This is a genomic window from Nostoc sp. 106C (genome assembly GCF_002154725.1).
Taxonomy (GTDB): Bacteria; Cyanobacteriota; Cyanobacteriia; order Cyanobacteriales; family Nostocaceae; genus Aulosira.
Window position 1 is genome coordinate 1 of sequence record NZ_MTAW01000086.1, and the last position, 42,886, is coordinate 42,886.

The window sequence follows — 42,886 nt, forward strand, 5'->3', positions numbered from 1 at the left end:
TCCGATCTTGGGGGTTCCCCCAGGAGGAACTGCCGAAAGGGTCTCCCGACTTGAGAGTACTGGCTTTGAGCGGAGGTTTCCTCCGATGGCTTCTCCTAAGGGAGACGCTGCGCGAACGCCAACGTCTTTGACGAACAGAACTTTGTAAGAATAACATAACAGAAATTTCTAGAGGAGGCTGGTAGATGGCTGCAACCGACTTCAAAGACTATTACACAATTTTGGGAGTTAGTAAGACTGCCACTCCAGAGGAAATTAAACAAGCTTTTCGTAAATTAGCCCGTAAGTTTCATCCCGATGTCAACCCAGGCAATAAACAAGCAGAGGCGCGTTTCAAAGAAGTGAACGAAGCCTATGAGGTTTTGTCAGACCCAGACAAGCGCAAAAAGTATGACCAATTTGGTCAATATTGGAAACAAGTTGGTGAAGGCTTCCCGTCCGGTGGCCCTGGAGTTGATATGGGCGGCTTTGACTTCAGCCAATACGGCAGTTTTAATGATTTCCTCAATGAGTTGTTTGGCGGTGCTGGCCCTCGCAGTAGTCGCCAAAGCTATTCTTATCGTACTTCCACAGGTAGACCAGGTGGTTTTGGCGGTTTTAATGATTTTGGTTTTCAAGATGTAGGTGCGGGTGCAGGTGCAACTCAAGATAGTGAAGCCGCGATCGCTCTCAGTTTTGCCGAAGCATTTGCTGGTGTGCAAAAGCGCTTCAGCCTTGGCAACGAAACGATAGAGGTTCGTATCCCGGCTGGTGCTAAATCCGGTACTCGCCTGCGTGTGCGGGGCAAAGGTCAAGTAAACCCTATGACCCAACAACGGGGTGATCTGTTCTTAAAGGTGGAACTTCAGCCCCACTCGTTTTTCCAAATTGAAGGCGATAATCTTGTCTGTGAACTTCCGATCACACCAGATGAAGCCACTCTCGGAGCTTCAATCGATGTTCCCACACCCGATGGTTCAGTGAACGTCAAGCTGCCTGCGGGAGTGCGTTCTGGTCAATCCCTACGTTTACGTGGCAAAGGCTGGCCCCTAGCCAAAGGTGGGCGTGGCGATCAGTTGGTGAAGGTGGCGATTGTCCCACCAAAAGACCTTAGCCAACAAGAGCGGGAATACTATGAAAAAATCCGGGCTATACGTACTTATAATCCCCGCAGTCATTTGCAACAGGTCAAGCTATAAAAAATCATGTTTCGCGCCCAGAATTTCATGGCGTCTGAGGCGCGAAGCTATGTTAATTCTTTAGTTCCATTTCTGGACTCAATACGACTGTTTCTCCCACTGACTCCCTGCTTCCCTGCTCTAAACGCGATGGGATATTTTTTTATTTGGAAATCCTTTATTGGGGTTGATTTTTTGCCATTAAAACTTTTATCCGAGACTTAAACGCTTCAATTGTCTCTGGGGTTGGTTGGGTGGTTTGCCAGGATGGACGTTGCATCAAACGCTCGCACCAAGCTTGGAGTTTAAAATTTAAAGCTACTCCCATTTGCGGTAGCCAGGGAATGCTACTACCAGCAACGATATCAGCAAGAGTTAATTGCTCACTACCAAAGTATAAGCGATCGCCTAGTAGTTGCTCAAAGAAAGCCAGTACGGTGGCTGATTTCTGCTTTGCTTCCTCTACCTTCTGTTGATCGTCGTCTAAGCCAATCATTTGCCGAAATAGTGGATTCATGGCAGGTATTAGCTCATTTATCGTCACCATTTCCACCATCCGCACGGTGGCTAGAGTCTGCACTTCTTGGGGTAACAAGGCAGGCGTGGGATACTTGGCCTCTAGATAGTCCAGAATTGCTAAGGATTCCACTACCCTAAAGCCATCATCAACTAACACGGGAATATGATGGAAGGGATTGAGCGCTACAAACTCTGGTTGAAACTGATCGCCATCCAGTTTCATTTCTATTAGTTCAAAATCTAGTCCCTTTTCCAGTAAGGCAATCCAAGGGCGGCGGGAGTTCACCGAAATGGGCTGGTGATAAAGTTTGAGCATCAGAAAATCTCTCCGCTTTTATCAATATGAGCTTGATCTTTAACCTGCATTATGCTGCGCCATTCTTGCGGCCATGCGAGCCTTCATAACTTCCAGGGGAACCTCAGTAGCTTGCCATGTTGGACGTGCAAGCAGGCGTTCGCACCAAGCATTCAGTTTTGGATAGTCGTTTAAGGAGACACCTCCTCTTGGCAACCAGGGTACTAAAGTGCCAGCAACAGGCTCAGCTAGAGTGATGTGTTCACTACCAAAGTAAGGGCGATCGTCTAGCAAATTCTCAAAAAACTTCAGCACTGTTGATGCTTTCTGCTTTGCCTGCTCAATTTTTTCCGGATCGCCTCCAGGTAAGCCTAGCATTTGCGGAGTCAACGGCATAATGGCTGACAACAACTCATTTACCGTTACCATTTGTACCATTCGCGCGATCGCTAAATCCTGAGCATCTTTGGGCAGCATTGCAGGCGTAGAGTACTTTGCCTCTAAATAGTCCAAAATAGCTAAGGATTCTACTATATGAAACCCTTCATCTTCTAAAACCGGAACGTGATGAAAAGGGCTAATTGCCAAAAAATCTGGTTTAAACTGCTCTCCATCCAGTTTTAGTTCTACTAGTTCAAACTCTAGTTCTTTTTCCAGCAGTGTAATCCAGACTCGGCGTGAGTTAGGAGATATTGGGGAGTGATAAAGCTTCAGCATGAGCAAACCTCAAAGCCTTATAAGTATGCAAATCGATGTCAATTTTATACCTTATAAGTAATTCGACAAATCCAAATTAATTATTTAATTTTTTATCGCAAAACTTAAAAATAAAAATGGAAAAAGATACAAGGTAAGATTTTTGCCTTGTTTCCTTTCCCTATTACTCTTTGCAAAAGAGTCAGTTTTATTTATATCTACTTAACTGATAAATTGAATTGTTCTAACAATGTCTTAACACTGGCATTATGATCCAAAAAAGAAAATAAATGGAAGTAGCGAAGTTTGCCTTCTTTATCTAATACAAACTGTGCTGGTAAAGGCGCTCCTAAAGCTTGTCCTACCCGATATTTACGAAATACTCGACAAATAGGATCGCTCAACAACGGCATTTTTAAGCCTAAATCTCTTACAACTATTTGGCTTTGTCTTTCGTCTGTGCTAGTAATCATCAAAACTTCTATACCACGCTCTTTAAATTGCTCGTAGTTTTCATTCAAAGCTTTGATGTGAGGATAGCACAATGGGCAATACTGCTTTTCTGTAAATATCCGGGTAAAAGCTAGTAAGACTGGTTGCTTACCTCGAAAATCTGACAATTTTACCAAACTACCGTTGGTAATATCCGGTAGTTGAAAGTCTGGTGTTCCTACTTCCAGCCTTAACTGATTTATAGCTGGGATTGGCAGAAAATTGCGGAAGAAACGCTCATTTAATAAGCCGCTAAAATCAGTTGAAGTTAGCATATTTTAATCCTTGATTGTTTAAAGGCAATAGTCAAGAGTCCATAGTCCATAGATCAAGAATCCAAAATTTAATGACCAATGAAAAATGACAAATGACAAGCGAAGCACAATGAAAAAACCACAGATAGGCACTGAATTTGACACCGATTCATCTGTATCTGTGTTCATCCGTGGTTATCTGTGGTTATAAATGATACTGCTCTTAAATCCAGTATACTGCGTTGCTACTTTCTAGCAAGAGAAAGCTAGACAGCAGAGAAGTAAACTTTAGATTTCACTGGATCGGGATTCATGGTTTTATCCCCAGGTTGCCAACCAGCTGGGCAAACTTCGTCGGGGTGAGACTGAACGTACTGAATTGCTTGTAATGTCCGCAGGGTTTCATCAACGCTACGACCAAAAGCTAGGTTGTTAATGGTAGCGTGTTGGATGACACCATCTTTATCGATGATAAACAGACCGCGCAGAGCAATACCTGCTGCTGGATCAAGAACGTTGTAAGCTGCACTTACTTCTTTCTTAATGTCGGAAACTAAGGGATAATTCAGGTCGCCGACACCACCAGATTTGCGGTCAGTTTGAATCCAAGCTAGGTGAGAGAACTCGCTATCAACGGAAACACCAAGGATTTCCGTGTTATTTTTCTTGAATTCTTCGTAGCGATCGCTAAATGCTGTGATCTCAGTGGGACAAACAAAGGTAAAGTCTAGGGGATAAAAGAATAGAACAACATACTTACCGCGATAGTCGGAAAGTTTGATGGTCTTAAATTCCTGATCCACTACAGCTGTTGCTGTAAATTCTGGAGCCTGTTGACCAACGCGGAGGCTTCCTTCTGTTCCGTAAGTGAGGGACATTAACCTAATTCTCCTTCAACTTATATCCATTTACTAGCGTTGGGATTCGGGTCAGTAAAAACTTACCCGTTCACGCTGTCACAGTTTAATTACGATCTGTTACGACTATATCATAGTCATAACGATTTTGAGTAGCAAATGGCAGATTTAGATCAAAGAGAGTGGTTGCTGACCAATGGCTTAGGTAGTTTTGCCAGTGGGACAGTTTCAGATGTCCGTACACGTACTTATCACGGTTGGTTATTTGCCGCTACAAATCCACCTTCTGAGCGTACTCTGCTGCTTTCGCACTTAGAAGCTAGCCTAGAAGTACAAGGCAAAGTAGTGGCATTGGGAACGAATTACTGGGGCAGTGGTCGAATAGAACCTACTGGCTACGAACTGCTACGCTCTTTTGATATTAACCCAGTTCCAAAATGGATTTGGGGCGATGATAATTGGCAACTAAGTAGACAATTAGTAATACCTCATGGGTTGGTGGAGCCTGACAAAGGTGGAGACAAGGGAGCATTTTCTTCCCTGTCCCCCTTTTCTCCCCATTCTCCGACGCCGCACCCCACCTTGTGCCATCGACTTTTGATTCAGTATCGCTACGAAGGTACGGAAGTAGCCATCTTAAGGCTACGATTGCTAATTGGCGATCGCGACTTTCACCATCAACAAAAGGCTTCTCCAGAATTACACTTTTCACAAGTGCTATTGCCCCAGCAAGTTTGCTTGCAAGCGATTCTTGGCGGACGCTTTGGCACACCTTGGCATTTACGTTGGACACAAGGAGACTATCGACCTGATGGAGTATGGTACTGGGATTATCGATTACCAGAAGAAACTCAGCGGGGATTAGGCGATCGCGAAGACCTCTACAGCCCAGGTTACTTAACGGTTACTCTTAAACCAGGAGATGTTGTAACTTTAGAAGTCCGAGTAGGGTTTCCCGAACCACAGCCAGCTCCTCTGAGTTGTGAAACTTTTACAGAAGCTATAGAGGCTGAGGAAGAAAGACTTTCCCAGGTCTTTGGCTGGGATCGGGGAGAACAGGGGGACAAGCAAGAAAATGCTCCCTTGTCTTATGCCCAATCCCCAATTTGGCAACAACTATTAAAAGCCAGCGATCGCTTTATAGTTTATCGAGCTTCTATTGCCGGGCCTACCGTGATTGCTGGTTATCATTGGTTCAATGACTGGGGGCGTGATACTTTAATTGCCTTACCAGGGTTAGCATTAGTTCCACAACGTTTTGATCTTGCAAAAGGGCTGTTGCGAACTTTTGGACATTACTGTCGCCAAGGACTAATTCCAAATGCATTTCCTGATGTCGGTGGTGAGCCTTTTTACAACAGTATTGATGCAGCGCTGTTGTGGATCGAAACTCTAGGACTATACTTGGAAGCTACCCAAGACTGGCAATTTTTGGCAGAGCAATTCCCTGTGGTGCAACAAATCCATAAAGCATTTGTAGGTGGCACTCGCTACAATATCCATGTAGATGCTACTGATTGGCTGGTTAGTTGGAATGCTCGTAATGTAGCCTTGACCTGGATGGATGCAGTAGTTGGAGGCGAACCTGTGACTCCTCGCCTCGGTAAACCAGTAGAAATTAATGCCTTGTGGTATTCAGCTTTGTGTTGGCTGAGTCAATGGGCAGAACGATTAAGCCAAATTCAAGATCCCAATTCCTCAGAGCGTCTGGCAAAACAAGCACAGCGTTATGACCAGCAAGCACAACAGGTAAAAGGCTCGCTGCAAAAGTTTTGGAATCCCAAACTCTGCTACTTATACGACACTATCGAGCTAGACGATCGCCGTAATTCCCAAATTCGCCCCAACGCAGTTTTAGCACTGTCCCTACACCATTGTGGGTTTCCACAAGAACAAGGACGTCAAGTACTTGCAGTAGCAACTTCTAGTTTGCTTACGCCCTATGGACTGCGGAGCCTCGATCCAGGAGATCCGCAATATATCGGGAAATACCAAGGTACTCCAGAGGAGCGCGATCGCGCCTACCACCAAGGTACTGTTTGGAGTTGGCTGATTGGCGCGTTTATTCGTGCTTGGGAGCGTTTTTATCCAGAAGAGCCACTGCCTTTTGATTGGCAACCCCTACTGGAACACTTCTTACATGATGCTTGTCTTGGGTCTATTTCTGAGATTTTTGATGGCGACGCACCCCACCAACCCAAAGGCGCGATCGCCCAAGCTTGGTCGGTTGCCGAAGTTATACGCTATTTACCTAAATCTTAGATTGAGAAGCAAAGTCCAGAGTCAATGGTCAAGGGTCAATGGTTTTGACTATGGACTATTGACTCTTGATTGTTAAATTTTCGTGCGATCAGTCAAAATCTCATAGCCAGTCTCAGTTACCAAAACGGTATGCTCAAACTGCGCCGACAAAGCATTATCCACAGTTACCGCTGTCCAGCGATCGGCTAAAGTTCGTGTATGCTTAGAACCTGCATTTAAAATTGGTTCAATTGCCAATGTCATTCCGGCGCGTAGTTTCACATTTGGCATCTCTCTGGTGCGGAAGTTAAACACTGAAGGTTCTTCGTGCAGATTACGTCCAACGCCGTGTCCGGTAAATTCTTCGACCACGCTAAAACCGTTGATTTTTACATGGTCTTCAATTGCCCCAGCAATATCCAGCAAGTATACACCCGCCTTTACTTGTTCAATACCTTTATAGAGAGCTTCCTCAGCTACACAAATCAGTTTAGCGGCTTCCGGGGTAACTTCACCTACGGCAATCGTAATGCAAGAGTCACCATGAAAGCCTTGATAATAAGCGCCCGTATCTACTTTTAATACATCACCAGTGCGAATTACTTTCTTTGGACTAGGAATTCCATGTACAACTTCATTATTAATGCTGGAGCAGATAGAAGCAGGAAAGCCGTGATATCCCTTAAAGCTTGGAGTTGCGCCCATTTCTCGAATACGTTTCTCCGCATGAGCATCCAAGTCAGCCGTAGTCATTCCCGGTTGTACTAGCTCAGAAATTTCTTTAAGTACAGTTGCTACAATTTTTGCTGATTGCCGCATAATGTCAATTTCCCGCGGCGATTTAATTTCGATACCTCGGCGCTGTTTTTTTGGCGATGTCGGCTGAGTTGTTTGAGCAAGTAAGTTACTGAGAATGTTCATGGGAAATTAAAAGTGATGGGCGCTGGAACGCAGAAAGTTAATTTTTTCTAAGAGGATGTTTATAAAGTCTAAATTAATACCAAACCCGGCGAATATAATTCGCCCAAAACTTTTAAAACATCCTCTAAGGCACGTGAGAAATAATATCTATATTTAAATTAACTTATTTTTTACTACGCTTCGCGTGTTAGGTGTCAGTTGTTAGCTGTTAGTTATTTTTTAGAGCGAGTCTAATCTCCCTTCCCTTGATTGACAGTATATAGATTTTTTGTTACTGACCACTGACAAAATTCCTGAATGTGGAATTGTTAATTGTTGACGATAATTTCTCCCGTCATCCCTGCTTCCTTGTGACCTGGTACTGAGCAACGTAGGGTATATTTTCCTGGCTTCAATGGTACAAATACCCATTCTGCTGTAGCACCTGGCTTTAGTTCTACTTCGTGGATCGCGCCTTTAACTTCTACTTTGCCTGCTTCAACTTTTTGCGTCCAGATGCTATCGGCAAAGTCCTTGGCGGTAAAATAGTGCTTCAGTTGACTAGGATTAGTGAGTCGCAGATTGTAGCGTTTACCAGTTACAAATTCCAAGTTATTCGGCTCAAATTTGAGTTCGTTAGCTGCATTTCCTAAGCTAACTGGAATTTCGATAGCGGCTTGCTTGAGTAAATCGCCAGATACATTCGCTGCTAATGCTGGTTTAATATTGCTGGCACCAAAGCACAACATTAATAACAGGATAATGTAAATCCGCTTGATTGCTTGCATCTTAGGAAAACAAGTATGTAAATTCAGGATTTTAATAATAATTTTTGTAACTAACCAAATCATTTCTCTGGGTAGTCCTAAAAAACTAATGGTAGCAATTGAAAACTAATGAAATTAGAAAACTACTCAATCTATCTTATTATTATCTATTCCCAAACTATTTTTACTTAATATTTTGGTCTGCCAATACAGCAGGACCAGCAGTCACTACCACAATTTTATCTGGGTGGAGTAACTCACGCGCAGCTTGATTGACTTGAGCCAAGGTAACTTGCTGAATTTTTTTTGTAAAAGAGCGCAATTCGACTTCATCCAATCCATATACCTGATTCATCAAAATACTTTTTGTTAATTCCTCTGGGTTTGCCAAAGAAACATTGTAATTGCTGATGAGAGTTTGTTTAGCTGCTTCAACTTCTGATGCAATTACGCCTTGCTGATGGATTTGTTTTAATAGCTTGTGAGTGCTGGCGATCGCTCTACTCGTATCTTCTGGGCTAGTTTGCATTTCAATCCAAAAAGTCCCAGCATTTTTTCCGACTTGAAAATAGCTATAAATTCCATACGTCAAACCTTGGCGATCGCGGACTTCTGCGCCAAGTCTACTAGATAGGGTATCGCCTCCCAAAATCTGATTTAATACTGAGGCTGCATAAAATCGAGGATCTTGACGGTTTATGCTTGTATAACCCATATAAGTACTAGCTTGGGCTTTACCTGGAAGGATGGAGTTAACACGTACTACTCCTTCTGGCATTGACACTTGAGGATATTTTAACTTCGGCGGTTGACCGCTAACTTCCCAATTACCAAACTCATTTTGAATTAGCGATCGCACTTTTGCTGGATCAAAATCTCCTACCAGAGCTAACACTGTAGTGTCTGGACGATAATGTTTTGTCTTGAAAGCAATCACATCCTTACGCTTAATCTGTTTTATACTCTTCTCGGTAGGAAATGTATGCAATGGATGCTCTTTGGGATAAATCGACTGAATAAATGTTCTGATTGCTACTTCATCTGGATCGTCCAATTCTATTTTTAGAGCAGTCACAGCTTGTTTGCGATCCAGTTCCAACTCTTTTGCTGGAAATGTACTATTTTTAACTACGTCTGCTAAAGTTTCTAAGAGTACAGGCAAGTCCCCAGCTAAACTATCACCTTCAATCCGCACGCCTTCGCGGTATGCTCTAAACTCTAGACTGGCCCCGCGATCTTCCAATGTTTTGGCAATTGCTAAAAAATCTTTGGTTTTAGTACCATTCATTAAGTTATCTGCTACCAAAGATGCTAATCCAGCTTTATTCTCTGGGTCAAATTCCATACCTGCGTTGATATGACCGCTGAGTGTAACTGTGGGAGTACTGCGATCGGGAAGTAGTAATAACTCTAAACCATTAGCAAACTTAAATTGTTGTGGTAATTCTCGCTTCGCTAGATCTATTACCTCATCCACAGGAGGCAGGTACTTTAACAGCTCAGTTGAGGCTACAGTTGCCCCTGAAGAGAAATTTTCTGTAGTTTGTGTGGAGTGTGATTTACCTGTACCTGCTTTTGACTTTTTTTGTATTGGTTCAAACAAGCCGACTACACATGTTTCTGGTTTGAGGTATTTGTTTACTACCGCCACAACATCCGATGGATTCACCTTGCGGACATTTGCTAAGAAGCGTTCTGTATAGCGATAATCACCAGTAGTTATCTCATCATTGCCCAATTGCATTGCTTGGTCAGTGATATCACGGTTACCTAAAATTACCACTGCTTCTAATTGAGCCTTAGCTCGATTTACTTCTTCTGGTGTCACTCCGGTTTTGACCACATCAGCGATCGCTTTCTTCAGCACGGAGTCAATTTTTGTCAAATTTTTATTAGGAGCACCTGTCACTAACAGCTCGTACCAACCAAATTCCTGTAAGCTAGCCACAGAAGCTGTAATTTCACTAGCTAAACCTGATTCTACTAATGCCTGATAAAGCCGAGAACTTCGTCCTTCTGTCAAAATGTAATCCATCACATTCAAGGCTGGCACATCTGGGTGATTCACATCAGGTAGGGGATACACTGCTTGCAACATTTCCCCTGCTCCTGCTTCTCGCAGCACAATAGGAGTGTTGAGTGTTGAGTGTTGAGTGCTGAGTGGTTTTGACTCGCCACTCGTAACTCGTTTCTCAGTACTGTTTTTTGGTAATTTTCCAAATATTTCTTTCACTGCTTCTAATGTTGGGGCAGTTTGAAAATCTCCCACAATCACTAAAATGGCATTATCGGGACTGTAAAATTTGCGGTAGTAATGCCGCACTTGCTCAACTGTAAAGTTTTCCACATCAGCTTTTGTGCCACCCACAGGCAATCCGTAAGCATGATTAGGAAAAGCTGCACGCATCACAGCGCGGTTAAGACGATATTCCGGGCTATTTTCGTAACCTTGTAACTCAGAAATTACTACTCGCTTCTCACTTGCTAGTTGCTCGGTATCAATTAGCGAATTTTGCATTCGATCTGCTTCCAAGATGAGGAGCGCTTTGAGCTTATTCCGTTCCGCAGTGACATAATATGCCGTTTGATCGTAGCTAGTAAAAGCGTTTGAGTCGCTGCCTAAAGCACTAAACAATCGTCCAAATTGAACTGGACGATTTTGCGTGCCTTTAAACATCATGTGTTCCAACTGGTGAGCAATACCATTGACTCCAGGTTCTTCATTGCGCGAACCTACCTTGTACCAAACCTGTACAGTTACCACTGGCGCAGTATGCACTTCTTTTGTCAGTACCGTGAGACCATTCTCTAGCAATGTCTTGCGGACGTTTTCTGTCACTGTTTGGGCTATGATTTTTTGTGCATGTACTGTTGATTGAGCATGTATCTGCTGGGACACGACCATGTGTTGGCTATCAGCAGGTTTACCACCAAATAAAAACACTGCAATCATCCATAGACTTAGCAGCAATAACGGAAAACGATATCTATACAAGGTGGAAAACAGAGACATGGATTTTGCAGATACTCTGTAAACTAAGTTACATTTATTTGTCTTGATGACTATAGTCTAATCCTTGCGATCCCTTTGTCACCTAAGCAAAACTACCGAGATAAGCTATTCTACCAGCAGAAATAATCAATAGAAAAGCGAAATTAGTTGAGTTTTGCTAAAATACGAATGAATTCCAGGGGTAAGCCATCAGTATCTGCGATAAAAGCGACCTCAAAGATGCGATCGCCTATTTGCTGCTGTGTCGGTTCCAAAAGCACTTTCAGCGGTTGCAGGTCTGCTTTTACCAACCTTTGTTGTAAATTATTTAACCAACTTGGTAAATCTGGTGTTACTTCAGATAAATCAAATGAGAGATGATAGTAGCCCACATAGTGTTCGTCTGCAAAGGCATCTGAGGCTGGTTTCGGTTCAGGAATTTCGATTAGTTCAATTCTGCCACTCAATCCTTCCATCCAACAAGCTAGGGTGTAGCCTGTAGTGAAGCGTTCACAAACTGTAAACCCCAATTGTTCATAGAAGGCGATCGCGCGATGAATATTCGCAGTCCGAATAGAAGCGTGGTGCATAAGTAGTGCTGAGTAACGAGTTTTGAGTTCTGAGTTGTCAGTGAAAAATTGTGTTTCACTATCTCAGGAATACTCTTTGTTTACAGGGTTCTGGAAAATTTTTAACTAAGAGCAACCACTAAGTATTATCAACCAAGACTCAGCACTCATTACCCAACACTGATAACTACTCAAATAATCGGAAATAAGGATAGCGCACAGGGACACCAGGCTCTTTTTCCAAATCAAAATTAATCACTTCCCAGCAGGGTTCATCTGTAGGATCGGGGCTAAATTCTACCGGCAAACCGTACAGTCGCGCTGATGAATTTTCTGGCTGTTGTCCAGAACGCCAAGGAGTGCTGCGTTCTAAATAGCCACTCATCAATTCTTGATAACGACGAGCAATAATTACCCGCGTTGCTCGGTAACCTTGGGTATATAGCTTATCTAGTGCTTCGTGAATTTCAAACCGAATACCATCGGGATGGGTATGTTGTCTGTACCATTCACTATTCCACTTTCGCCAATGACGCCCCGACTGTAAATGGATTAATTCACCAGTTTTGGGATTAGCCTCAAAAGCCCCGTGACGCGGACACAAGTAGGTATCTGTTAGTGTCAACGCCGGAATTGTTTGACGACAGTGGGGACACTGAATTTCGGGACCAAATATTGGGTACTGCAAGCCTGGATTCATCATGAAGTGCATAGAAACATAGTTTTGTCTTCACCAGCACCAGTGGTTTGGATTTTCCACTTCGGCTCCACCACTTGGGGTTACCTGCTCACTGCTACACGGTCACTGAACTTGTTGCAGGAACAGTATTCACTAGTGTCTTCCTCAGGATAGAAGCTTGACCCTGTGATATTCTGGTTTTGCAACCAGCCTTAAATGTTGGAGTTTCTCCAGTGTTCCTGGGTACCATATTCATATTCTATCGTGTCTACAGCTTCTTACTGGCCATCTCCTGATTTTTCTCAAGCTGCCTTTGTTGCAGCTAATGCGATTGTTATCGGTTCGGTAAACATAAGGGCAGGGGTAAGCATTTGGTATGGAGCAGTCGTAAGGGCAGATGTAGAACGCATTGATATCGGCGAATGCACGAATATACAAGATGGCGCTATTCTACACGGCGACCCTGGTTTTCCTACCATCTTAGAAGATCATGTCACCGTAGGACATCGCGCTGTGATACATTCTGCCTATATTGAACGTGGCAGTTTAATTGGTATTGGAGCAATAATTTTAGACGGTGTACGAGTAGGAGCTAGTAGCATTATTGGTGCTGGTGCAGTAGTAACTAAGGATATACCACCATTTTCTCTAGTGGTGGGCATTCCTGGCAAAGTACTACGCCAAATCACAGACACCGAAGCCGCAGAACTTATCGAACACGCTGAACGTTACCAAAAGCTAGCTTTGGTTCATGCTGGTAAGGGAACTGATATTGGATTTACCAGGACGCAGTAAGGAAGCAGGGGAGCAGGGAGCAAGAGGGACAAAGAAGAAAGTACTATAGCCTTTTGACTCTGGACTATTGACCAATGACAAATGACCTATTACAAAATTGTAAACATTCTTTACACATGGGGCTGGAAAAATTGCCCACTTCAGCTAACAATAAAAATGAGAGCAGTTGACAAAACTTTAATTTATTTAACAGAGGAGTTCTAAATATGGACATTGATTTTCGCGTAGCACTCGTTTTAGCACCCATTGCTATTGCTGCTGGTTGGGCTGTATTTAACATTGGTGCGGCTGCGATACAACAAGTTCAAAACTTTTTAAACAGAGAAGCCTAAACTCGAATAAAAATTAACATACTTTAACCGACTGTTTCTGTAAAAAGAAACAGTCGGTTCATTGGTATTAGGGCATTTGTCAAGGGTCAATAGTCAATAGTTATTTGTCCTCCTTGTCCTCTAGATCTCTTCCATTTCCCCTCTACTCATCCCCGTCTCCAATTGTGGATATTGACTCTCTACTAAAATCCTTTCAACCTTTTGGCATCAATCTGGGACTCTCACGCATTGTCAAACTATTGGCAAATCTTGGGAATCCTCATCATCAAGTTCCAGTAGTTCATGTTGCTGGCACTAATGGCAAAGGTTCTGTATGCGCCTATCTTTCATCGATTTTGACTGAAGCTGGTTATCGTACAGGACGTTATATTTCTCCTCATTTAGTTGATTGGACAGAACGGATTTGTCTCAATGAACAGCCAATTTCCTCAGAGGAATTGTACCAATTATTACAAAAAGTCCAAGCAGCGATGGCTGTGCCAACGTCTCCGACAAACGCTCCTGATGATGAGTCTCCGACTCAGTTTGAAGTTATTACCGCAGCAGCTTGGTTGTATTTTGCCCAGCAGCAAGTCGATGTAGCGGTAGTAGAAGTTGGATTGGGAGGGCGTTTGGATGCTACTAATGTTTGTTCTCAACCTCTAGTGACGGTAATTACCTCCATTAGCCGCGAACACTGGCAACAGCTAGGCCCTACTGTTGCCGATATTGCCAAAGAAAAAGCTGGAATTCTCAAAAGTGGATGTCCTGCTGTTGTAGGACCATTGCCAAAAGATGCCCTAGAAGTTGTGCGATCGCGGATTCAAGAATTACAATGCCCAATATTTACGCCTCAGCCTGCACGTCCAATATCTTCAGGATGGGCTGAATACCAAACTTTGGAAAATTCCAAATTAATTCAATATCCTTTGCCTTTACAGGGGCAAATTCAGTTAACCAATTCTGCCTTAGCTTTAGCTGCTATAGAAATTCTCCAAAAACAGAAATGGCAAATTTCTCAAGCAGCCATAATTAATGGCATGGCAAAAACTAAATGGCCTGGGCGTATCCAATGGGTTACTTGGAAAAAACATAAATTATTACTGGATGGTGCTCATAATCCTGCGGGCGCTCAAGTATTACGCGATTATGTGGATACATTGAAGAATCCCACCGTAACTTGGGTGATAGGAATGATGGCAAATAAAGACCATGCTGATATTTTCCAAGCCTTGTTACGCCAGGGAGATAGATTATTTCTGGTACCAATACCAGATACTTCTTCAGCCGTCCCTGATGAATTAGCGAAGTTAGCTGTTAATGTTTGCCCAAGCTTAGATTTTTGCCAATCTTATCCAGATTTATCTTCAGCCCTAGAAGCTGCTTTTACTTATAATGAGAATTTAGTTATTTTGTGCGGTTCTTTATATTTAATAGGGAATTTTTTAGCAAAATATAACTCATGAAAAGTTTATTTTTAGTTCGTGTACTTTTTCTACGTCAGCTAGTGTATTTATACTATAAATTAATATTTTGCGTGCGTAATATATATTAATCAGTTTTAACACACTTACTTAATTAACACTTTTAATAGAGCGATCGCTCTACAAGTTATTGTAAAAATCAGGACTTTAGCATTGCTGATATCTTTACATATCAGATATCAGAGCTTGAGATTGCATTTGCTTTTAAAGCTTATACTAAGCAATTAAATTTATTATGTAAATTCAATTTACATTTGGGATTGGCAAGACTTCAATGGGCAAAATTAACTGAGAAATTATGTTGCTGACGATCTTTGAAGCGATCGTGCTGTAGCAAGTTCTAGTTAATAGGATAAAAAAATGCTAAAAGTGGTTGTTGGTCACAGCGAAGACCCAGATTCTCAAAGTGCAATTGCAGAAATTTTAGAACAGTGTGTTCACGATTTAGCAGAGGTTATACCCCAGGCAGGTATTTTATTTGCTGGAATTGATTTTGAGCATCAGTTAATCCTCAAAGAAATTAACCAGGTGTTTCCCGATATTGATTTGATTGGTTGCACCACAGATGGTGAAGTCTCTTCAGTTTTAGGGTTCCAACAAGATTCTTTGACGCTAATGCTTTTTAGCTCTGATACTGTAGAAATTCATGCTGGTGTCGGCTATGGAGCAAGAGAAAACCCTTTTGCAGCTGCTCACCAAGCTGTGCAACAAGCGACGGCGAAAAGCCATAGTAGCGCCAAATTATGTATTACTGTTCCAGCCAGCTATACAGAAAATGGTTCAACAACTAATGGAGAATTAATTCTTCAAGGACTAAAACTGGCCTTAGATCCTCAGATCCCAATTTTAGGTGGTACAGCGGGAGATCAGTTTAGGTTTCAAAAAACCTACCAATTTTTCTGCAATGAAGTGCTAACTGATTCTCTACCAGTTCTGATATTTTTTGGAGATATCCAATTTTCCTATGGAATCGCCTGTGGTTGGCAACCCATTGGGCGCAAAAACATTGTCACCAAGGCTCAGGGAACCGTCCTCTACGAGATTGATGGCAAATCGGCATTGGAATATTATCAACGGTATTTAGGCGATCGCCCACCAACGGCGGAACATCCATTAGCTGTATATGAAGGAGATAGCGATCGCTACTATATGCGGGTGCCTAATACTTACGATATTGAAACTGGTACCATCAATTTTCTCGGTAATATTCCGGAGCAAGCCATAGTTCAAGTCACAGATATTAGCAGGGATGAAGTGATTGCTGCGGCTAAAACTTCATTACAGACTGCTCTTGCAAATTATCCAGGAACCGAACCAGAAGCCGTTTTGTTATTTTCTTGTTGCTGTCGCCGTTGGCTTTTAGGCACAAGAGCAAAAGAAGAATATCAACTAGTTAAAAATGCACTCTCTTATGAAATACCTATTTGTGGATTCTATACATACGGTGAATTTGCACCTTTAGAACCGCAGGGTTCTTCTTACTACCACCAAGAAACTTTTGTGACTCTACTTTTAGGAACAAAGTAGAGGCTTATGGAACCCACAGATAACGAGAGCAGACTTAAAGAGTTAGAAAAAACAGTTCGGATTCTGACAAAGAAACTAGAGCGTTCAGAAGCAGATCGACAACAACTTGAGAAAGTCAGTGAGCGTAAAGAAATAGTCTTAAAAAATGTAATTTGTGAATTAGAGGAGTCGCAAATAGCCTTAAGAAATCGAGGTAATGAGCTAGAAAACGCACTCAAAAATCTCAAAAGTTTACAAATGAAACTTGTGGAATCTGAGAAAATGTCTGCTCTCGGAGTTCTGGTGGCTGGAATTGCTCACGAAATTAACAACCCAGTCAACTTTATTTACGGTAATTTAAATTATGCTCAGACATATTTTCAAGATTTACTGAGACTAATTGCACTTTATCAAGAGCATTACCCTGAACCAGCAGTAGCAATTAAACAAGAAATGGAAATAATTGAAATCGATTTTATTCAAAAAGACTCAGAAAAAATATTTCGCTCTATGACTGTAGGAGCAGAGAGAATTGCTGAAATTGTCAAGTCACTTCGTACCTTTTCTCGTTTGGATGAAGCAGAATTTAAAGCAGTTGATATTCATGAAGGAATCGACAGTACACTAGTTATTTTAAACAACCGCCTCAAACTATCAGCAAGAAATTTTAAAGAGATTAAAGTAATTAAAAATTATGGAAAACTGCCATTAGTCAAGTGTTACGCTGGTCATATGAATCAAGTATTTATGAACATTATTGACAATGCAATTGATGCTTTAGAAGATTCATTCTTGAGCAAAGCTACAACTGATACTGAACAGCCAACAAATAAGCAACCACAAATTCAAATTAGCACTGGACTTATTGATAATAACTGGTTAGAAATTCGGATTGCTGATAATGGCTTGGGAATGGAGGATAAAGTACTAACCAAATTATTTGACCCGTTTTTTACAACCAAAGCAGTGGGTAAAGGTACAGGATTAGGTTTATCAATTAGTTACCAAATTATTAACGAACTACATGGTGGAAAATTGGATTGCTATTCAGAACTTGGAGCAGGAGCTGAATTTGTCATTCAAATCCCAATACAGTAGTCTCAATTATTTTAGGGTGCTTTACTTTGCGATCGCACCCTAAAACAAAATTTCTACTATGTTCGATTATTCCACTGTTGTGCTGCATCTTCTACAGCTTTATCGACCGTCTTTTGGTCTAACATTGCTGCTTGTAAGTTCTCATAAACTGCCTTTTGCAATTTGTTGAAATCTTTCAACGTGGGCGTTAATATCTCTGCTTGTTGTAGTTGTTTAGCACTAATAACTCGCGCTTTTTCTACTGTTGTAGCAGTAGCAGGAACATCTTTAAAGTAGCTATCAGATAGTGCTTTTACTGTAGATGGCAAAACGTTAGCAGCTTTAGCAAAAGCTAATTGGTTTTGATCGTTAGTGAGAAATAAAGCAAATTTAACAGCAGCATCCGGATGCTTGCTATCTTTGGGGATAACTACGTTCATTACAGCAACATTTTTCTTGCCTGTCTCACCTGTAATCTGAGGCGCGATCGCAGAAGCTTGAGCAATTTTTGGAGCATTATTGGCGATCGTTTTGAGAAATTCTGGACCAGAAGCGAGAAATGCTGTTTCTCCCGCTTGGTACAAATCAATAGCATGACGATGACCTTGAGTTAATACCTCTTTAGGTAGCAATCCTTTTTTGTACAAATCTACCCAATACTGAAAAGCTGCTTTGCCTTGTGGAGAGTTAAAGGCTGCTTTACCTTCGGTATTTACTAATGTGACTCCCATTTGAACAAATGATTCCAATACCTCACCGGAATCTTGCGGTACGAAAGTTACAAAAAATGCGTATTTACCAGTTTTATCTTTAATTTGTTGTGCCGCTTGTGCTAATTCTACGTAGTTAGCAGGTGATTTATTGATACCTGCCTGTTTTAATAAATCAGTGTTATAAATGGTTAGCCGTGTGGTGAGATACCAGGGAATACCAAAACTCTTACCATTGAGTGTGCTAGCTTTCCAAATATTTGGCAGATAGGAGGAACGAACTTCATTTGGAACTTTCGTATCTACATCTAGCCAGGCATTTCGTCCTGCAAGTTGAGAAGCGAAATCCGGATTGAGGTTTACAACATCAGGTGGCGTTTTTGCTGAGACAGCTGTTAAGATTTTGTTCTCCATCGCAGCCCAGGGTATGTCAACCCAGTTAATCTTTATACCTTTGTTTTGCGACTCAAAAGTTGCAATTAGGTTTTGGAAGTAGTCGATAAATTGAGGTTGGAGTTGCATCGTCCAAAACTCAATATTGGCTACTCCAGAAGAAGTCTGTTTTGTTCCTGTACCAACGTTACCTGTGCTGCAACTGACAATCCAGCTGGTCAATAAACCGAGTAGTACAAATACAGACAGTCGTTTGAATTTGTGAATTTTAAACATTTTACTAGTATATTTACGCTTGCTCAGAGTGAAAAGCTTATGCAGAATTGTCGAGATTATAGGCTAAATCTATTACCTAGTACCAAGATCGTTTTTTAGTAACATTTAACTTTTCAATTTAGCAGTGCGACGGGCAAAAAAGTGGTGAAAAGCTTCAATAGTCTGTTTGGCAAATCTAATAAAGGAGTCGGTATTGAACTAGCACCAGAAAGGGTGAATGTAGTTCAACTACGCAAACAGCGTCAAGGCTTTAAAGTAGAAGCCTTAACATCAGTAGCAGTTCCCGAAGGACTAATTACCGATGGTCAAATCACCGACCCTCCAGCAATGGCGCAGTTAATTCAGCAGGCGCTAGCCGAAAGTAAAATTAAAGCTTCTCGGGTTGCTACTGCTGTACCAGGACGAGATTCAATTGTACGTTTAATACCTGTACCAGCAGAGTTAGATGATAAAGAACTGCGGGAGATGGTACTAAACCATGAAGCAGCTTTGTATTTACCCTATCCTCGTGAAGAAGCTGATGTAGATTACCAAAAACTTGGGTACTTTGTAGATGAGGATGGTATTGAAAAAGTACAAGTACTCTTAGTTGCTACACGTAAGGAGGTGACAGACGCATATATTAGTACATTTGAGCAAGCAGGATTGCAAATCGATGTTTTAGAGATTAACAGTTTTGCGCTGATTCGGACAATTCGCGATCAACTGCGGCAATTCGGACCTCAAGAAGCAGCAGTATTGGTTGACATAGAGTTTGACAGTTCAGAAATTGCCATCATTGTTAACGGAGTACCACAATTTTCGCGCACTGTGCCGATAGGGACTTATCAAATGCAACATGCCCTGTCTAAAGCTATGAGTTTACCGACATCACGAGATATGGAACTGTTGCAGGGAATGACAATTATGGCAACTCCCGTAGACGGTGGGAAAACTGGTATGACCGAAATCAATCCTGGTATGGCAGCCTTATTAAGGGTATTGGGAGAACTCACTGATGAACTGCGTCGTTCTATCGATTTTTACCTCAATCAAAGTGAAAATTTGGAGGTAGCACAAATTTTTCTAGCTGGTCCTGGCGGTGGACTACAACAGCTAGATGAGTTTTTTACCCAAAGATTGAGCTTGCCAACCGCTCAAATCGATCCCATAGCATCTTTGTCCTTAGAAGTTAACGAAGAGAAATACCCTGTAGTGCAACGCTCTGGCTTAGCGACAGTACTGGGTCTAGGAATTAGGGAGGTGTAACAGAATGTACAGTCTGGATATTAACTTTCTTAAGGACCGTCCGAGTTTCCAGAAAAAGTCTAGTAAACAGGGAGGAATTAAACTTCCTGTTGGGAACCTAACACCAATGTATCTGGGAGTAGCAATAGGTATTTGCTTCCCGACAGTTGCGACAGGCGCTTGGTGGTTGTTAGAAGCAAAAAATGTTGAATTAGAGCAAAAAGTAGCACAACTAGATCAGGAAAACAAGAGGTTAGATACAGAAATAGGAAATATTAACAAAATTAAAGAACAGACCAACAAAATCAAAGGGGAAACACAAGCTTTAGTCACGGTGTTTGACCAGATTCGTCCGTGGTCAGCTATGTTGCAAGATTTGCGCGATCGCATACCTGCAAGAGTGCAAATTGATAACATCAAGCAAACCCCACCTATTGCTCCAGCCCCAGGGCAACCACCTGGTAATCCCGCTGGAGGAATAGAAATTACCGGATTGGCTCGCTCTTTTAACGACGTCAATGATTTCTTGCTAACTCTGCAACAGTCTCGATTTTTAAAGTCGTCAGAAAGCAAAATTAAGACAGCAGAGTTGGTCAATGCTCCATTACCAGAAGGTGCTGCTAAAAATAATGTAAAAATTCCACCCGTTCAAATTGTCAAATACACTATTCAATCAAGCCTAAGCGATGTTCCAGCTTCTGAATTAATTCGGGAGCTAGAGCAAAAAGGCACCATAGGGCTGGTGACTCGAATTCGTAGTATGCAACAAACAGGAGTCATTTCAAAATGACGCTGAGTGAAGATTTAAATTTTGCAGAACACAATGGGGAATTTGGTCAAGAATCTCCAGCTTACCCCGTGGTGTTTGGGATTAGCTTTACACCCAAAATAATTGGGATTTTGGCAGGGGTTTTAGGTCTAGCTGGAACCTTGTATATAGTTCTAAATCTGTTAATGCCAGCTTGGGATACTTATCAACAAAAGCAAGCAAAAATTAGCGAACTGCAAGGACAAGTTGATCAAAAGAAAGCCAGTATTAAAAAGATTGACCAGGTAAAAGCCGAGTTAGATCAGGCAAAACTGCAACAAGCCCAGGTTTTAACTTTATTTTCTAATGAAAAAACTTTGGATACATTGCTACTCGATCTCAATCGTTTAATTGAGACTGGTAATGTTAAAGTTGCTGTTCCTGGCAATCTGGTGACAGCCAAACTGAAAAAATTTGTACCAGATGTACAGCAAGCACAACCAATTACTGATGGCAGTTTAGGAAAACAGGTAGATGGCAAGCTAAAACGCAGCAATATTGATATTCAAATTGTGGGTACTTATGAACAAACACAATCGATTATCCGTAATATTGAGCGTTTACAGCCTTTGTTGATATTCACTGATTATCAATCGACATTAGCTCCACCAGAGCTTAACTCCACATCAGAAAAAGGAGTGCAGACTAGGGGGCCTGCATCAATTAATACAACTTTCAAGTTACAAGCATTAATGCCACTTAGTCCAGAAGAAATAGCTGCTGCTACTGCTAAAGCTGCTCCCAAGAAGTAACACTAAATAGTGCTGAGTTCTAAGTAGAAAAAAGAAGATTTGCAATTATATCTTGCACCAGTTCTAACAACCACCAGAGGTTGTCAATATAGGGCTGCATAACGAAACTCCTCTTAAGAGGTCTAAATTCTTTCCAGATTTAGTTTTCAGTCTACCTGAGTAGACTTCAGCTACTAGCCCTAGCAATTGAGTTCTAGGCATCCAAGGTTGCTCATTCAGAATGTGGCAACATATCTACTCAAAAATTATTTGTCAACAAGATTTTATCAGGTGAGGAATGAACTGTGAAACAGCTTCACGGTAATAGTTTATTATTGGGTACTGCTGCTTTTATCTTTTTGGCAGCTCAACCAGTTTGGGCAGATACTACCCAAATTACTGACGTACAGCTAAATCCAGTTAATGGTGGAATTAATCTTGTTTTGAAAACATCTTCAGGCTCACGCCCGCAAGTTTTCACAACTAAAAGAGGTAAAGCTTTAGTTACAGATCTTATTAATACTCAATTACGTTTACCACAAGGCAATAATTTCCGCCAAGACAACCCGACTTCGGGAATTGCCTCAGTTGAAATTCTTCAGCTTGATGCCAATAGCATCCGGGTGGTGGTAACTGGAAGCAATAATGCCCCTAGCAATCAACCTGTGGTGCGAAAAGACAATGGCATTACTCTCGGGTTTAGCCCATCCGCAGGTACCACAGCATCAACACCAACACCAACAGCACCAACACCGACAGCACCAATACCAATAGCAACAACCCCATCTACTCCGACCCCATCACAACCAAATACAAAACCAGATGTTCTCGTCCCCAACCCGGAAGTCACGATTGATGGGAAACCGGCACTGCCGTCTGGTCCAGGTCAACCTCCAAACCAGGGACCACCTTTCTTGCCTAGAGCTGTTGCCCCACCAGTGGGGGATATTGCAATCTCTAATACTGATGCGTCTCCCAGTACCATTGACCTAGCAACTCAGGAACGCGTCCCTCGCTTAGTGCTCCGAGATGCGCCAGTGCGGGAGGTTTTATCACTACTTGCTCGTGCAGCTGGTCTTAACCTAGCTTATGTAGGAGGAGAGGGAGCCGCAGGTGGTACTGCTGCCAATGGACAAGCAATCTCTCAAACCATCTCTCTAGATATAGAAAATGAACCAGTACAAGATGTGTTTAATTACGTCTTGCGCTTGAGTGGTTTAGAAGCTAACCGTAGTGGTCGCACCGTTTTTGTGGGATCGAAACTGCCTACTTCCACCCGTGATACGGTGATGCGTAGCCTAAGGCTCAATCAGGTAACAGTGGGAGTCGCACTCAACTTTTTAGTTGGTTTGGGAGCAGAAAGTGCCATTAGCCGGGAACGACTTGTTACTAGCGTCAGTGCTGTACCTGTGGGTAATTCAACAGCCGCAGTCACCCAAACTCAGACAACTACAGAAACCAAACTAGAAACGCAACGGGTTGATTTTAAAGACTCTAACCCGTTACTTAGAGGTTTACAGGCATTAGGAGATGAGCGCACTAATTCCGTTACCTTAATTGGTTCTCCTCGGCTAATTGATATTGCGATGGCTCAACTGACTCAGCTTGATATCCGCCGTCGTCAAGCGGTAATCAACGTCAAAATTGTTGATGTTAATCTCACAGGAACCCAAGATTACAATACCAGTTTTTCTTTTGGGGTGGGGAACAACTTCTTTGCCAATGATGGTGGTGCAGCATCTCTGAATTTTGGTGGCTCTAGACCTGCTACTGCTTCAGAAGCAGCAAGTAGTGTAAATAGTACACCAGTTATTACAAACCCAGTTACAGGATCACCCTTCTTCGATCCAAATAGCAGCGTAAGTATTCCAGGAACTACCCCCGGTACCGTAGTAGTAAACCCAGATGGTACAACTACTGTAACCCAAAATCCCGGAAGTGGAACCTTTTATCAACCTGTTTCTCCTAGTAGTACTAATCCGCTACAACCAGGTTTTTCTCAAATAACTCCAGCAACCAATACTGTTGTTACACAGAACCCTAACGGTACATCAAGCGTCTCACGAGGTACTCTTGGTACAGCTGTTGCATCTCTTCCCTCTCTTTACCAATTCCCCAAACGGTTACTCGCTAGTTTGCAGGCTCAGGTGACAAATGGCAACGCCAAGATTTTGACCGATCCTACCTTGATTGTGCAAGAAGGTCAGCAAGCTCTTGTCAACTTGACTCAGGAAGTGGTAGGGAACATAACTATTCAGACGACAGATACTGCTGGTGGTTCTAGAACAGAGAGACAAATTGATAAGCAGAAAGTTGGCTTGACCTTAAATGTGAAAATTGACCGGATTGATGACAATGGTTTTGTTTCTCTATCGGTTGCTCCGACTGTCAGCGCGCCTACAGCCGCAGAAAATACAGGCAATGGACAAATCATTTTAGTGTCTGAACGCTCTCTTACTTCTGGAATGATTCGTTTGCGAGATGGTCAAACCCTGATTCTCTCAGGTATTATTCAAGACCAAGACCGAACAAGTGTCTCTAAGATTCCTATCTTGGGTGATATTCCTTTAATTGGTTCGTTGTTTAGGAAGACAAACAGAAGCAATGAACGCAGAGAGGTAATTGTATTGCTCACACCTCAAATTATGGATGACTCAGAGCGCTCTTCCTATGGGTATAACTATAATCCTAGCCCAGAAGTGCGGCAAATTCTTGAGCGTCGCGGTTGGCAGCCTTCTGGCAAGCGGTAAAAAGATCAAGAGAGATGAGGGACTTACGGCTCTCTCATCTCTATTAAACCAATACTAGTTGCAGCATTACGACTGTTCGGTGTCTTGGGATTGAACACCTGTAAGTTGTAATGACTTTTCCATTTGTAGTCGCTGTTCGACATTGCGTAGGAAATAGCCATCTACCATCGCAGAACCTAAAAGCTTGCCCAGTTCATCGCGGCTGGTGGTGATAACGGGCTGATATGTGTCATGGGGCAAGTTACCCAAGATCCCAACAATAGCACGTTGAATTAACTGTAATATCTCAGGTGAAGAAGGTTGAGAAAGTTGGGCAACCTTTTCAGGGCCCAGAGATTGTACGTATTGCCATAAATTATTGCTGTTCATTGCTTCAGATTCAAAATCCTCTGGGTTGCGATGGGAAAGGTTACTCATAGCTTTCACTTCAGTTCGCGCTTTACTTATCAATAAATTTATCGGGATAATGATTGCAGCAAAGTCAGCGAAACCGAACTTTCAAGGCGGGGTTTCTTCTACTAAAGCTTTTGAGGTCAAGCAATTATTTGAAAATTTCAGCAGTATTTTAAAAAATTTGTTCTTAACAAATGAGTTGTGTCTAGACACGTAGCAGCTTGTCGTTAAAAGTCTATGTAAGGAGTCAAGTTTGGGGTTTGGTAGTCAAAATATCTGGGCGATGTCTACGATGCTCTACCCCTAAGCATTTGATCTATTCGGGATTAAAATCAACCGCTAAGGACGAGGCAGCGCGTTGGTGTTAGCGTAGCGGTAGCGATATAGGAGCATCCCCCTAATCACCACGTCGTGGGAAGCGAGTCCTTTAGGAGAAACTGCCGAAAGGGTTTGCCAACTTGTAGCAACTGCTTTGCAGGGAGCGCTAAGGAGGAGATAAGGCAATTGTTTACCTGAACTCATACCAGGGAACTCTAGAGTAAGTACACCTAGAACATTCAGGAAAACTAATACGCTACGGTCTCAAACATATGACTCAGCTTTCTCCCACCCACGACGAAATGTTCCCAGAAAAAATACTTCTGGAAACCGAGAGCGATGCAAGCCTCAACAAAGAATTAGTCACTCTCCGACAGAGGGTGGCACAGTTAGAGCAAGAGTTGCGAATACGAGAGTCAGAGTCGTCTCAGCAACAGGCAAATCAAGATCTAGATACTGAGAACTTCTTGAAGCAAGCAAGGGAAGAACGCCAAGCTTTGATCGCAATTCTCGAAGCCAGCGCTGATTTCATTGGCATCGCATCAATGGAAGGGCAACCTTTCTACCTCAACCCAGCAGGACTAAAGTTGGTTGGACTCAAAGATATAGAGGAAGCTCAGACCAAACATATCAGTGAATTTATAGTACCTGAAGACCTGGAACTGCTGCATCAAAAGATTTTACCGACTGTGATTCAGGAGGGTTATTGGCAGAGTGAATTCCGTTTTCGTCATTTTATCACTGGAGAGCCAATTCCAATTGACTATACTCTCTTTGTTGTCAAAGATCTGGTCACAAACCAGCCCATTGGTTTGGCAACCATCAGCCGTGATATTCGCCATGTCTACGACGAGCTTCGCTTACGTAAATGCACTGAACAGCGTCTTTTAGCACAAACACAGTTGTTACAAAGCGTTTGGGAAGGTGTAGACTACGGCATCTTTGTCTTAGATGTTTTGGATGATGGTACGGAGTTCCGCTTTGTAGATTACAACTCAGCGATCGCCTGTACCAGTGGTGTCCCAATGACAAGCCTTTTGGGCAAAACTTTGGCAGAAGCTTTTTCAGAAGATATGGCAAACCTCTACCGCCAGCGCTATGCTGTGGCTGTCCAGTCTGGCAAGACTAACTTCTTTGAAGAGAATTTCTGTGCCAACGGTCGAGAAACTTGGTGGTCTTTAAGTGTCACACCCTTAAGAGATAGTAGTTTGCGCATCCATCAGATTGTCGTTACGGCAACGGACATTACAGAACGCAAACAAGCCCAAACCGCACTGGAGCAACAAGAAATCCTGTACCGCAGTATTTTTGAAAATGTCAGCGATGGTATCAACATCATCGATCTGGAAACAGGAAAAATTGTAGCGGCCAATCTTGCTGCTTGCCAGATGCATGGCTATTCTCAGGAGGAATTTGTGACACTTGAGCCTTCAGAATTTATTCATCCAGATAGCCTGCCAAAGTTTGCAGAGTTTGTTAGCAAAATTCAAGCAGGTAGCCAATTTCACGATCGCGCAATAGACGTGCGTAAAGATGGCACACTGATTGATGTTGAGGTGACAGCAACTCCCAGCCTTTACAACGGTAAAATCCATGCGTTGGCGGTAATTCGAGATATTAGTGAACGCCAGCGTGCCGAAGTTGCGCTTGCCGAAAGCGAAGCTAAGTTTCGCAACCTCGTAGAAGGTGCTAACGATATGCTATGGGTTTGCACATTGGATGGAGTTCTCACCTATCTTTCACCTCAATTTCAAGTCATGTTTGGGTACAAATCATCCGATTGGCTAGGGGAATCCTTAATACCCTTGGTTCATCTAGATGATTTAGCAGTAGTATTAGCTTTGCTCAATAAAGTTTTAGAGACTGGTGAGCAAGGTGCAGGAGTAGAATTTCGGCATAAATGTCTAGACGGAAGCTGGCGATGGGTCAATTCTAATGCTTCCCCAGTCAAGAATGCTGAGGGGAAAACGATCGCATTTCAGGGAATTATGCGAGACATTAGCGAGCTTTACGAGGAGCTTCGCTTACGCAAAGAAATTGAAACTGCCCTAGCTGAAAGTGAAGCTAAGTTCCGTAGGCTTGTGGAAGATGCCAATGATGTGATTTGGGCTTCTCAATTAGATAGTACCCTCACCTATATTTCTCCCAAGTTTCAGGATATTTTTGGCTATGAAGTTTCTGAATGGTTAAATCGCTCGTTTGTGCCTTTGGTTCACCCCGATGATTTACTTGATGTCATGGAATTTCTCAATCAAATCATTGAAACAGGTCATAGTGGCGCGGGGATAGAGTTTCGCCATCCTAGAAAAGATGGAAGTTGGGGATGGGTTACATCGAATGCCTCACCAATAAAAGATGCTGATGGTAAAGTCATTGGATTGCAGGGTATTTTAAGGGATCTGAGCGATCGCAAACAAGCTGAAATCGAACTCCAGCAGAAAACCAAGGAACTGGAGCAAACTCTGCAAGAACTAAAACAAACTCAAATACAGATGATTCAAAGCGAGAAAATGTCCAGTCTGGGTCAAATGGTCGCAGGTGTTGCCCATGAAATTAATAACCCAGTTAACTTTATTCATGGCAATCTCACCCATATTAGTGAATATACTCAGGATTTATTAAATTTAGTAGAACTTTATCAGCAGTATTATCCTCAGCCACCGCAGGAAATTGCAGATGCGATCGAGTTGATCGATGTGGAATTTATCATTGAAGACTTGACTAAAGCCCTCCAATCCATGCGCTTAGGAACTAAACGGATTCGAGAGATTGTGCTTTCTTTGCGGAATTTCTCACGCTTGGACGAAGCAGAAGTTAAGGATGTCAATATCCACGATGGCATCGACAGCACCATTACCATCTTGCACAATCGTTTGAAAGCACAGTCGGAACGCCCAGAGATTCAAATTTTCAAAAAATATGGTAACTTGCCTCTAGTGGAATGCCATGCGGGACAGTTGAATCAGGTGTTTATGAACATCATTAGTAATGCGATCGATGCACTAGAGGAGTACAATCAGCAGCGATCCGACACAGAAATTGCCGCAACTCCCAGCATCATCTCAATTCAAACAGAGGTAACCCAGAACAACAGGGTGCGAATCTGTATCGCTGACAATGGCCCAGGAATAAAAGAAGAAGTTCGCAAACGTCTATTTGATCCCTTTTTTACGACAAAGCCAGTTGGTAAAGGTACTGGCTTGGGTTTATCTATCAGCTATCAAATCATTACAGAGAAGCATAGTGGTAAGTTGTGGTGTGAATCTACATTCGGATATGGGACAAAATTTATTATTGAAATTCCCATAATTTATGCAAACTTGAAATAGTCATTTGTCAAGAGTTAACAGGCAACAGTTTAGTAGGCGATCGCGTTGAATAAAACATCTGGCTTTTCAAAAAGAATACTCTTTGATCCGTGGCATTAATCCAAATAAACTTAAAAGCGCGATCGCACTCACTGCAACTGAAGTTGTCATCTCAAAACCGTCTACATCGTGAAAGCCTTGCTGAATTGCCTTGTCGAAAGCTGCTTGGTTGATATCAAAGCTTTTTTGATTAGTCGTTTTGAACTGCTCAAACGCCCAATCTGACTGTCCTGGTTTGTTACCTATGCCTAAAGCGATCGCTTCTTGATGTTTGCCACTTTTTTCTAACTGACGAATCTGCTGATCAATAGCAATATAGGTTCCCAAGCTAGAGAGATTTGCCAGTGTCGCTTCTTTCTCACCTGCAAAGGTGATATTGTTCAGTTCGTCAGCCAAGTAACCTGTAAACCCATCGACTTTTTTACCTTGGGATTTATATGCTTCTATTACTGACTCAAAGGTCTGCCCATTGGATAATTGGGCGATTTTAGAAACATTGTTGAAAAAAGCTTGTTCGTGATTAGTAGCAAAAGCTGGGTCAAGCAGATAGCGGCTTTCAGCAGCATTGGCGATATAGGCGAGCGCACGAGCTTGACGCAATACGTGCATAGAAGTAAAAGCATCCTCTTTCGCCACCCGAAGATGTTGAGAAGCAGCAAGCAATGCCCCAGCTGTGTAATTCAAAAAGGCAATAGCGATCGCAGTTGCGATTAACAGCAGCGGATTAAAGGTGCGGCGCATCCGTTGACTGAGAAACATTTGAAGCCCAACCAGCACAACGATCAGTGCTAAACCAATTAGGAAAATCGAAAATATAGATTTTCTGGTTGCAACTTGTTTCTCAGCGTAGGTATCTTCTAAAGCTTGCAGATTTACCTTGTCTAACTCATCGGCTGTTGGCAGAAGTGTTTTATCGATGATTTCGGCAGCTGCGCGATAAGCAGCAAGCATTGCGTTAGTATCACCACGTGCGTGAGAGTCTCGTGCTTGCTGGATTTTAGCTATGTAGTTACCTAACCCCAGTTGCATAGTCTCAATCGGTTTACGCTCTTTGTCGCCAAAGGTGATATTCTCGGCCGCAGCCACTAACCTTTCAGTAACTCTTAGATATCGCTCTTCGTAATCCTTAACGGCTTGTTGGTTTTGCCCTGTGGGCACTAGCAGTTCATTAGCGACATTAGCATCCATACCAGCAAGCCCATCTTTGAGGCGTTGAGCAGTAACGATACTTGGGGTAGAGTCTTGACCAACGGTTTTGATACCCTGCCTCTGTGCTTGAACTCCGCTAATAATACTCAGTAGCAGTAAGACACTCGTTGCCCAGGTTAAATATAAACCTCCCTTAAGCAGTTGCGGGGTTGTGAGTCCACGAATTGTTTTACTTGAAACTGCGATGATTTTACTCATATTTTTAATATCTATGATGATTGTCGGATAGCTTTAATCACAACCCGAGTCCAATGACCTAAAGTGAATTCGTCTCCGTCTTGTAGAGGAATATCCACCATTGGCTTTAACTCTACGCCTTTGAATTGCGTACCGTTAGAAGAGCCAATATCGCGCAGAGTGAATGTACCATCTGCTTGACGGTTTAATAAAGCATGACGGTGAGAGACAGCATCGTCAGAGTCCAGCGCAATTTCTGGGTGAATTGCCCGGACTTGGCTATTACGACCGATGAGATTAGTTGCTTTTTCTAAGGGAAATGTAATAGGTGCTCGGTCAATTGGGGGTTCTGGACTTTCGGGATGACGCAGAGAGGGGTCGATTGTAACTACCACCTCCCAACCTGTAACGGGAAATTGGGGAGTAGAGGAAGATGTGGAGAAAAAACTTTGTTTTTGTGTTTCCTTTTCTTCTTCCTTTGGGGAATTAGCGATCGCTAATTCTCCATGTGCCTTAGTAACAAAGTTATAACCACAAATTTCGCAATAGTTGCCACTATCAGGTTCGTGGGGTGCACTACAATCTGGGCAGGTTTCAACATTCGTTGCATTCTGAGCTATTTTTTGTTCAGATATACCAAGAATTTTGGCTCCACAGTCTGAACAAAAATCTGATTCAGTTGATTCGTGTCCTTTAGGACATTTATATGTAGACATACTTGCTTGTATACTTCTTCTCAACGCCAAGAAGCAATATAAACTTCACTAAAAGTTGATACCTTTCCATACATTTTCCGTAAGAAAGATTTTCAATACTTTTTGCAAATTACCGAGATAACATAATTAACCAATTACCTAAACCCAATCCCAAGCTGATAACTAATATTGCCCACCAACGAGGCGTTAACAACTCCAGCCCTTTCAAGTTGGTAATATCTTCTCCACGAGCAATTCGCTCCTGCTGATACCCAGGAAATAATATCAATCCTAAGCCCAGAACAAAGAAAGATGGTCCAATTATGCTTACCTTTAGATAAAAGTAACCTTTGTGGAGCGCCAAATCCCAGTTCCAGATTGTCAAAGCCGCCGCGATAGAAGCAATGAAAAATCCACCAAATCTTTCTACTGTTCGTGACACCATAACCGTCGCTTTACTCCTATTCAAAATTAAAATTTAAAAAATTTAGTTAAGGTCATGCCTTTTGCTTCTAGACTCTTGACTCTAGAGTTTTGGCTAATTTGAAGATTTGGGAATGCGAGTAGTCTTAGTAGAACGAGTTTCCAATGCCATAGCGTCTTCCTTGGCTACTTCTCGCTTCAGCCGTACTGTACCTGTAGGCGCATCCTGTATGTCAACCACAGTTTTTAGCAGTTTGGCTGTGGCTTCGTTACCAGATTCATGAGCTAGTTTCACTGCTTTACCTAATTTGGCTGTAGCGACTTCAATATCACCTCTAGCACGGGCTTCCAATCCCTCTTGAATAGATTGGGCAAGTTCTGCCTGTCCTGTATAGTGAGCAACCCGGTTATTAATTTTGGTAGATTTAGCATCATCGTCTGTCCAGGTTGCCAAGATTCGAGCTTCGACAACTTTAGTTTCTATACCGTTGAGGGTGTACACTAAGCTTGCCCGACCCGCTAACATTTCATCACCAACATTGCCAGGATTCACCTCAATGCAGAAGTGGTAATCACGCGACTCGTTGCTACCCCAAGCACCAGTAGGGTAATCCAAAATCTGCGGTTTGACGGGTTTGGCACGCTGGGTAAGGTCAACAATGTCTGGACTCACCTGTTTGCAGAACAGTACTTTTGCTCCTTGGGGTGTCCACAACCGCATGGTTACGTCGCTGACATCCTTGCTCATGGCTTTTTCTAAAATCGCCCGAAAATCAGCTTCAATCATCGCAGCGTTGGGAATGATATCAGTCGTACCGAGGAGTTTATCTGCAATTTGTTGGAGTTGGGCGACTCGCCAATCAGTACCAACGCCTCGGCAATCGCACTGAAATACACCTTCACACTGTTGTAAAATCTTTTTCAGTTGTTGCTCATCTGAGTCGTCGTTCATGCCATCGGTAAGCAGTAATGCTTGTCGAACTGCATCAGGTTTCTTTTTGAACTGTGCCAGCGCCTCAGTTAGCCAGGTAGACATAAGAGTGCCACCATTAGCTAGGATTTTTTTAATTGCTGCGATCGCCTCCGCTTTCTTTTCTAGAGTAGCTTTAGATACCGGGAAAACTACACTTGCTTTACTTGAGCCAGTCACAATAAAGAAGTAGGCCTCCTCTGGTAGCAAACTCACAACTTTGACCATTGCATCCTTAGCAGCATGAATCTTACCGCCACCCATTGAACCGGAGACATCGCAGATAATGCCAAAAAGTCTGCCGTTGTTGGGAGTTGCTGGTACACCATCACCTTTTTCAACGCTGACAGTCATGATGGCATGAACTTCTTTGGCACCTTGAGGTAAATATTGGTTTTGAAAGACTTCGGCTTTAAATTGGTTAGACATAATATTTCTGAAGATATGAATTTAATCAACCACAGAGGCACAGAGAAAGATAAAGAATTTAGTTTATAAAGCGAGAACTGCAACTGTGATGTTGTCATGTCCACCACTTTGTCGGGCAAATTCCACCAGGCTACGAGAAACGCCGATCGCATCTGTAGCTGATGATTGCTGCACTAGGTTAGCCAATTGCCAAGGTTCAGGGGCATAGTTCCATAGCCCATCGGTACACAGGAGTAGGTATCCCGAACCAGGAATCCTAAAGTTCACAATTGAGGGGATGGAATCTGCAACTGCATCTGCTCCTAGCCAGCGAGTAATCGCATGAGCTTTAGGAGATTGTGTAGCTTCAGCTTCAGTCATTTCTCCGGCTGCTACTACTTCATATAACCAGGAATCATCCTGAGTTAATTGTTTGGAAACGTTAGGAGAAATCCAATAAGCGCGGCTGTCACCTAGCCAACCAATAGTGGCGTTATGGTTATGGACAATAGCGGCAACAATGGTAGTGGATGGTGGATCGGAATTTACACTAGATAGATAAGGAATATTACATACAGATGTGAGAGCAGCGGCAAAGGCTGATTTAATCGCTAACTTTGGGTTTTCTTCTGTTTGCCAGGCAGTAGCTAGTTCCAAAGACGCACTTTCACCAGCAGTTTGGGCTGCTAAATCAGGTTGATCGGCACTGGAAACTCCATCGCAAACTACTAAGATATTTACCTGAGAGTCATTTATATGTTGTAGAGCCAAAAAATCTTCATTGCGGTGATGTCGCAAACCGCGATCGCTCACTCCGGCTAACTGTGAGTTAACTATAACTTCTAGGCGATCGCGCTCCTTTGGTTCTCTGCGAAATCCACAATTGGTACAGTAGCCCTCCGCGTCTATTGCTTCGTTTCCAGCACCGCATTTTTCACAGCCTTGTATGGTTGTTGGTGGTTTACTTGCAGTCAAAGGTGTACCGCATTCTTCACAAAATTGATCGTCTGCTAGGACGGATGCACCGCAGCTCAAACATTCCATAATTGTTATTTGTTGTTTGTCATTAGTCATTTGTCATTAGTCATTTGTTTGTGGAATATTACCGATAGATTTGAGATATGCATTAAGTTTTGGTGCTAATTCGTTGATGATTGATTTAAGTGCATCTACTTGAATAGTAGTTAGAAGGTTACGACTGTAGGCTCTCCTGAGCCAGTGTTGAGTTTCATTCAAAGATCCTCTTGCTACACGGATAAAACGTCGATTTTCTGGGAAAGTACCTCGCCCTGAACCTTCTGCCAAATTTGCCCCAATGCTATCAGCTGAGCGCACAATCTGTTTACCAACAGTATCTTTAGCAAATTGTTCCCAGCAATTTACAATTTTCCAAATTTCATCTGCCAATCGTTCTGCTAATTGATAAACCTGCAAATCTTGAAACCTCTTACTCAATTCCCTTCCCTCTTAACTAATGACAAATGACAAATGACAAATGACATTTTTTAAATTAAAGTTCTCGGACGTATCTTATTTGCCTGATCAACTAAGTGAATTTTCTCCTTTCCGCTGGACAGATGCGCCATGTCCCGCAAGGCTTTTTCTAAGCCTTTTCTCAGATGGATTTCTTGGAGGGGTTGTCCTAGAATTTTCAGATCGGCAGCAGCTTGGAGTTGCTTTGAGGTTAGTAAATTCAAGGCTGTTTCTAAAACTTGCTTAGTCAAGCGATGACGATCCATACCTTCCAAGGTTAATGTTTCAATTGCTGTGGAAGCTGCTTGGAGTTCTTGAGAACCGGGAGCAGAACGATCGCGATTAATTAAAGTCCGGGCAATTTCAACTCGCGATCGCGTAAATAAACTAGAGGCTGGCGGTACACGTTCCAATGCGGCGACTGCACCTTTGCGGTCTCCAGTTGCACACAGACAACGAGCCAATCCAAATGCGGCTGTTACATAACCAGGATCGGTACGCGATACCAGATCGTACATCTTAATTGCTAGTTGATAATTTTGCGCCTGTTCTGCTGCTAAACCCAGCGCTAGCTTGGGAGCTAACTCGCCCGGTAGGTCAAAATAAACTTGGTCAAATGCTTTCTGTGCTTCTGTGGCTCTATTCTGCGCCATCAAAACACGTCCCCGATACCAGAAAATGCGCCAGTCCCAAGGATCTTTCGCTTCGACTTTTGCTAAAGATTGCTCTACTTCCTCAAAGTCACCCACATCAATCAGGGTATTTGCTAATCGTAACCATGCTTCGCTGGAAGTTGGAAATTGCTTGACGACCACATCTAAACTTACAGCTCGCTTAACTGGATCGGCGATCGCACTGGCGTTAAGCACTGCATTAAAGCCAGAATCGCTGGCATCTAATATGGGTATAGGTAATTGTTGATATTCTGGTTGAATGGGTTCCAAGCTACCGCTGTGAGTCAGAGCCAACATATCGCCGCTCAACAGATTGCTGGTAAATGGACGGGGGAGATTAGTTGCGATCGCCACGACTTCCCGCAGCACACCCAATAACTGATCTGCCATTTCATCGGCTGACTGAAAACGGTCATCGGGATTTTCCGCAGTCGCTTTAATTAAGAAGCGATAAAGTGATTCTTGTTGGACAAATAACGGTTCTTCTTGAGGGCTGGGTAAGGTGTAGAGGTGTTCTTTACTAAAGCCTTTAATATCAGTGAGCAGTACCGCCAAAGTTCTCCCAATAGTAAATAAATCGGAAACAACTGTCGGACCTTCACCTGCTTCTGGGGCGCTGTAACCTACTGTGCCGTAAATATCGCCATCCAGGTCATCTATGCGGCGGACACCACCTAAGTCAATGAGCTTGACATCGCCGCCTTCGACCATGATATTGTCTGGCTTGAAGTCGCAATATACCATGCCTAAAGAATGCAAATAAGCAAATGCACTGAGGATGCGGTGAATATAAGCGATCGCTTCTGCTACTGGTAGCGGCCCCCGACTTTTGCGAATTTCCTTGAGGGTTTTACCGCCAACATACTCCATGACAATAAAACCCTCAGTACCGTGGTTGACAAAGTTGTAAATTCCCACGATATTGCCGTGTTTTACAGCTGCGAGGAACTGTCTTTCAGCCACAGCAACGGCTGCACTAGCTGCATCTTCAGTATTCAGCAGTCCCTTTAACACTACATAGCGAGATAGGGTTTTATCAAAACCTAAGTAAATCCAGCCTAAACCACCATAAGCGATCGCTCCTTTGACTTCGTATTGCCCCACAACTAAATCACCAGGATTGAGGCTAGGGATAAACGAATACTTTTGTCCACACTTGCTACAAAATCCCTTTTCTCGCCGCAAAGGATGATTGCAATTACTACAAAAGCGCTTATTCTCCGGCACCATTGGGTTAGGAATAATCGCTTTTTCTGGCTCAGTTGAAGGTAGTTCTGGCACAGAGATTAACCCTGCTCCCAGTTGTCTGCGACTACTACGGGCAGAAGTACCACTAGTACGTCGCGAACCCTTGGAACGGTTGGTTAAGGGAGATGAACCTGTACCCGTAGTCACTGGTGAACTTCTAGCTGTAATAGTTGCGCTTTGCTTCTGGCTGCTGAAATTTTGAGATTTTACCGCCGCCAACCCGCAGACATTACAATAGCCATCTTCAATAATGCCAGTGCATCCATTTCGCGTGCAGCGATCGCTGTTCATTTAAATCTCCTGATTAGTCATTTGTCATTGGTCATTTGTCATTGGTCAAGAGTCAAACTCGCAATTTTGGTTTTAAAGGCGCAACTTCCAGGCTCAAAGCTGCAACATTCAGGCTCAAAGCCTCAACGTTCAGGCTCAAAGGCTCAATTTCCAGGCTTAAAGGCTCAAAAAATATCATAAATTTACAATGCAGTTTGTCCCCTTCTTCTCCCTTGTTTCATCTATAATTCCCCTAAGATTTGCCATTTAAACGCTTTTCATATTGAGAGACTAATTCAGCAGCTTTGTCTAAAGCAGTAGGACGTGTATACAAAAGTTGCTTTGCTTGTTCAGCTAGCTCGGATAGTTTGGCATCTTCAATCAATCCCTTGGCGAATGCTTTGGCTTTGAGAGCATCCAAGCGTCCCCGTAACTCCCGACGGCTGTCAAGGAGAGTAGTATTAGCTGTGTATGCTCGTTGTTCCGATGCAATGTACTCTTTAGCTTTGTTCATCCAATTGTCTAAGCCGACCATAACTGGATTGACTAAACCCTCCGCTAGCTTAGTTTCTAACCTTGTCAGCCATTGACTGAGCGCATCTAATTGGACATCAGTTAATGGAGTTTGCTGTATTAAATAATTCACAATTTTTTCTTGGCTTTCCGCAAAAGCAGCCACAGAACTTGAGTGGATTGTAGTTAATTTTTCTAATAAATCGTGAGCGATCGCAAATTTCTCTCGGATTTGATGTTGCTGTTTCAGCGCTTGTTCTACAACCAATTTCACTTTTGCCAGCATTGGCTTAATCTGTTGTTCAACCTCTGCACTCACTCCCAGAGGATCTTGTTCTATACGTTGACGCAATGATGCGATCGTCGCCTGAGATTGAACTAATTCACTAAGAGAATTGGAATCTAGGGATTCTGCTAAGTTTTGCAGTGAGTAGATTTGAGATTCTGCATCCGCCAGTATGCGATCTAGATTAGCCCAAGCCGCATCAACAGCTAAAACTGTATCTCTAGCAACAGAGAAAGCATCATTCATCACTTGGAGTAACTGTGCAGGTGCGATCGCATTTGCTATGTGAGTAGCAGTCAGTAGTTCTCTGTCTGCAAGCGGTGTTTGCACAGATGCTAACTCAATTGAGGCTCCTGTTAACAGTTGTTTTACCTCATAAATTTTCTGTTCACTTGCCAAAAAGCGTGGTAATTGCTGTCGCAACTTACTCGCCTTCTCCACTACCTGCACTAATAAGTCGAAGTATTGAAACAAATCATTCATCGCCTCCAGCGCTGGAGTCACCCGCGTCGCCGTGATTCCTGTTAAATCCACTCTGGGAAAGCTTGGACTACCACAAAGTCGCTGATATGTTGGCTGTTCTTGTAGTTCTAGAAGATTTTGGCTGACAACTTTGATTTTATGTTTCCAGTCAGCTAAAAGTTGATCAATTTCATCTGTCACAGCGCTGACTCCTGTATCAAAGAGGCTGTTGTGGATATGGGCGATCGCTATCTGCTAACCAAGCTATTATATGTATCTTTTTTTCTAACAACTCGTGCTTAATTAATATTGAAGATTTCCACTTTCCTTCTTTAAGTCAAAAGTAGCGTGTGTTATGCCGCAAGCTAACGCACCTTAAATTTGCGATCGCCTTGACCATATTAAATTTTATCTGCCAACCATTCACGAAAACTCGAATGATAAAAGCTGTAATATTTTTCTTCTGCTATTTGTTCTTGGTGTAAAAACTCAAACCAATTTTCTAACACTTCCTCAACATCATATTCATCTGCATTAATTAGTTGTGCAACTGCTTCTATAGATATAGACTGCTGTTGTTTGACTAAAACATTCAAGACAGCGAGGCTAAATTCCTCATCTTGATTTGCAGCCATCATTTTTTGCCAATGCTGTTGATAATATGCATTTAAACCAGATGGAATTTGATTGTAGTGTAAAGGTTGCGAGTAAAAACCCTCAGCAATAGCAGATAAAACCTGACTGATGTACATAAAATTATTTTCCGATTTAGCAGCAAGGCTAGTGCAAAATTCTTGCTCACTTATCTGATGATTACTTAGCCAAGACTTTATATTTTCGTAAGTTAAATATTGCTGAATATATGTTTGAATATCTTGTAGAGTTTCTTCTGAGTAGCCTGCTAAATCAAGAGTCTGCGACGGCGTTTCAATTAATAAACCCGATTTCTCTCTCAAAAAAGGTCGGCGAGTTAGGAGGAAATAAACCCCATCTGCAAGATAGCGGGGAAGATAAAATAAATTTGTACCTGGGGATTGACTATTGCGGTCAATGCGGTCTAATCCATCAATAGCAATTATCAGTTTTTGATTAGGTTCTAACTCATCGCTGATTTGCTGAATTAACTGATGTAGAAACGTCACATGAAATGTCTCTACAGGTAACGTCTCTACATTGAATATCTCAACAAGTTGGGTGCAAATATTGCTAATGAATTCCTCAGCGCGATTTTTACCCTCAAGTTCAACGTTGTAATAGACAACATGAGGATTATCTATCGCATACTTGGCGAGAATAGCACTTTTACCGCTACCCGGAGCGCCTGTGATAGTGAAGTAACCCTGGTGATAACGCTGAATAAACTCTTGAATAGCCGTAAACACAAATTCATGACCGACAAAATTATGGCTTTGTTCAGTAATAATTTGCTCAAACTGTGTTGGATGTCCTCTGGAATTGATTGTAGTGGGTGGTCTGGGTGGTGAATTCATAATTATTTTTGTTTTTATTCTCCAGCTTGTTGTTTAAGCAAATTGACCACAGTATCAGATAACCATAAACCAGCATCACGTAAGGCTTGAATTCCGGGAGACACGCTTAAAATTATTCCGCGTCGTTTTGCTAGCACTATTAAGCCTCCCGTACCAATGGTGGTAATGCCTAACGATTGGCCGCAGCGCCGTGCTGCTCTATCATCAACAACGGCTGCACAATCGGAAGTTGTCAAAGCTAGACTTAATACTTGTGACTCTCCTAAACCCAAATCCCAAGCAGCAATTTCAGGTGATACAGCCGGAATTTTTACTATTTGTATCCAAGAAACACTAGGCAATTGTCTTGAGGCTGCATCATCTTCCCCTGCTGAAGTAACTTCTGTAAAAACACCTTCGGGAACAATAATTTCTTTAAAGAGTTGTGGGAGTAATTCTGCTTGTTTACTTTTAAATAAAACAATCAGAGGTGAAGAGTTGATAATGATGCCGTTAATCGACATTTGTCATTTCTTCGGCTAGTTCTTCTGGAGTGTATTGCATAAAATCAACTCGGTAACGAGAGAGAGCATTAATAAACTCTGCCCTTGTTAATCCGGCAATTTCTGCTGCTTTCGCTTGAGATATGTCGCCTAACTCATACCATTTTACTGCGGCGGCAATCCGCATCTCTTGAACGAACTCTTCAGGGTTTTTGCGGAGAGCCGAAAATACAGTTGATGGTAATTGGATTGGTACTGTTTTCATAAAAGCGTCTTATTTACCTAATATTATGTTGAATTAGAAGAAAAGAAAAATACACCTAGAGTTGGTAGTGACAACCAGATAAAGATTTTGCTGGTAACTGTCCACCATACTATCTATTTTGGAGAATAATTAATAGATAAGACAAAAATAGAGGTAGTTATAACTGTGCAGTTATTAAGATGCAAGTTCACAGTTGAGCAATATCAGAAAATGATTGAGTTGGGGATTCTTACAAAGTATGACCGAGTAGAACTAATCCGGGGAGAGATTATAGAGATGTCGCCTGTTGGAACAAAACACGCGGCTTGTGTCAGGCGACTGAGTAATAAGTTAGGTCAAAGTTTGGGAAATAGCATCATACTTTCTGTTCAAAACCCTGTAGTGTTAAACGATAACTCACAACCTCAGCCTGATGTAGCATTACTTAAACCCCGTGATGATTTCTACGCCACTGCACACCCCCAACCCCAGGATATTTTTTTATTAATTGAAGTAGCTGATTCCACTATCGAGTATGACCGAGAAGAGAAAATTCCTTTATATGCACAAGCAAACATTATTGAAGTTTGGTTAGTAGATATTAACGAGCAAATTGTCGAAGTTTATCAACAACCAACAGCCGCAGGATATCAGCTTATGCAAAAATTTGCTTGCGATCAAGACTTATCAATTACAGCCTTCCCCGACATAAACATAACCGTCAACGAAATTCTTGGACACTAGTATCCTGTGTAGTTTATCAAAGAATTAATAATTACGAATTACGAATTACATCCTATCTTCTCAAGACGCAAAAAATGCAACTTTCCTGATTGTTCCCCTGCCACAATTGTCACGCCATCAGGTGCTACTGCACAACAATGAATGGGGCTGTCTCCTGTAAATGTAGCAATGACCTGTCCCGATTCTAAATCCCAGACTTTGAGGGTATTATCATCTGAGCCAGAAACTACCTGCTTGCCATTGGGAGTGACAGCAACAGCTTTTACTGAATCTCCATGACCATTCAAGGTGGTAATAGTGAATGGTTCTTTTCCAGATTCTATATTCCAGACTTTAACGGTCTTGTCATCGGAAGCAGAAATCGCCTGCTTGCCATTGGGAGTGACAGCAATAGCTCTCACTGCACGACTATGTTCTGTAAGAGTATATTGTTCTTGTTTAGTGTTATGTTGTTTTTCTGTAGTGAATAGATTCCAAATTTTTAGAGTAGTATCAGATGAACCAGAGATCACCTGGGTACCATTGGTAATAATAGCAACTGCATTTATTGATTCGTTATGACCAGAATCAAATTTTCTACTCTCTAAGTAACCATTGGAGTCAAGGTACAGAGTTCCTACATTAGTATCAACTCTAAAGCTAGATAAGTGTTTTTCAATTTTGTTAATATTAATTGTGAAGGAATAGTCTTGCCAATTATGTTGTTTATCTTTTGCAAGAATTAACCATTTATAGTCAGAAGTGAAGACGAAATCATTTTCAAAGAAATTTAACTTTAATATTTCTCCAGTTACTAAATACTTGATTTTAAGAGGTTCATAATATCCTATATTCCTTTCAGGCTCTGATTTATATTGTTTAAATTCCTGCAATTCACGGATAAAATAAAAATATTGATCGTCATCTAGTGATTCGTAGATATCTGTTATATCATCCGATTCGAAAAAATGCGAATATTCATCTAGCGCTTGGTAAGTATCTTCTTCGGTTTGCCAAAAATCGGAAATTTTTATCTTGCCGTCCCACTCAATTTTGACTTCTTTTACATTACTATTAACTTGCAAATTAGACAATTTCATTTCTTCTCCCTGTTCCATAACTTTAATAGTTTTCCCATCTTTTGACACTAAAATCCAGCATTTACCATCTGATGTAGATTGAAGATCATCTTTTGAATTGAGAATTATTTTTTCATTTGTTTTTGAATAAAAAATTTCAATTTTTTCGTCGTCTGATTCGTAACTAATAGGAAAAGTCATAAGATTTTTTCCTAATGCTAAATCCCAAATTTTAAGAGTTTTGTCATCACCAGCAGAAATCACCTGTCTACCATCAGCAGTGACAGTAACTGCTTTGACAGAAGCAAGATGACCAGAGAGGTTCCGCACTTGCTTTCTTGTTATCCAATTAATTAAAGATGAAAGAAAAGTTTGCTTTTGTTTCAAATTCCAAACCTTGAGAGTTGTGTCATCGGAAGCAGAAATGACTCTTTTGCCATCGGGGGTCATGGCAATTGCATTTACCGAGGCTGTATGACCAGTCAGGGTGATTACTTCTTCCTTTGTTTCCATATTCCAAACTTTGAGAGTTTTGTCAGCAGAGGCAGAAATCACTTGCTTTCCATCGGGTGTGACTGCAACAGCATTTACTGAATTGCTATGGGCCGTAGGAGTAAGTAGTTCCTCCTTTGTTCCCAAATTCCAAACTTTGAGAGTATTGTCGGCGGAAGCAGAAATCAATTGCTTCCCATCCTGAGTGAAAACAACTGCCTTTACCAAATCGCTATGATCAGTGAGCTGAAAAAGTTTTGCCCCTGTCTCCGGATTCCAGATGGTGACAGAATTGTTGGCAGAACGAGAAACAACTCTGAATCCTTCGGGAATAACGGCTACTGCAATTACTGAATCGAGATGATGATGAGGTGGTTTGAACAGTTCCTTTGCTGTATCTATGTTCCAGATTTTAAGCTGGTTATTCGATGAAGCGGAAATTATACTTTTACCATCGAGTGCTATGGCAACTGCAACTACTGAGCTACTATGACCATTAAAGGAACGTATTTCCTCTCCTGTTTTTAAATTCCAAACTTTGAGAGTGTTGTCAGATGAAGCGGAAACCATGTGTGACCCATCGGGAGTAATTGCAATCGCATTAACTGAATCACGATGTTTAAATAGAGTAAAAATTTTATTACCTGTTGCTAAATCCCAGACTATAACAGTCTTATCCAAGGAACAAGATACCACTTGCTTATTATCAGGGGTGATAGCAATTGCGTTAATCCAGTCATCATGACCAGAGAGACTGAAAATTTCATCACCTTTTTCTAAATCCCAAACTGTGAGAGTCTTGTTCAAGGAAGCAGATATCAATTTCTTACTATCGTGAGTCACTGCAAGTGCCTGTACTCGACCATAATGACCAGAAAGAGTAACAATTTCATCACCTGTTGCTAAATTCCAGACTTTGAGAGTTTCGTCTTTAAGAGTCTTGTCGACCTCAGAGGGTGACAACCTACCTATAAAGGTTGCTGCATAAGGGATAGGGCATAGA

General features: G+C 42.1%; 38 protein-coding genes. 13 read left to right on the forward strand and 25 right to left on the reverse strand.

Annotated features, from left to right (window positions below; all coding sequences use genetic code 11):
- Positions 1-185 precede the first annotated feature (185 nt).
- On the forward strand, positions 186-1,178 hold the full coding sequence (locus tag BV375_RS09325; RefSeq protein WP_086759710.1) for a J domain-containing protein: 993 nt from the start codon (positions 186-188) through the stop codon (positions 1,176-1,178).
- 157 nt (positions 1,179-1,335) lie between these two features.
- On the opposite strand, the gene BV375_RS09330 is transcribed toward BV375_RS09325, so the two are convergent.
- From BV375_RS09330 to BV375_RS09345, 4 genes are all read right to left on the reverse strand, one after another.
- On the reverse strand, positions 1,336-1,992 hold the full coding sequence (locus tag BV375_RS09330) for a glutathione S-transferase family protein (protein ID WP_086759712.1): 657 nt from the start codon (positions 1,990-1,992) through the stop codon (positions 1,336-1,338).
- Positions 1,993-2,031: 39 nt separating this feature from the next.
- The gene (locus BV375_RS09335) at positions 2,032-2,688 is read right to left on the reverse strand and encodes a glutathione S-transferase family protein (RefSeq protein ID WP_086759716.1); all 657 of its coding nucleotides are present in this window, start codon (positions 2,686-2,688) and stop codon (positions 2,032-2,034) included.
- A gap of 197 nt (positions 2,689-2,885) precedes the next feature.
- The gene (locus BV375_RS09340) at positions 2,886-3,434 is read right to left on the reverse strand and encodes a redoxin domain-containing protein (RefSeq protein ID WP_086759718.1); all 549 of its coding nucleotides are present in this window, start codon (positions 3,432-3,434) and stop codon (positions 2,886-2,888) included.
- Between the two features lie 245 nt (positions 3,435-3,679).
- A complete protein-coding gene (locus BV375_RS09345; RefSeq protein WP_086759720.1) occupies positions 3,680-4,291 on the reverse strand; it encodes a peroxiredoxin in 612 nt (203 codons plus the stop codon).
- 138 nt (positions 4,292-4,429) lie between these two features.
- On the opposite strand from BV375_RS09345, the gene BV375_RS09350 reads away from it, so the two are divergent.
- Complete coding sequence (locus tag BV375_RS09350) at positions 4,430-6,532, forward strand: amylo-alpha-1,6-glucosidase (protein WP_086759722.1); 2,103 nt, start codon at positions 4,430-4,432, stop codon at positions 6,530-6,532.
- Positions 6,533-6,604: 72 nt separating this feature from the next.
- Here the strand turns inward: BV375_RS09350 and map are convergent, their stop codons facing one another.
- The 5 genes from map to BV375_RS09375 form a co-directional block, all read right to left on the reverse strand.
- Positions 6,605-7,432 (reverse strand): type I methionyl aminopeptidase, encoded by an 828-nt coding sequence (map, locus tag BV375_RS09355; RefSeq protein ID WP_086759724.1) that lies wholly within the window; start codon positions 7,430-7,432, stop codon positions 6,605-6,607.
- A gap of 308 nt (positions 7,433-7,740) precedes the next feature.
- Positions 7,741-8,160: a cupredoxin domain-containing protein gene (locus BV375_RS09360; protein ID WP_243713889.1), complete on the reverse strand. Its 420-nt coding sequence runs from the start codon at positions 8,158-8,160 to the stop codon at positions 7,741-7,743.
- A 202-nt stretch (positions 8,161-8,362) separates the two neighbouring features.
- Positions 8,363-11,191, reverse strand: coding sequence for a pitrilysin family protein (locus tag BV375_RS09365; RefSeq protein ID WP_086759728.1), 2,829 nt, complete (start codon positions 11,189-11,191; stop codon positions 8,363-8,365).
- Between the two features lie 143 nt (positions 11,192-11,334).
- Positions 11,335-11,760 (reverse strand): VOC family protein, encoded by a 426-nt coding sequence (locus BV375_RS09370; protein ID WP_086759730.1) that lies wholly within the window; start codon positions 11,758-11,760, stop codon positions 11,335-11,337.
- A 166-nt stretch (positions 11,761-11,926) separates the two neighbouring features.
- On the reverse strand, positions 11,927-12,442 hold the full coding sequence (locus tag BV375_RS09375) for a TIGR02652 family protein (protein ID WP_086759732.1): 516 nt from the start codon (positions 12,440-12,442) through the stop codon (positions 11,927-11,929).
- Between the two features lie 240 nt (positions 12,443-12,682).
- Here BV375_RS09375 and BV375_RS09385 point away from each other — a divergent pair, with 240 nt between their 5' ends.
- The 5 genes from BV375_RS09385 to BV375_RS09405 all read left to right on the forward strand — a co-directional run bounded on the left by BV375_RS09385 (position 12,683) and on the right by BV375_RS09405 (position 17,612).
- Complete coding sequence (locus BV375_RS09385) at positions 12,683-13,213, forward strand: gamma carbonic anhydrase family protein (RefSeq protein ID WP_086759734.1); 531 nt, start codon at positions 12,683-12,685, stop codon at positions 13,211-13,213.
- Between the two features lie 206 nt (positions 13,214-13,419).
- Entirely contained in the window at positions 13,420-13,545 is a 126-nt protein-coding gene (locus BV375_RS09390; RefSeq protein WP_086682415.1) for a photosystem II protein Y, read from the forward strand.
- A 164-nt stretch (positions 13,546-13,709) separates the two neighbouring features.
- Positions 13,710-14,990, forward strand: coding sequence for a folylpolyglutamate synthase/dihydrofolate synthase family protein (locus BV375_RS09395; protein ID WP_086759736.1), 1,281 nt, complete (start codon positions 13,710-13,712; stop codon positions 14,988-14,990).
- A 378-nt stretch (positions 14,991-15,368) separates the two neighbouring features.
- On the forward strand, positions 15,369-16,535 hold the full coding sequence (locus tag BV375_RS09400) for an FIST N-terminal domain-containing protein (protein WP_086759738.1): 1,167 nt from the start codon (positions 15,369-15,371) through the stop codon (positions 16,533-16,535).
- A gap of 6 nt (positions 16,536-16,541) precedes the next feature.
- The gene (locus tag BV375_RS09405; RefSeq protein ID WP_086759740.1) at positions 16,542-17,612 is read left to right on the forward strand and encodes an ATP-binding protein; all 1,071 of its coding nucleotides are present in this window, start codon (positions 16,542-16,544) and stop codon (positions 17,610-17,612) included.
- 56 nt (positions 17,613-17,668) lie between these two features.
- Here BV375_RS09405 and BV375_RS09410 read toward each other — a convergent pair whose 3' ends face one another.
- Positions 17,669-18,970, reverse strand: a complete 1,302-nt coding sequence (locus BV375_RS09410) for a sugar ABC transporter substrate-binding protein (RefSeq protein WP_086759742.1) — start codon at positions 18,968-18,970, stop codon at positions 17,669-17,671.
- 141 nt (positions 18,971-19,111) lie between these two features.
- On the opposite strand from BV375_RS09410, the gene BV375_RS09415 reads away from it, so the two are divergent.
- The 4 genes from BV375_RS09415 to BV375_RS09430 all read left to right on the forward strand — a co-directional run bounded on the left by BV375_RS09415 (position 19,112) and on the right by BV375_RS09430 (position 24,486).
- Positions 19,112-20,218, forward strand: a complete 1,107-nt coding sequence (locus BV375_RS09415) for a type IV pilus biogenesis protein PilM (RefSeq protein WP_086759744.1) — start codon at positions 19,112-19,114, stop codon at positions 20,216-20,218.
- A 4-nt stretch (positions 20,219-20,222) separates the two neighbouring features.
- Entirely contained in the window at positions 20,223-20,987 is a 765-nt protein-coding gene (locus BV375_RS09420; protein WP_086759746.1) for a PilN domain-containing protein, read from the forward strand.
- Positions 20,984-21,757: a pilus assembly protein PilO gene (locus tag BV375_RS09425; protein WP_086759748.1), complete on the forward strand. Its 774-nt coding sequence runs from the start codon at positions 20,984-20,986 to the stop codon at positions 21,755-21,757. The genes BV375_RS09420 and BV375_RS09425 overlap by 4 nt, the downstream gene beginning before the upstream one ends.
- Before the next feature lie 284 nt (positions 21,758-22,041).
- Complete coding sequence (locus BV375_RS09430) at positions 22,042-24,486, forward strand: type IV pilus secretin family protein (protein WP_086759750.1); 2,445 nt, start codon at positions 22,042-22,044, stop codon at positions 24,484-24,486.
- A 66-nt stretch (positions 24,487-24,552) separates the two neighbouring features.
- On the opposite strand, the gene BV375_RS09435 is transcribed toward BV375_RS09430, so the two are convergent.
- The gene (locus BV375_RS09435; protein WP_086759752.1) at positions 24,553-24,903 is read right to left on the reverse strand and encodes a DUF760 domain-containing protein; all 351 of its coding nucleotides are present in this window, start codon (positions 24,901-24,903) and stop codon (positions 24,553-24,555) included.
- Between the two features lie 315 nt (positions 24,904-25,218).
- Positions 25,219-25,401, reverse strand: coding sequence for a hypothetical protein (locus BV375_RS35880; RefSeq protein WP_134075882.1), 183 nt, complete (start codon positions 25,399-25,401; stop codon positions 25,219-25,221).
- A gap of 68 nt (positions 25,402-25,469) precedes the next feature.
- Between BV375_RS35880 and BV375_RS09440 the strand changes: the two genes are divergently transcribed.
- Entirely contained in the window at positions 25,470-28,526 is a 3,057-nt protein-coding gene (locus tag BV375_RS09440) for a PAS domain S-box protein (RefSeq protein WP_086759754.1), read from the forward strand.
- A 66-nt stretch (positions 28,527-28,592) separates the two neighbouring features.
- On the opposite strand, the gene BV375_RS09445 is transcribed toward BV375_RS09440, so the two are convergent.
- From BV375_RS09445 to BV375_RS09495, 12 genes are all read right to left on the reverse strand, one after another.
- Complete coding sequence (locus BV375_RS09445) at positions 28,593-29,972, reverse strand: hypothetical protein (protein ID WP_086759756.1); 1,380 nt, start codon at positions 29,970-29,972, stop codon at positions 28,593-28,595.
- Positions 29,973-29,983: 11 nt separating this feature from the next.
- Positions 29,984-30,667, reverse strand: coding sequence for an FHA domain-containing protein (locus BV375_RS09450; RefSeq protein ID WP_086759758.1), 684 nt, complete (start codon positions 30,665-30,667; stop codon positions 29,984-29,986).
- A gap of 109 nt (positions 30,668-30,776) precedes the next feature.
- Positions 30,777-31,091 (reverse strand): hypothetical protein, encoded by a 315-nt coding sequence (locus BV375_RS37540; protein WP_208099092.1) that lies wholly within the window; start codon positions 31,089-31,091, stop codon positions 30,777-30,779.
- A 93-nt stretch (positions 31,092-31,184) separates the two neighbouring features.
- Positions 31,185-32,468, reverse strand: a complete 1,284-nt coding sequence (locus BV375_RS09460; protein WP_086759760.1) for a VWA domain-containing protein — start codon at positions 32,466-32,468, stop codon at positions 31,185-31,187.
- Between the two features lie 63 nt (positions 32,469-32,531).
- Positions 32,532-33,521: a protein phosphatase 2C domain-containing protein gene (locus tag BV375_RS09465; protein WP_243713888.1), complete on the reverse strand. Its 990-nt coding sequence runs from the start codon at positions 33,519-33,521 to the stop codon at positions 32,532-32,534.
- Between the two features lie 6 nt (positions 33,522-33,527).
- Positions 33,528-33,902, reverse strand: a complete 375-nt coding sequence (locus BV375_RS09470) for a four helix bundle protein (protein ID WP_086759762.1) — start codon at positions 33,900-33,902, stop codon at positions 33,528-33,530.
- Between the two features lie 50 nt (positions 33,903-33,952).
- Positions 33,953-36,133, reverse strand: coding sequence for a serine/threonine-protein kinase (locus BV375_RS09475; RefSeq protein ID WP_086759764.1), 2,181 nt, complete (start codon positions 36,131-36,133; stop codon positions 33,953-33,955).
- A gap of 52 nt (positions 36,134-36,185) precedes the next feature.
- Positions 36,186-36,311 (reverse strand): hypothetical protein, encoded by a 126-nt coding sequence (locus BV375_RS38685; RefSeq protein ID WP_279432919.1) that lies wholly within the window; start codon positions 36,309-36,311, stop codon positions 36,186-36,188.
- Positions 36,312-36,365: 54 nt separating this feature from the next.
- Positions 36,366-37,574 (reverse strand): hypothetical protein, encoded by a 1,209-nt coding sequence (locus BV375_RS09480; protein WP_086759766.1) that lies wholly within the window; start codon positions 37,572-37,574, stop codon positions 36,366-36,368.
- Positions 37,575-37,774: 200 nt separating this feature from the next.
- Entirely contained in the window at positions 37,775-38,863 is a 1,089-nt protein-coding gene (locus BV375_RS09485; RefSeq protein ID WP_086759769.1) for an ATP-binding protein, read from the reverse strand.
- 14 nt (positions 38,864-38,877) lie between these two features.
- Positions 38,878-39,366 (reverse strand): DUF3368 domain-containing protein, encoded by a 489-nt coding sequence (locus BV375_RS09490; protein WP_086759772.1) that lies wholly within the window; start codon positions 39,364-39,366, stop codon positions 38,878-38,880.
- Positions 39,356-39,610, reverse strand: coding sequence for a UPF0175 family protein (locus BV375_RS09495; RefSeq protein WP_086759774.1), 255 nt, complete (start codon positions 39,608-39,610; stop codon positions 39,356-39,358). Before BV375_RS09495 ends, BV375_RS09490 begins: the two co-directional genes overlap by 11 nt.
- Positions 39,611-39,769: 159 nt before the next feature.
- Between BV375_RS09495 and BV375_RS09500 the strand changes: the two genes are divergently transcribed.
- On the forward strand, positions 39,770-40,333 hold the full coding sequence (locus BV375_RS09500; RefSeq protein ID WP_086759776.1) for a Uma2 family endonuclease: 564 nt from the start codon (positions 39,770-39,772) through the stop codon (positions 40,331-40,333).
- Between the two features lie 38 nt (positions 40,334-40,371).
- Here BV375_RS09500 and BV375_RS09505 read toward each other — a convergent pair.
- Positions 40,372-42,886, reverse strand: a 2,515-nt coding sequence (locus BV375_RS09505) for a WD40 repeat domain-containing protein (protein WP_143842039.1), incomplete at its 5' end; no start/stop codon positions are given.

What these genes read in the sequence shown, in the direction of transcription:
- BV375_RS09325 (WP_086759710.1), top strand. Translation starts at nt 186, where the DNA reads ATGGCTGCAACCGACTTCAAAGACTATTACACAATTTTGGGAGTTAGT.
- BV375_RS09330 (WP_086759712.1), bottom strand. Translation starts at nt 1,992, where the DNA reads ATGCTCAAACTTTATCACCAGCCCATTTCGGTGAACTCCCGCCGCCCT.
- BV375_RS09335 (WP_086759716.1), bottom strand. Translation starts at nt 2,688, where the DNA reads ATGCTGAAGCTTTATCACTCCCCAATATCTCCTAACTCACGCCGAGTC.
- BV375_RS09340 (WP_086759718.1), bottom strand. Translation starts at nt 3,434, where the DNA reads ATGCTAACTTCAACTGATTTTAGCGGCTTATTAAATGAGCGTTTCTTC.
- BV375_RS09345 (WP_086759720.1), bottom strand. Translation starts at nt 4,291, where the DNA reads ATGTCCCTCACTTACGGAACAGAAGGAAGCCTCCGCGTTGGTCAACAG.
- BV375_RS09350 (WP_086759722.1), top strand. Translation starts at nt 4,430, where the DNA reads ATGGCAGATTTAGATCAAAGAGAGTGGTTGCTGACCAATGGCTTAGGT.
- map (WP_086759724.1), bottom strand. Translation starts at nt 7,432, where the DNA reads ATGAACATTCTCAGTAACTTACTTGCTCAAACAACTCAGCCGACATCG.
- BV375_RS09360 (WP_243713889.1), bottom strand. Translation starts at nt 8,160, where the DNA reads ATGTTGTGCTTTGGTGCCAGCAATATTAAACCAGCATTAGCAGCGAAT.
- BV375_RS09365 (WP_086759728.1), bottom strand. Translation starts at nt 11,191, where the DNA reads ATGTCTCTGTTTTCCACCTTGTATAGATATCGTTTTCCGTTATTGCTG.
- BV375_RS09370 (WP_086759730.1), bottom strand. Translation starts at nt 11,760, where the DNA reads ATGCACCACGCTTCTATTCGGACTGCGAATATTCATCGCGCGATCGCC.
- BV375_RS09375 (WP_086759732.1), bottom strand. Translation starts at nt 12,442, where the DNA reads ATGATGAATCCAGGCTTGCAGTACCCAATATTTGGTCCCGAAATTCAG.
- BV375_RS09390 (WP_086682415.1), top strand. Translation starts at nt 13,420, where the DNA reads ATGGACATTGATTTTCGCGTAGCACTCGTTTTAGCACCCATTGCTATT.
- BV375_RS09400 (WP_086759738.1), top strand. Translation starts at nt 15,369, where the DNA reads ATGCTAAAAGTGGTTGTTGGTCACAGCGAAGACCCAGATTCTCAAAGT.
- BV375_RS09405 (WP_086759740.1), top strand. Translation starts at nt 16,542, where the DNA reads ATGGAACCCACAGATAACGAGAGCAGACTTAAAGAGTTAGAAAAAACA.
- BV375_RS09410 (WP_086759742.1), bottom strand. Translation starts at nt 18,970, where the DNA reads ATGTTTAAAATTCACAAATTCAAACGACTGTCTGTATTTGTACTACTC.
- BV375_RS09420 (WP_086759746.1), top strand. Translation starts at nt 20,223, where the DNA reads ATGTACAGTCTGGATATTAACTTTCTTAAGGACCGTCCGAGTTTCCAG.
- BV375_RS09425 (WP_086759748.1), top strand. Translation starts at nt 20,984, where the DNA reads ATGACGCTGAGTGAAGATTTAAATTTTGCAGAACACAATGGGGAATTT.
- BV375_RS09435 (WP_086759752.1), bottom strand. Translation starts at nt 24,903, where the DNA reads ATGAGTAACCTTTCCCATCGCAACCCAGAGGATTTTGAATCTGAAGCA.
- BV375_RS35880 (WP_134075882.1), bottom strand. Translation starts at nt 25,401, where the DNA reads ATGAGTTCAGGTAAACAATTGCCTTATCTCCTCCTTAGCGCTCCCTGC.
- BV375_RS09440 (WP_086759754.1), top strand. Translation starts at nt 25,470, where the DNA reads ATGACTCAGCTTTCTCCCACCCACGACGAAATGTTCCCAGAAAAAATA.
- BV375_RS09445 (WP_086759756.1), bottom strand. Translation starts at nt 29,972, where the DNA reads ATGAGTAAAATCATCGCAGTTTCAAGTAAAACAATTCGTGGACTCACA.
- BV375_RS09450 (WP_086759758.1), bottom strand. Translation starts at nt 30,667, where the DNA reads ATGTCTACATATAAATGTCCTAAAGGACACGAATCAACTGAATCAGAT.
- BV375_RS37540 (WP_208099092.1), bottom strand. Translation starts at nt 31,091, where the DNA reads ATGGTGTCACGAACAGTAGAAAGATTTGGTGGATTTTTCATTGCTTCT.
- BV375_RS09460 (WP_086759760.1), bottom strand. Translation starts at nt 32,468, where the DNA reads ATGTCTAACCAATTTAAAGCCGAAGTCTTTCAAAACCAATATTTACCT.
- BV375_RS09465 (WP_243713888.1), bottom strand. Translation starts at nt 33,521, where the DNA reads ATGACTAATGACAAACAACAAATAACAATTATGGAATGTTTGAGCTGC.
- BV375_RS09475 (WP_086759764.1), bottom strand. Translation starts at nt 36,133, where the DNA reads ATGAACAGCGATCGCTGCACGCGAAATGGATGCACTGGCATTATTGAA.
- BV375_RS38685 (WP_279432919.1), bottom strand. Translation starts at nt 36,311, where the DNA reads ATGATATTTTTTGAGCCTTTAAGCCTGGAAATTGAGCCTTTGAGCCTG.
- BV375_RS09485 (WP_086759769.1), bottom strand. Translation starts at nt 38,863, where the DNA reads ATGAATTCACCACCCAGACCACCCACTACAATCAATTCCAGAGGACAT.
- BV375_RS09490 (WP_086759772.1), bottom strand. Translation starts at nt 39,366, where the DNA reads ATGTCGATTAACGGCATCATTATCAACTCTTCACCTCTGATTGTTTTA.
- BV375_RS09495 (WP_086759774.1), bottom strand. Translation starts at nt 39,610, where the DNA reads ATGAAAACAGTACCAATCCAATTACCATCAACTGTATTTTCGGCTCTC.